Origin of the sequence: Actinoplanes sp. NPDC048967 (assembly GCF_040649415.1) — a bacterium.
Classification (GTDB): Bacteria; Actinomycetota; Actinomycetes; order Mycobacteriales; family Micromonosporaceae; genus Actinoplanes.
This window is the reverse complement of record NZ_JBEZFL010000001.1, coordinates 1169162-1225637: the sequence shown is the minus strand read 5'-3', so window position 1 is coordinate 1225637 and position 56476 is coordinate 1169162. Positions and strand designations below refer to the sequence as shown.

The following is a 56476-nucleotide window of genomic DNA, read 5'->3' as shown; positions in this document are numbered from 1 at the left end:
GGCCGCCCTGGGAGTGCCCGTCGACCGCGTACGCCGTGGTCAGCTTGTTGTCCAGGTTCCGGGCGGCCTTGACGCTGTCGATCATGGAGCGGGCCTCGCTCAGGCCGATGAGGTACTGGTGGGCCGAGGGTGTGCCCAGTCCCGGATAGTCGGGGGCGGCCACGGTCCAGCCCTTGGTCAGCAATGCGGCGATCGCTGCCCGGGCCTCGGGCCAGAAGACCGCCTGACTGCCCGAGGGTGCGCATTTGTCGGCCAGCCCGGTGGTGCCGTGTCCCCACACCACCGTCTTGTTCTTCTTGTTGGTCTTCGGAGTGATGATCAGCCCGGTGGCGGTGATCGTGCTCCCGGTGACGGACGTGGAGACGTACGCGATGCGTCTTGCGGTCGCCAGTCCGGAGAGCTCGGCCGGCAGGGTCGCGGAGACGTTGAGCAGGACCGTGCCGGGCGCCACTGCTGCCTTGGCCGGTGAGCCCGCGAAGAACAGGATGGCGGTGCTCAGCAGTGCCACCTGAAAAGCGGCGACCCAGGCATGGAAACGGGCAGAGTTCATCTACGGATCCCTTTCGAGGACGGTGAATCCGGGCATGCGGGGGCCCGGACCGTATTGCGGAATTGGTGGAAAGGAGCGGAGAAACGGGTCAGGCGAAGTGGTCAGCCACCCGGCGCAGAGCGGTGATGGTCTCGCGGTCGCGGCGTTCGTCGTCCTGGGTGGGCCAGGCGCTGCACTTGACGATCACGACGTCGGCGGTGGGGTCGACGAACAGGTACTGGCCGTGCACGCCCAGGCCGGTGAAGGCGTTGAAGGAGCTCTCGCCCAGCGTCCACCACTGGTTGGCGTACCCGTAGTGGTCGTAGCCGCTCGGGCCGAGCGCGCCCACCGCCAGCTGGGGCAGATCGCTGCCGCGGCTGCGGCGCACCCAGTCGCGGGGGACGACCTGCCGGCCGGCCACGACGCCGTCGTTGGCCATGAGCAGCCCGAGCCGGGCGACGTCACGGGCGGTGGCGTTGAACGAGCCGCCGCCGATGGCGGTGCGGGGGCGGGCCCGGGTGAGCCAGTAGTAGGCGTCGCGGTCGGCGCCGAGGTGGGTCCACAGCCGCTCGGATGCGTAGGCGGCCAGGCTGCGGCCGGTGGCGGCCTCCAGCACCCAGCCCAGGATCTGCGCGTCGAAAGTGGAGTAGTTGAACGTCTCGCCCGGGGCGGTCCGGCGCGGTGCGGCCCGGATGACCTCGGCGACGTCGCCGCCGCCCATGACGGCCTGCTCGAAGCGTTTGATGCCGCTGTCCGGCACGTCCCACACCTCGGCGTCGCCGACGCCGCTGGTCATGTCGAGCAGGTCGGCCAGGGTGGACTCCTCGTAGGCGGTGCCGCGGAAGTCGGGCCGGTAGTCGGTGATCCGGTCCTTGACGCTGCCGATGGCCCCGTCGGCCAGCGCGATGCCGATCAGCATCGAGGTCACCGACTTGGAGATGGAGAACAGCTGCATCCGGCTGCGGGGACCGGCGAAGGCGCCCGGGTACGTCTCGTGCACGATCTCGCCGCGGTGCAGCACGACGAACGCCGTGGTGTACGTGCGGCGGTGCAGCTCGGTCAGGGTGTGGTCGCGGTCGTCGAAGCGGTAGGTCAGGTCGAGCGGGCACGGGCTCAGCGGCAGCGGCCGGTGCGGGCCGCCGCGCGGCACGTACTCGGTCGGCATGAGCCAGTTCATGTGGGTGAACGTCCACTCGTTGAACGGCCGGCGCATGATCAGGTCGCCCTGCCGGTCCCACCACGACGGTTCGTGCGCGGCTCGCACGATGCTCGGCTCGACGGTGCTGGTCATGTCAGTCCCCGCTGTCGTCGGATTCGTGCTCGGCGGAACGCGGTGCGGGTGCGTACCGCTCGAACTCCTCGCGCAGTGTGAGGCCGCTCGACTCACCCGCGGGCTCGAGGTAGCTGTTCATGATCGCGAGCACCGCCATGCCGATCAGGTTGTCCCGGGTGTGGTCGTCGCCGACGATGCCGGCGTGCGGGTCGCCGAGGTGGTGCACGGCGAAGCCCTCGGTGATAGCGGCCAGGATGTTGGCGAACTGGTCGATCGTGATGCCCTTGCGCAGCTGGTAGCCGCGGGCGGCGATGGTGGCCTCGTAGATCTTGGTCCACGGCCCGAGGGCGCCGGCGTACTGGTTGGCGATAGCGTCGTGGATGCCGTCGTTGCGGTCGGCCGTGGCCACCATGATGAGTTGCAGCCGGAACAGCGGCATCCGGCAGATGGCCAGCAGCTCGTGGTAGGACGCCCGGTCGAGGGCGTTGGCGAAGTTCGGCTCGGTGCTGATCAGCCAGTCGCCGCGGGTCTCCAGGTCGGCGCCGTACTGCGGGTCGTAGTTCATGGCGTGGAACAGGAACGTCAGCAGGTCGTTGAGGTAGTCGTCGTGGCTGGCCCAGGTGGCCCGGTAGGGGCCGTCACCCTTCTGGCGCAGGAACGGCGGCTCGAGACTCTCCATCTCGCGGGACAGCGCGCGCTCGGTGAGGAAGCGCAGGCCCGACCAGTACGGCTTCCGGCCACCATCGTCGGTCGGCAACGCCGAGTCCTTGGCGCCGAGGTTCTTCTCGACCAGGTTGGCCCCCGCCTTGAGGTAGGAGGCGACCTTGGGCGAGTTCACCAGGGCGGCACGGGTCGACTCCCGGACACCTTTGACTCGCGTCACGATGCCGGAAAAGTCCTGACAATAGGGGAAGGGGAGATCCTTCTTGCCGTACGTCATGAGTCGATTGTTGTCCGCGGGTGCGCTGAGACAAGTGCGCACGTGCGTAGTACTCGGAGTCTAGGCCTCGGGAATTCAGAGAATGTGCGGAATATGACTTTGAGTAAGTGAGTGATAACGCTGCGGAATCACAAGCTGCTCATTTTCCACTCCGGCTCCGGATCACGGCGATCAGGCCGGCCAGCCACGGCAGGATGGCGATGACCGCCCCCTTCGGACCCCCGAAGGCGATCAACAGGACGGCGGCGGCGCACAGGACGATGCCGATCAGCAGAAGCGTGCGACCGCGGCGCTTGCCGGAATCGGCCGGGCCGGCGGCGAAGCGGGGATCCTCGCTCCGCAACTGGGAGACGATGCGGGCGAAGGCGCGGGACTCGTCGTTGTCGGGCACGTCGCCACCTTCCCCGGGTCGCGCTGGATCAGCCGACGGTACCCCCGTCGAGCGCCCTCGGCGCCCGGCTCAGGGCCGGGAGTCGCCGAAGGCGATGCTCAGCACGGCGTGCGCGACCCAGATCGCCTGCGCCTTGTTGTCGTACGGCCCGACGCGAAGCTCCACCGCTTTGTCGCCGAACAATGCGCGCACCGTCCAGCTGTTCGGGTGGCGGTCGTCCTCCCGGCTGTGGTTGACGATGACCTGGCTGGCGCCCCGGATGTTGACCACGGACCACTTCTCGTCCCCGGTGGGCCAGGCCCGGAACCAGCCGGGGGCGACCGCGACGGCCTCCTTGCCGGCCTCGGCCAGCGCCCATTGCAGTTCCTCGGGAACCACGATGTCCGGTTGTGCGTGCGTCATCTCGCCGCCCTGGGTCGACTGCGCGGGAACTCAGGATAACGGCAAAACCGCCGAATACCGTGCTTATCCCTACGACAGCGACACCCGCGCGACGGCCTTCTCGGTCAGGCTGCCCAACCAGAGGGTGTCGCCGTGCTGCCGGATGCCGGTAACCATCACGTACCGGCCCGCCGGACCGTGCAGGACGCGCCGCACCGTGCCCTCGCCGTCGACCAGGACCGCCATCGAGTACGGCACCGGCTGCGGCTGCAACCGGGTCGGCAGGATCCCGGCGATGCGGCGCAGCTGCGGATGCGGCAGGAGCTTCTCCGCGAGCGCGACCCGGGGGCTGGCCAGGGCGATCCAGTACGTGCCGTCACCGACCGGCGCCATGTTGTCCGGATACGCGGGCAGGTCGCCGAGCACCCGTACCGCGCCGTCCGGCAAGGACACCCGGACCAGGCGGTGCGCGACGGTCTCGCAGAGCAGCAGCGCGTCCTCCCGCGGGGTGAGGGCCACGCCGTTGGGGAAGTGGAAGCCCTCGGCCACCACGTCGACGCGGCCGGACACCGGATCGAACGCCAGTAGCCGCCCGTTGGGCCGGTGCTCCAGGAGATCCCGGCGCCAGTGCGAGACCGGGAAGCGGTTCGAGCTGTCGGTGAAGTAGACGACGCCGTCGCGCGCCACGGCCGCGTTGTTGCAGAACAGGATCCGGGTGCCGCCGGCCCGGTGGGCCAGATCGGTGACCGTGCCGTCGTCGGTCACCCGCAGCAGTCCCCGGTACGCGTCACAGACGATCAGGCTGCCGTCGCGAGGATCGACCTCGATGCCCAGCGGCCGGCCGCCGGTGGTGGCGAGCAGGTCCGGGGTGGTGCCGGGGTGCGCGTCCGCGGGCCAGCGCCAGAGGTGCCCGTCGTCCGTACCGGAGTAGATCTGTCCGTCCGCACCGACCGCGACGTCCTCGGGGCCGTGACCGGTCGGCACCGTCAGCACTTCGACGTCGTCGAGCCGGGTGTCGGTGGGCGCCCAGGTGCCGGTGAGCTCGGGCGGCACGGTGGCGGGCAGCTTCACGGGGCGGAGCAGCCAGGGTGCGGGCGGGCGGGGAACCGTCATCGGGTCATCGTGGCCCGCCCGGGGGCGCGCGGCCAGAGCTCGAAGTCTCGGAACATGTGCGCAAGTTCCGGAGTTCGAGCGCGCTCGGCGTGGCCCTACTGAACCGTGTAGGTGGCCCTGGCCTGACGAAATGGCGTCCTCGCCAGGACTGGGGTGGTCGATGCGGGTCGAAACATCGCGGCAAAGTTCCGGAACGAGTTGTTGACGGGCCCGGAAACGGGACCGAACAATGACGAGTGACGGCCGTCGATCACTGACCTGGCCGTCCCTGCGGTGCCGCGCGGTATGACGCTGCCGCCCGGCACGGAGGACGGCCCCTCAGAGCGGGGCGTGGCGACCACCCAGCGCCACGCCCCGCCGCCGTACCCGGTCGACCGGAGAGCCCGGGCTGACCGAACGGCGGGCTCGCGAGATGATCTTCCCCGCTTATGCTCACGCGGCTCTGTCGTTCACGGGGAGGAACCACCACCATGCGCCGCGCCCTGCACCGCCTGCTGACCGGATCGGCGGCAGCCCTGGCGGCGGTCGCGGCCCTGGCCGTGCCCGGGACGCCGGCCCTGGCCGCGGACCCGGCCGTGCGGCTGCACTTCCCGGACATCGCGGTGGCCGGGTCGGTGCCCAAGGCGACCCCGCTCTTCGCCTGGATCGACGTGCCGGACGCAGCGCCCGCCGCGTTCGAGAAGATGACCGTGCGCGTGGACACCGCCGGCGTCGCCGACATCGCCACCGTGGTGGCTGCCGACGACTTCCAGCTCAGTGACGAGCAGTCCTGCGGCCGCGGCGGCACGGTCATCAGCTGCACCCTGACCGGGCACTTCGAGCTCGAACCGGGTACCAACCTGGTGGCCCTGATGGCCCTGGAGGTCACCGCCAAGGCCGGTGCCGCCCAGGACGCGCACGGCAAGCTGGCGTTCAGCGCCCGGCTCGACGACCGGCCCGAGGTCACCACCGCGTCGACGGTGACGATCGGCGAGGGCGTCGACCTGGCCGGCGTCATCAGCGCCCCGCGCACCGTGGCCGCCGGCGCGAACGTCGACGCCGGCCTGCGCGTGTCCAACGTCGGGACCACGCCGGTCAAGAGCGTCGTGCTGGTCATGCTGGGCTGGGATCCGAGCCTGTCGCCGGGGCCCGGCTTCGGCAACTGCCGGTACGGCATCCTGACCGTCTGCACCTTCGACGACGAGCTGGCCGCCGGCTCGACCTACGAGCTGACCACGCCGATGCGCCTGAAGATCCCGGCCGACGCCGCGGCCGGCTCCCGGGCCAGCGCCCTCGGCGGCTGGTACACCCCGGCCGACTTCCGGGAACTGATCGACACCGCGCCCGGCCTCGACGAGGAGACGCTCGGCCCGAAGGGCACCGGTCCCGCCGTCGGGTTGCGGGCCGTGCCGGCCCGGAGCGCGGCGCGGGCCGCGGCGAGCCAGGTCGACACCGACCCGAAGAACAACATCCTGGTCAGCGAGTTCGTCGTCGGCGGCCGCCGGTCGGACCTGGCCGCCGTCGGGGCCACCGTCACCGGCGAGCCGGGCGACAAGGTGCCGGCCCGCGTCGGCTTCCGCAACAACGGGCCGGGCACGCTCTACCACTGGACCTTCGAGAACACCGACCCGTCGACCCACATCGTCGTCCCGGCCGGGCTCGAGGCCGTCGGCGTGGACGAGCGCTGCTTCCCGCTGACGTTCTCCGACGGCGAGGAGCCCGAGGACCTCGGCTCCGACTTCACCGGAGCGTCGGAATACCTGTGCGTGCTCGAGGAGGGCAGGACCGAGGCCAGGGCGTCGACCCTGTTCGACTTCACCTTCCAGGTGCGGGCGAACCCGTCCGCGGCGGCCGGCCGGGTCCGCATCAACGAGGAGATCTTCACCGAGTACCCGATCGACCGCGACGCCGGCAACGACACGGCGGCGATCGCGGTGCGGCTCAGCGGCGGCCAGGGCGGCGGCCTGCCGGTGACCGGGGCCGGCGCGGGCCGGCTCGGCGCGGGTGGCGCGCTGCTGCTGCTCGCCGGCGCGGCCGGCCTGCTGCTGGTGCGCCGGCGCCGGGTCCGGTTCACCGCCTGACCCGCGCGGCGACCCTCCGGTGGCTCAGACCCGGCCGCCGGAGGGATCTCCGGACAGCCGCTGGGCGATCGCGATCGGGATGACCGAGGCGATCACCAGGACCGTCGCCACGACGTTGACGACCGGGGCCTGGTTCGGCCGGAACAGGTTGTCCAGGATCCAGATCGGCAGCGTCGTCGTGCTCTGGCTCGCGGTGAAGCGGGTCACGATGATCTCGTCGAAGCTGAGCGCGAACGCCAGCAGCCCACCCGCCAGCAGCGCCGTGCGCAGCAGCGGGAAGGTGACGCGCCAGAAGGTGGTGAAGCTGTCCGCGCCCAGGTCCATCGAGGCCTCCTCCAGGTCACCGCCGAGCCGGCGCAGGCGGGCGATGACGTTGTTGAAGACCACCACGACGCAGAACGTCGCGTGCGCGACCACCAGGGTGAGCAGCGACAGCGGCACGCCCAGGACCGTGCGGAAGGCGTTGTTCAAAGCGATGCCGGTGACGATGCCCGGCAGTGCGATCGGCAGGATCACCAGCAGCGACACGGCATCCCGGCCGAAGAACCTGTACCGCTGCAGGGACATCGCCGCCAGCGTGCCGAGCACCAGCGCCACCGCGGTCGACAGCAGGCCCACCACCACGGAGGTGCGCAGCGCGTCCAGGGCCCCGGCGTTGTGGGCGGCGCGCGACCACCATCGCAGGGTGAAACCGGCCGGTGGCCAGCCGAACGCCCGGTCACTGTTGAACGAGTTGATCACCACGACGATCAGCGGCACGTAGACGACGGCCAGCACGACGGCGGTGATGACGCGCAACGCGACGCGCATGCCCCGGGTCAGGTACATCAGAGGTTCTCCAGGGCTCCGGCGCGCCGGGACAGGAACAGGTAGACGATCATGACCACGACCGGGACCAGGCCGACCGCCGCCGCCAGGGGCTGGTTGTTGGCCGCGCCGATGTTGTCGTAGACCAGGTTGCCGAGGAACTGCCTGGTGCCGCCGACGATCTCCACCGCCACGTAGTCGCCCAGCGACAGCGAGAAGGTGAAGATCGACCCGGCCACGACCGCCGGGAACACCAGCGGCAGCACGACCGTGCGGACCGTGCGGCCCGGCGGGGCACCGAGATCCCCGGACGCCTCCAGCAGCGAGTCCGGCAGGCGTTCCAGGCCGGCGAAGATCGGCAGGACCATGTACGGGAACCACAGGTACGCCAGCGTGCACACGGTGGCGGTCAGGCCGTACCCGGGCGAGCCGAGCCCGAACGGTGCCCCGGCCCAGTCGATCAGCCCGCCCCCGCCGAACATGCTGCGCCACGCGTACGCCTTGACCAGGTACGACGCCCACAGCGGGAGCAGGATGCCGGCGACCAGCAGGGGTTGCCAGCGCCGGCGGGCCACCTTGGCCATGAAGAACGCCACCGGCAGGGCCAGCACGGCATCGATGACCGTGACCAGGGCCGCCACCCCGATCGTGCGGATCGTCACCGAACGGTAGACGGAGTCGGTCAGCACCGTACGGATGTTGTCCAGCGTCCACACCCGCTCGATCGCCCCGGTGAACGTGTTGGTCGACCACAGAGCGGTGACCAGCAACGCCGCCAGCGCCCCCAGGTAGGCCAGCCCGAGCCAGAGCAGCGGCGCACCCAGCAGCAGGGTCAGCCGGGTGCGTGGCGAGCGGGTGAGCCGGGCCGAGAGCCGGCGCCGGCGGGTGTCCAGCAGCGTCACCGGCCGGTCAGCCCTTGATCTCGGTCCAGGCCCGGGTCCAGGCCGCATAGTCGGTGCAGGTGACGTCGGTGCGCCCGTCCAGGCACTGCGGGATCGGCGTGCTCCAGTACCAGATCTTCTCCGCGTACGCGGCGTCACCGGCGTGGTAGGTCTCGCAGAAGTTCTTGTCGGTGGTCAGCGCGCACGCCTTCTGGTTGGCCGGGGCCTCCCCGAAGTACTCGGCGACCTGGGCGTTGGCCGTCGGGCCGACGATCCAGTTCAGCCACTGGTACGCGCAGTTCGGATGCGCGCTCTTCGCCGCCACCATCCACGTGTCGGACCAGCCGGTCGAGCCCTCCGCCGGCAGCACCGCCTTGACCGGAGCCTTCTCCGCGGCCGCCGTGTTGACGATGACCTGCCAGGTGGTGCCGATCACCGAGTTGCCGCTCTTGAAGGACTGCACCTCCTTCAGGTAGTCCGACCAGTACTCGCTGATGTGAGCCTTCTGCGCCTTGAGCAGCTCCACCGCGGCGGCCAGCTGCTTGTCGTCCAGCGCGTACGGGTTCTTGATGCCCAGTTCCGGCCTGGTGTTCATCAGGAACAGGGCGGCGTCGGCGATGTAGATCGGGGAGTCGTAGGCGGTGACCTTGCCGGCGTACTTGCCCGCGTCGGTGAACACCGAGGCCCAGGAGGTGGGGGCCGGGTCCACTTTGTCCGTGCGGTACATCAGCAGGTTGGCGCCCCAGCCGTGCGGGACGCCGTACATCTGGCCGCCGACGGAGTTCCACGCCTTGTCCTTGAGGAAGCCGGTGACGTCGGCGTAGTTGGGGATCAGGGCGGTGTTCACCGGGGCCACGTCACCGCCCGCGATCAGCCGCAGTGAGGCGTCACCGGAGGCCGAGATGACGTCGTAGCCGCCGGTCTTCATCAGGGTCACGGCTTCGTCGGAGGTGCCGAACGTCTTGACCGTGGCCTGGCAGCCGGTCTGCTTCTCGAACGGGGTCACCCAGTCCACCGCCGGGTCGTTGCCGCCGTTCTCGGCGTATCCGGGCCAGGCCAGGATGGAGACGGCGCCCTCGCCGGCGCCGAGCTGCCGCAGCTGGTCGATCTTCGGCGGGGTGAAACCGGACGCGCCGGGCGCCGGGGAGCTGTCCCCGGAGGACGTGCCGCAGGCGGCGAGCAGGGTGACGAGGCTGATGGCCGTACCGCTGAGCAGTGATCTGGTGATGCGCATGGCCGAACCCTTCGCAGCGGGGAGTGGGATCAGGGGGTCTCCAGGGTCGCGACGTCGCCGCCGCGGATGCTGACGAGGACGCGCTCGCCGCGGCGCTGCACGGCCGACGCGGCGCCGGCGCCGGTGTTGGCCTCGCTCGCGGTGATCCGCGGCCCGGCCTCGAGGTCGACCAGGTAGCGGGTGGTCGCGCCGAGATAGACCACCTCGGCGATGGTGCCGGCCAGTCCCGGGCCGGTACGCGAGAGCCGGACCCGTTCCGGGCGCACCACGAACGTGCCGTCGCGGCCGAGCAGCTCGACGGCGGCGGGTCCGCTGAGGACGGTCGACGTGCCGACGAAGCCGGCCACGAATTGGGTGCGTGGCCGCTCGTAGATCTCCGCGGCGGTGCCGACCTGGGCGACCCGGCCGTGCTCGAACACGGCGATCCGGTCGCTCATGGTCAGCGCCTCCTCCTGGTCGTGGGTGACGAAGACGAAGGTGATGCCGGCCTCGCGCTGCAACTGCTTCAGCTCGACCTGCATCTGCTGACGCAACTGGAGGTCCAGCGCGCCCAGCGGCTCGTCCAGCAGCAGCACCTTGGGCCGCACCACCAGCGCGCGGGCCAGGGCGACCCGCTGGCGCTGCCCACCGGAGAGCCGGCCGGGCTTGCGGTCGCCGAAGCCGGTCATCCGTACGCCGGCCAGCGCCTGCTCGGCCCGCTCGCGGCGTTCGGCCCGGCCGACCTTGCGTACCGCCAGCCCGTACTCGACGTTCTGGCGTACGGACAGGTGCGGGAAGAGCGCGTAGTCCTGGAACACCGTGCTGACGTCACGCTGGAACGGCGCGGCGCCGGTGACGTCCACACCGCCGAGCAGGACCCGCCCGGCGGTGGGCCGCTCGAAGCCGGCGATCATCCGCAGCACCGTGGTCTTGCCCGACCCGGACGGGCCCAGCATGGAGAAGAACTCACCGTCGGCGATCGTCAGATCGAGTCCGACGACCGCGACGGTGCTGCCGAAGGCCTTGTGCAGGCCGGTCAGGGTGATCGCCGGAGCAGTGTCCACGCAGGCCCCCGGTGGCTGGAGGAAATTCCGCCGTTGCGGGAAAACTATGGCGTCGGGGTGCGGAGCACAAGGCTTGATCAGCCCGCCCGCCGCGGATCAGTGCACGGCGGGCCCCGGTCCGGGTAGCTGTCGTGGAGCTCGGCCGGACATCCCTCGATCGGCTGCCGCCTCAGGTGCAGGCGACGGTCAGGCAGCGGACAGCCGAGGTCTTGTCGATGACCGGCCCGTACGCCGTCGGGCCCGAGGTGCTGGCGAAGTCGATCGTGACCGGGCTGCCGGTGCCGACGAAGACGAAACTCCGGCGGACATAGCCCATCGCCGCGAACGTCCGGCCCGTGGTGTCGAAGGTGAACTTCTGCCGGACCGTACCGTTGATCAGGACCTGGCCGGTCTTGACCACCGGGCCGCCGGCCGGGTTGCCGGCCAGGAAGTAGCTGAGCCGGTAGCGGACCGACGGCTGGGTGGCCGCCGTCGTGCGGATCGTGCCCGCGGACCGTCCGTTGAGGTCGATCGACTGCCGGCTGTCGGCGGCCTGCCAGTAGCCGCGACCGATCTGGTCGATGCTGCCGCGGGTGACCGTCCACCGGCCGAACGTCTCGCCCGCGGTGCGCGTGACGTAGGTGCCGGGTGGGACGACGGGCTGCTCGAAGCCGTCGGCCGGCCGGCCGGGTGCGGCCGATGCCGGTGCGGCCACCCAGGCCAGGACACCAGCCACGACGGCGGTACGGCACCATGCGCGCATCATCGTGCGTCGATCTCTACGTAGTCCAGATCGCCGGCGTAGTAGTCGCAGCCCACGTCGATCTGGTCGCAGTCGGTCTTGCCGCCGATGCTCACCGGCCAGGAGTTCGCGATCCGGCCGGTCCAGCCCGCGCTGCGCGCCACTGTCGCGCCGTCCACGACCAGCGTCACCCCGTCGCCCGTACGGGCGCAGCGCACGGTGTGCCAGCGGCCGTCGTTGAGGCGGCGCGGCGATGACACCGCCAGGGAGCGGGACGAGCCGCGGAACAGGCACTCGACGATGCCGCTGGGGATCTGGAGTTTGAAGTTGCCGCCGGAGACCGTCGCCTGGCCCTTCTGGATGATGTTGCCGAACTTGTGGGTCGTACGGAGCCGGACCGTCACGGCGAAGTCGCGCGTGCCGGGGTCGAGGGCGTCCGAGTCGCGCACGGTGACCAGATGACCCGGGTGGGTCGGCGGGGAGTCGGGCTCCAGCCGGTCGAAGCGGTAGCCGGTGGCGCCGTTGACGCGGGTGTCGATCCGTACCTCGCCGCCGATCCGGCCGTGCAGCCCGCGGCCGCTGCTGTCGGTCATGGTCCGGGCGCCGGAATGCTCGTTCATCTCCCAGATGGCGACCGGCCGGTCGGAGGAGGCGTCAGCGGTCGCCGCGGTGGCCAGCAGAACAGTTCCGACCGTCAGAAAGACGGTCAACGAGCGGCGACTTCTCATGGCATCCTCACGCTTGCCGGCAGGTGAGGACCATGCTAAACAGCATTAATAGGATCAACGGCATAATAACGACGAAATCGCCCTGGCGTGATTGTCCGGGCCGTTCGGCGACGGCCCTGCGCACCCCGTACGAGCAGGCGTTTCTCGGTCCGGACCGGTCCGAACGGCCGACGGCTCCCGCTGAACGGCTTCTCGCGTTCCGCCTGTTCAAGTTGGTAACATGCCGCCGATCATGGCCAGCGTTCCGGCCGGTACGCCGGGGCCGACAGCCGCGTCGACCGTGTCCGCTCCCGCCTCCGGGCAGGGGCTCCGTCGACCGAAGCCGCCGCGGTGAAGCCGCACGTACGGAGGTCTCCTGTGACTGACAACCGGATGAAGGATCGCGTCAAGGTCATGCTCGGGACGTCGCCCGACGGCGCGACCTCCGAGCACGCGCTGGTCTCGCCCACACCCGTGCCGGGACTGCCGAGCCAGGCCCTCCAGGTGCTGACCATGGCCCAGCGCACCGCCGAGGACTACGTCGCCAAGGCCCACCAGGAGGCCGACAAGATCCGTACGGAGGCGCTGGCCGCGGCGGAGAACATCGCCCGCGACGCCCAGATCCACGCGCACAACGTGCGCCGCGAGGCCGACAAGGTGCTCTACGACGCCCGGGCCGGCGCCGAGCAGATCGGCCAGGACGCCCGCGCGGCCGCCGAGGAGGCCCGCCGCAACGCCGAGCAGATCGTGCTCGAGGCGCAGGCGCGGGCCGACGGCATCGCGGCCGAGGCCAAGGCCAACGCCGAGCAGCTCAACCTGCAGGCCAAGCAGCGCTACGACGACGTGGTCGGCAGCCTCGGCGTCAAGCGGGAGGCGCTGCAGGAGCAGATCGAGGCGCTCGAGCAGTTCGACCGGGAGTACCGCGGCCGCCTCATGACCTTCATGCAGGGCCAGCTGCGCGCCCTGTGGGTGGACCAGCCGCAGGTCATCGGCGAGCTGCCGGTGCCGGACGAGTCGGCCGGGCGGCACGGCTCCAGCGCCGAGGTGGCCGTTCCCGCGCAGCGCCAGCCGGTGGAAGACACCGTCGAGGTCCAGCCGGAGGGCGCCGAGCACGCCGAGGCCGAGCCGGTGCCGAGCGAGCGCTGAGGTTTCTCACGCGTCCGGGGCGGCGTGCACGCGTTCGCCCCGGATGTAGGTCAGCGCCACCCGGGCCTCCGCGATCGCCTGCGGCGGCCCCGCGAAGACATCGCGGTCCAGCACCACCAGGTCGGCCTGATGGCCGGCCCGCAGCGTGCCGGTGTCGTCCCGGTGATTCACAAAGGCCGACCCCGACGTGTACGCCCGCAGCGCCGTCGCCAGCTCGAGCCGCTGCCCGGGCAGGAACGCCTCGGCGCCGCTGCCCGGCAGCGCCCGGTTGACCGCCACATGGATGCCCCGCAACGGATCGGGGCTGCTGACCGGCCAGTCACTGCCCGCGGCCAGGGTCGCGCCGGCGCGGTGCAGGTCGCCGAACGGGTACTGCCACCCGGCCGGCTCCGGGTCCAGGAACGGCAGCGTCAGCTCGTCCATCTGCGGCTCGTGGGTCGCCCACAGCGCCTGGATGGTCGCGGTGGCCCCCAGCGACCGGAAGCGCGGCACGTCCTGCGGGTGCACCACCTGCAGATGGGCCAGGTGCGGCCGGGTGTCCCGCCGGCCGTTGGCGGCCCGGGCGGCGGCGATCGCGTCCAGGGCCTCGCGGACGGCCCGGTCGCCGAGCGCGTGGAAGTGGGGTTGAAAGTCCAGCGCGTCCACCGCCGTGACGTAGCCGCGCAACGCGACCGGATCGATGAACGACAGGCCGCTGTTCGTGGTCGCGCAGCCGTGCCCGTCACGGTAGGGGGTGGTCATCGCCGCGGTGAAGTTCTCGGCGACCCCGTCGAGCATGAACTTCACCGAGCCGCAGCGCAGCCGCCCGACGCTGAGCTCCGCCCGCTTCGCCACGAGCTCGGGGAGCTGGCCGGCGTCCCGCTCGCGGTCCCACCAGAGCGCGCCGACGACGGTCGAGAGCAGCGAACCGTCGGTGGCCGCCGTGCGGTAGGCGTCGGAGATGTCGGGATAGCCGTTGGTCGCGCACAGCATCGCGTCCTGCCAGGCGGTGATCCCGAGCTCGTGCAGCAGCCGCTGGGCCCGGAGCAGACCGGCGAGCCGTTGCGCCGGGGTCACCGCCGGGACGACCGCCGCGACCAGTGACATCGCGCCCTCCTGGAGGCCGCCGCTCGGGGCGCCGCCGGGCTCGCGGTCGATCCGGCCGTCGACCGGGTCCGGGGTGGCGGCGGTGATCCCGGCCAGGGCGAGCGCCTTGCTGTTGACCCAGGCCCCGTGGTGATCGCGGTTGGTGAGGTACACCGGCCGGTCGCCGGCCACCGCGTCCAGCAGCTCGCGGCCGGGCACACCGCCCGGGAAGCTCTCCATCGACCAGCCGCCGCCGACGATCCAGGACTCGTCCGGGTGGGTCCGGGCGTACGCGTCGATCCGGGCGAGATAGTCGGTGAGCTCCGTCGTGCCGGTCAGGTCGCACTGGCCCAGCTCCACGCCGCCCATCACCGCGTGCACGTGGGCGTCCTGGAAACCGGGCAGCAGCATCCGCCCACGCAGATCGACCACCTCGGTGCGCGGCCCGGCGAGCTCGGTGACCTCGGCGCCGCCGACGGCGAGGATCCGGTCGCCGCGCACAGCGAGGGCGGTCTCGGGGCCGCGGCCGGGATCGCCGGTGAAGACCGGCCCGCCCGTGAAGATCAGATCAGCGGTGCCGGTGGTGTCCACGGTGGCCAGACTGCCACGTTCACCGGCCGTCGGCGACGACTGTCGTGGCGGCCTCGATGAGTGAACCCGTCGTCTCGGCGGCCTGGGACCGCAGCAGCGCGTACGCCAGGTCCGCGTTCGTCTGCCGATCGGAGATGATCATGCCGATCGCCTGCTGGATCGTGGCCCGGACGGCGAAGGCGCCGACGAGCCCGGCGATCAGGTCCTGCGCGCCGGGGCAGAGATCCTCGGCCGGGCCGGGCGGACGTCCCTCCGGTGCGTCGTCGTAGGCGGACAGGACCGCCGCGCTCAGCGGCGCCATGGCGGCCGGGTCGTGACCGTAGAGGTTGAGCGCCGCCACCGGCAGTCCGCGCCCGGCGAACAGCGGGATGGACAGCGACGAGCGGAGCCCGAGCTTGTACGCCGCGTTGCGGAAGGCGGGCCAGATCATCGTCGCGTCGATCCGCGGCACGCTGGTGGGGGAGCCACCGTCCAGGGCGTCGAGGCAGGGCCCCGCCTTGTCGCTGTACTGGGCCTCGTCGACGGCCAGGGCGAGCTCGCTGCTCACCGCCACCGTGCTGTATCCGCTCTCGCCCTGGCAGGTCACCGAGGCGAAAGCCACCGCGTCCAGCATGTCGGCGGCGAGCTGGACGATCGTGCTCAGCCGCCCGCCGACGGTGGAGTCATCGTCGGCCGTGCCCGCCAGGTCGATCAGGGCGTCGGCCAGCCTGCCGCGGGGCTGCGATCGGGTCACTACTACATCTCCAAGCTCTGCGCGGGGAACGCCGGTGTACCCGGCCTTCGCCGGGTTACACGCCGCTGTCCCGCTCAGGCGCCGATGAGCAGACCGTCCAGGTTCGCCACCTCGAGCACCATCCGGACCATCGGGCCGGGCTCGCGCAGGCGCAGCGTGATGCCCTTGAGCTCGGCGGCCCGGCGGGCGGCGACCAGCATGCCGATGCCGGAGGAGTCCAGGAACGTCACGGCGTGCATGTCGACCTCGATGCGGCCGTCCTGCTTGTCCGCCACCACCTGCCGCAGCACCTCGCGCAGGTAGGTCGCGGTCTCCAGGTCGATGTCACCCTCGGGGGTGACCACGACGGTGTCACCCTGGCGTTCCACGGTGCAGTCGAATGCCATGTCAGCTCCGCTCTGTCCTCGCACGGCTGTCCGTCCGGCACCCATTGTCGCGGATCACCGATCGCCGCCACCTCCGGCCCGGGCGACCAGCGCGGTGGCGACGTCGCGCAGCTTGCGGTGGGAATCCTGGGAGATCTTGGTGAGGACCTGGAACGCCTCGTCGGCCGTGCACCGGCGGCGGCCCATGACGATGCCCTTGGCCTGCTCGATCACGGCCCGGCCGGCCATCGCGGTCTGCAGCTGGTGGGCCAGCCGGACCGTGACGCCGTACAGGTTGGCGTTGGCCAGGGCGACCGCCGCGTAGCCGGCGAAGGTCTGGGCCAGGACCACCGCGTCGTCGTCGAAGGCCGCGTCCGTGACGCCGTAGAGATTGAGCGCGCCGTCGATCTGCTCCTCGATCGGCAGTCCGATCGACAGGGAGCTGCGGGCCCCGGCCGCCACCGCATGCTTCGCCCAGTCCGGCCAGCGCGCCTCGCCGGCGAGGTCGGGCACCGAGACGGTCGCCTGCGCGGCGGCGGCTTCCAGGCACGGCCCGATCCCGCGCTGGTACTGCCATTCGTCCAGGGTCAGCGCCAGGTGCCCGGTGTGGGCGGCGGTCTCGGCGGTCGATCCGCGGACCATGGTGACGGAGACCTCGTCGGCCCCGGGGACGGTGCGCCGCGCCAGCTCGGCGACCCGCGACAGCACCCCCTGCAGGTCGTTCTCGGCGAGGTTGATGCGGCCCAGCTCAGCGAAGGCGGCTGTGGGATCCAACCGGTCCGGTGACATCTACGGCGTACTTCCTGTCCACCCGGCCGGTGACCTGGGCATCGATGGCGGAACTGCCGGCCGGGGCAGTGGCCGGACCCTGCCCCTGGCGGACACAGGCTTCCGCCGCCGGGCCCCCGGCAACGACAGGCGGGGCGCATACCCCGATCCGCCGGCGTTAACCGTCGGACTTCCCGGTCTGCTCCGAGGGATCCTGGCGATCGCAACCCGCCCGCACCCCGGCCGGTAGAAAATGACCTCTCGGTAGGTCGGCCGGCGAAGCGGGGGCGGGTGACATGGTGGCTGCGCGCAGCGGATCGGGAAGCCACCGCCGAACGGGTCCGGGTGCGCAACGCGTGCTCAGGGCCTGGCAGGGCTTCCTGCTGGCCGGCAGCGTCGTGGCGGCCGCCGCCACGTTCGCCGCGCCCGCCGGCCGTGAGGCCGCCTACGCGCTGCTGTGCCTGGCCGTCGTCGGTGCCGTGGTCACCGGCGTCCGGCAGCACCGGCCCGCGCGCCCGCTGGGCTGGTGGCTGCTGGCCGCCGGCATGGGTTGCGGCGCGGTCGCGCACAGCCGGTGGGTCCTCCAGCAGCCGGCCACCGTGCTGAACGCGGTGGTCACCTGGACCGATGTCGTCTACTTCTCGATGTACCTGCTGGTCGCCGCCGCCGTGGCGGCCCTGTCGGCATCCCGGCGCCGGGGTGCGGCGCTGGCGGGCATGACCGAGGCGGGCATCGTGGCCTGCACGGCGATCGTGCTCGCCTGGGTCTTCCTGCTGGACCCGTTGATGAACGACCGCGACGACTGGTCGGCCGGTGCCGCCGTGCTCGCCTACCCGTTCCTGGACCTGCTCGTTCTCACCATGGTGGTCCGGCTGCGCTTCACCACGCGGGCGCTGAGCCGCGCCCAGCAGTTCCTCGTGCTGGCCGTCGCCGTGGTCCTGGCCGCGGACGTGGCCTACATCGTCGCCGTGATGGCCGGCGGCCGGTGGGCCGGATCGGCCTTCAGCGCCGCCGGCTGGCTGATGTTCCTGGTGCTGCTCGGCGCGGCCGCCCTGCACCCGTCCATGGCCGTCGAGCCCCGCGCCGACGAGAGCCGCCTGCCGGGCAACGGCCGGTGGACCATGGCCGGTCTGCTGGCTGTCGTGCTGATCGGCCCGGCGGCCACCAGCTACGCCCTGGTGCAGGACATCGCCGAGGGAGAGCTCGACGTCATCGACGTCTTCCTGCCGCTCGGCGCCACCGCGGTCACCTCCGTCCTGCTCATCGCCCGCCTGACCCGCGCCAGTGCCCTGGCCCGGCGGCGCGCGGACGACCTGCAGGAGGCCGTGGAGTACCAGGCCACGCTGCAACGGGAGATGAGCCACCTCGCCCTGCACGATCCGCTGACCGGCCTGCCCAACCGCCTGTACCTGGACCGTGAGCTGCGCGCCCGGGCGCACCACGACGATCCCGGCTGCCTGTTGCTGCTGGACGTCGACGGTTTCAAGCACATCAACGAGAGCCTGGGTCACCCGATCGGGGACGCGCTGCTGGTCGCCCTCGGGCAGCGGCTGCGGCACACCGTCGGCCCCGACGCGCTGCTCGCCCGCCTCGGTGGCGACGAGTTCGCCGTCCTGATGCCGTGCGGTGACGCCGAGGCGGTCGACAACCGGTGTGCGGACATCCTGGCCGCGGTACGGCGGCCCGCCGACATCCACGGTCACCGCCTGCACGTGACGATCAGCATCGGGGTACGCCGTCCGGCCGCCCCGGCCGGCGGCACCGACGCCCTCAGCGACGCCGACCTGGCCCTGTACGAGGCCAAGGCCGCGGGCCGGGACCGGGCGGTGACCTACGACGCCGGCCTGCGCGAGCGGCAGGTGGAGCGCACCGAGCTGATCGACCGGCTGCGCGCCGCCCTCACCACCGAGCAGTTCACCGTGTACTACCAGCCGATCGTCACGCTGAGCACCGGCGGTTTCGACGCGGTCGAGGCGCTGGTGCGCTGGTTCCCCCGGCCGGGCGAGCTCGTCGGCCCGGACCGGTTCATCCCGGCCGCCGAGGACAGCGGGCTCATCGTCGCCCTCGGCGAGCGGGTGCTGCGGCAGGCCTGCCGGGACGCCGCCGGCTGGCACCGGCAGCACGGTACGGCGGTGACCGTCAACGTCTCTCCCCGGCAGCTCATGGAGCCCGGCTACGCCGCGACGGTCGACCGGGCGCTGCGGGACTCCGGGTTGCCGCCCAGCGCGCTGATCCTGGAGATCACCGAGGGCATGCTGGTCGGTGCCGCGAACCGGGACGACCGGACCATCGCCCAGCTCACCGCGTTACGCCGGCAGGGCGTCCGGGTCGCGGTCGACGACTTCGGCACCGGCTACTCGTCGCTGGCCTACCTGCGCGACCTGCCCATCGACATCCTCAAGATCGACCGGTCGTTCCTGCCGGCGGACGGGTCCGGCGCGGCCGAGCGGCAGCTGTCGTTCGTCCGGACCATCGTCGATCTGGCCCACAATCTGGGGCTGGCCGCGGTGGCCGAGGGTGTCGAGACCCCGGCCCAGGTCGCCGTCCTGCGCGAGCTCGGCTGCGACAAGGGCCAGGGCTACCACTTCGGGCGTCCGATCGGCGCCGCCGAGACGTCCGAGGTCCTGGCCGCGGCTCGGCTCGCCGCGGCGTTCCCGGTCGGTGCATGAGTCTGTGTCACCGGGGTAGGCGCCCGCCATGACGAGCTTGATCCAGACATTCCTCCGCGAGCGCCGCGACGTCCTGGTCGATGAGCTCATCGAGTGGGCTCGCCTGCGTTCGGTGGCCGGAGTGCCGGATCTGCTCCGGTCGGCCAACTGGCTGGCCGCCGCCCTGCGCAGCACCGGATTCCCCACCGTGGAGGTCCGGCCGGTCGAGGGCGCCCCGGCGGTCTACGCCGAGTGGCGCGCCGCCCCGGGCGCACCCACCGTGCTGATCTACAGCCACCACGACGTGCGGGCGGCCAAGGACGAGCTCTGGGAGGAGACGGCACCGTTCGAGCCGGTGGCGCGCGACGGCCGGGTCTACAGGCGCGGCACCTCCGACGCCAAGGAGCTCCTCGTCGAGGGGGAGGAGGATGCCGGCTCGACCCACCTCGCCGCTCTGATCGAGGAGCACCGTGCGCGGCTGGTCGCCGACCTCGTGCTTTTTTCCGACACCCTCACCTGGCGGGCCGACCACCCCGCGCCGCCGCGCCGAGCTCGCCGCCCTGCCGTTCACCGAGCAGGACTGGCTGGAACGCTCGGAGACCCGCAGCGTCACGGGCGAGGCCGGCTACACCGTGCTGGAGAAGCTCTGGACCCGGCCCGCGGCGGAGATCATCACCATGGTCGCCGGCGACCCGGTCGGCGTCACCCGCTCGGCGATCCCCGCGGTGGCCTCGGCGACCATCAGCATCCGTACGGTGACCGGTCAGCGGTGCGCCGACGTGGCCGAGCAGCTGCGGCGCTGGGTCGCCGAGACCATCAGTGAGGCCGTCGACCACCGGCTGACGGTGGCCGAGGAGACGATGCAGGAGCCGTACGAGACCCCGCAGGACCTGCCGGCGCTCGAAGCGCTGGTGGCTGCGGTCGAGGACGGCTTCGGCGTACCGGCCGGCCGGATGGGCAACGCCGGCGGCGGCCCGGCCGAGCTGTTGGCCCGCGAGCTGGGTTGCCCGGTCATGTTCTTCGGCACCGGCCTGCCGGAGGACCGCTGGCACGACAGCGACGAGCGGGTGTCCATCGAGATGCCGGTCAACGGTGCGGCGACGCTCGCGTACCTGTGGCAGCGCCTGGCCTGAGCGGGGTGTAGGCGGACGGAGGAGGGGAATCCGGCGTCGCGGCAACCTCCCGGCGCGGCGAACGCTCGTGGACCAGGACCTCGCCGCGGCCCTGAACGGACCGAAAAGATCTTCATTAACTGATGGCTGACTGTGAGATCGCTGGGTATTCCGGGCCACACGTCTCGGAAATGGAGGGGCACAAATGGCCCAGTCCCTCGGCTCGGCGCCCGGCACGGGCACCATCCGCAGCCTGATCCCGGCTCGCATCGACCGGCTCAACTGGTCCCCGTTCCACACCCGCATGGTCATGGCGCTCGGCACGGCGTGGGTCCTCGACGGCATCGAGATCACCATCGCCGGTGCCATCGGCCCGGTGCTCACCGACCAGGCCACCCTCGGCCTGAGCACCACCGAGGTCGGCGCCATCGCCACGGTCTACCTGCTCGGTGAGGTGTTCGGCGCGCTGTTCTTCGGCCGGCTCTCCGACGCGCTCGGCCGCAAGAACCTGTTCGTCGTCACCCTCGGCGTCTACCTCGCCGGCAACGCTCTCACCGCGCTGACCTGGGGCAACAGCACCCTCGCACTGATCTTCCTGTACCTGACCAGATTCATAGCCGGGGCCGGTATCGGCGGTGAGTACGCCGCGATCAACTCCGCCATCGACGAGATGATGCCGGCCAAGTACCGCGGCCGGGTCGACATCGGCGTCAACGGCACCTACTGGGGCGGCGCGATCATCGGCACGCTGGGCACCTTCGTGCTGCTCAACCAGGTCGACCTGAACATCGGCTGGCGGATCGGCTTCCTGATCGGCCCGGTCCTGGGCGCGCTGATCTGGAACATGCGCCGGCATCTGCCGGAGAGCCCGCGCTGGCTCATCATGCACGGGCGGGAGGCCGAGGCCGAGGACAACATCAAGATCATCGAGCACGAGGCGGAGAAGGCCGGGCAGCGGCTGGCGCCGGTGGACGAGTCCAAGGCCATCGAGATCCAGCCGGCCAAGGCGCACGGCTACCTGTCGCTGCTGCGGGTGCTCTTCAAGCAGTACCCGTCCCGGTCGATCCTGGGCGCCACGCTGATGATCACCCAGTCGTTCCTCTACAACGCGATCTTCTTCACCTACACCCTGGTGCTGACCGACATCTACGGCGTCGACAAGGAGGACGCGCCGCTCTACCTGATCGCGTTCGCGCTGGGCAACCTGATCGGTCCGCTGACCATCGGGCACCTCTTCGACGTGATCGGGCGGCGCAAGATGATCGCCGGCACCTATCTGCTCTCCGGTGTGCTGCTGGCGATCACCGCGTTCCTGTTCAACGCCGGGGTGTTGAACGCGATCACCCAGACCGTCGCGTGGAGTGTGATCTTCTTCTTCGCGTCGGCCGGGGCCAGCTCGGCGTACCTGACCGTCAGCGAGATCTTCCCGCTGGAGATCCGGGCCCAGGCCATCGCGGTTTTCTTCGCCATCGCCCAGTGCTTCGGCGCGATCGGACCGGTCTTCTACGGCTACCTGATCGGCGAGGGTGACCCCGGCAAATTGCTGATCGGCTACCTGATCGGCGCGGGCGTGATGATCATCGGCGGCATCGTCGAGATCTTCCTGGGCATCGACGCGGAGGGTAAGTCCCTGGAGGACGTCGCCGCGCCGCTGTCCGCGGTCACCTCCCGGCCGCGCGCGACCGGCTGACCGTCCCGCGCTCCGACAAGCAATTGCCCGGTCACCCCGAGGGGGGTGACCGGGCAATTGTCTGCGCGTACCAGGGGGCGGCGGAGCCGGCGGCTCCTCCAGGGCCGGCCGGGACGGTCGACGAGGGGCGAAGAAAGCTCAGATTCATCACATCTTCCCTCGATCGGAGTGACCGGCTACCTACGGATGAGCGCTTCTCGGCCGACTCGCCAGAATGACTCATACTTTCGGCTAGTCATAGCTCCACTCTTCGGCTACGGTCTACTGCATCGGTCAAGAAGGCGCCGAGATCACCACCATGCGATGTCTCTGTCGCGGTGCGAACCTCACGCCTCTTGACGTGCAGATGTGTTCCTCCGCCGCGGCAGTCCGCGGGCGATCCGGCAACGGACGCCCCCGACTCAGCGTTCGAGAAGAGGAACCATCATGTACGCACCTGCCACGAGGCCGATCCAGTCCCGTCGCCCGTCCGACTACGGCGACGCCGCGACGGAGGAGCGGGGCGTGGAGCTGATCGCGGCCCTGGCGCGGACCCCGCAGGGCGACCCGGCCCGCCCGCGGCTGCGGGACGAGACCATCGAGGCCTGGCTGCCGATGACCCGGCGCCTCGCCCGCCGCTACGCCGGTCGCGGCGAGCCGCTGGACGACCTGGTCCAGGCCGCGACCGTCGGCCTGATCAAGGCGATCGACCGGTTCGACGCCGAGGTCGGCGTCGACTTCACGGTCTTCGCGATCCCCACCATTCTCGGCGAGATCAAGCGGCACTTCCGCGACCGCGCGTGGGCCATCCGGGTCCCGCGGCGGCTCCAGGAGATGCGGATGGCGATCAGTGACGCCGGTACGGTCCTGGCGCACAGCCTCGGGCGGGCTCCCACGGTCGCCGACATCGCCACCTACCTCAAGGTCAGCGAGGAGGCGGTGCTCGAAGGCCTGGAGGGCGCCCGCGCGTACAGCACGACCTCGCTCTCCACGCCGGTCGGTACCGAGAGCGGCACGCTGGAGCTCGGCGACACCCTGGGCGCCGAGGACGACGACTACGCCCGTACCGAGCTGCACCTGAGTCTGGGACCCGCGATGAAGTGCCTCACGGAGCGCGAGCGGACCATCGTGACGCTGCGCTTCTTCGGCAACCAGACGCAGACCCAGATCGCCACTCAGATCGGGGTGTCGCAGATGCACGTGTCGCGGCTGCTGTCGGCCGCGCTGCTCAAGCTGCGGACCCGGCTCGGCCCCGACGCCTGCTGAGCCCACCTCAGCGACGGGCCCGGCTGCTCCGGCGCCGGGCCGGCACCACCGCGATCACCACAGCGACGGGGTCCTGCCGGGACAGTCCACGCTCGATCTCCGCCGGCACCCGGCGACCCCGTTCGTCGCGCAGCTCCGACCCTTCCGGCCACGGGAAGCAGCGCTCCTTCCCCGGCTCGCCGGATTCAAACCCGCCGATTCGTGGTCGCCGGTTAGAAGCCGCCGTAGGTGGGTAGGCCGCCGTCATCCGTACGGTGGAGGAGAAGGCATGACTGCTGTCACCCCGCGCCCGGTAGTGACCCGGCCGTGGCCGGTCCGGCGTCAGATCCGTGGTTCCGCGCTGGCCCGCGTGCTGCGCACCACGGACGCGAAGCAGATCGGCATCATGTACATGACCACCGCCTTCGTGTTCTTCCTGGTCGGTGGCTTCATGGCCCTGCTCATGCGGGCCGAGCTGGCCCGCCCGGGCATGCAGTTCCTCTCGCCGGAGCAGTACAACCAGCTGTTCACGATGCACGGCACGATCATGCTGCTGTTCTTCGCGACGCCGATCGTGTTCGCCTTCGCCAACTTCGTGGTGCCGATCCAGATCGGCGCCCCGGACGTGGCCTTCCCGCGGTTGAACTCCTTCGCCTACTGGCTGTACCTGTTCGGCGGGACCATCGCCATCGGGGGGTTCCTGACTCCCGGCGGCGCCGCGGACTTCGGCTGGACGGCGTACACCCCGCTGAGCACCTCGCTGCATTCACCCGGCATCGGCGGCAACATGTGGGTCGTCGGGCTGGCCCTGTCCGGCCTGGGTACGATCCTCGGCGGCGTCAACATGATCACCACCATCCTGACGCTGCGGGCGCCGGGCATGACGATGTTCCGGATGCCGATCTTCACGTGGAACATCCTGATCACCAGCCTACTGGTCATCGCGGTCTTCCCGTTCCTGGCCGCGGCGCTGTTCGCGCTGGCCGCCGACCGCGTGCTCGGCGCGCACGTGTTCGACGTGGACACCGGCGGCCCGATGCTCTGGCAGCACCTGTTCTGGTTCTTCGGCCACCCCGAGGTCTACATCGTGGCGCTGCCGTTCTTCGGCATCGTCACCGAGGTCATCCCGGTCTTCAGCCGCAAGCCGGTCTTCGGCTACAAGGGCCTGGTCGGTGCCACGATCCTCATCGGCATGCTGTCGTTCAGCGTGTGGGCGCACCACATGTTCGCCACCGGACAGGTGCTGCTGCCGTTCTTCAGCCTGCTCAGCTTCCTCATCGCCGTGCCCACGGGCATGAAGTTCTTCGTCTGGATCGGCACGATGTGGCGTGGCCAGGTCAGCCTCGAGACCCCGATGCTGTTCGCGATCGGCTTCATGGCGACCTTCCTGCTCGGTGGCCTGACCGGTGTGCTGCTGGCCTCCCCGCCGATCGACTTCCACGTGCACGACAGCTACTTCGTCGTGGCCCACTTCCACTACGTGCTGTTCGGCACGATCGTGTTCGCGGTGTTCTCCGGCATCTACTTCTGGTTCCCGAAGATGTTCGGCCGGATGCTCGACGACCGCCTAGGAAAGATCCACTTCTGGCTGACGTTCCTCGGCTTCCACACCACCTTCCTGGTCCAGCACTGGCTGGGCGCGGAGGGCATGCCGCGGCGGTACGCCGACTACCTCGCGGACGACGGCTTCACCGCCCTCAACACCGTCTCGACCATCGGCTCGTTCATCCTCGGCGCGTCCACACTGCCGTTCCTGTACAACGTCTGGCACTCGTACAAGGCGGGGGTGCTGGTCACGGCGAACGACCCGTGGGGCCACGGCAACTCCCTGGAGTGGGCCACCTCGTCGCCGCCGCCGCTGCGCAACTTCGACAAGATGCCGCGGATCCGTTCCGAGCGGCCGGCCTTCGACGCGAAGTTCCCTCAGCTGGCCGCCGGTGAGCAGTCCGCGGCGGGACCACCGGAAGGCGGCGCCCGGCCGCTGAGCAGCGAATCCGACAGCGGCGCCCGGTACCAGGAGGACACCGACCACCGGCTCGAGGAAGGCCGGTAGGTCCCGGCGGTGGGCTCCTTGCCCACCGCCGGTTCTCGTGCTGTTCAGCCGCAGGAAGGCAGCCCCTTCAGAACGCCGCCGCGATAGGCGCCGATCCGGTCGAAAGCGCTGGCCTCCTGCTCGGACCCGGCCCGGCCGAACGCCAGCAGAGCGGCCACAGCCTCGTCGAGATCGCCGGGCGACAACCGGATCCCCGATGCGGGATCACGGGTCAGCAGATCGTTCGTCCATGCCCCGGCGAAGCAGTCCACCGCGAGCTGGCCCGCCCGGTCCTGAGTCCGCGCACCACGGCGGTCCTGGACCGCCCGGGCGAAGAGATCCCCGAGCAGCATGCCGACCGCGTTGTCCCCGATGCGCTGGTACAACTGCTGACCGAGCTGCTGGTCGTCGAACGCGACGAAATCGCCGTCCGGGCAGTAGAAGGCCGCACCGCCGGCCGAGGAGTCCGGGGCCGGGCAGGACGGCGCCGAGCCGCTCTCGAACGGCTGCACCCCCAGCGGCTCCCAGGGCCGGCCGGTGAGCTGCGGAAACACCCGTGCCCAGTACGCCTGGACGTCCTTGCTGAGGGAGTCGACCGCCTCCGCGTACGGCAGGTCCCCACCCCTGGCGGCCTCCTCCTGAGTGGTGAAGGGCACCTCGGTCACCGGCACGTTGTCCGCCCGGTAGCCGGCGCAGAGCGACACGCCCTTCTCCACGCCGTCCTGCATGGCCCGGATCCGGTCGAAGGCGTTGCCGTGCGCCTGCGGGTTCTGTGCCGCGGTGCCCGGCTCGTCACGCAGCAGCAACATCCCGGCGACCGTGTTGTCGAGCTGGGCCGGGGTGACGCTCGTGAACGCCGTCGACCGGCCGGCCAGCACGTCGGCGGTCCAGGCCCCGGCGAAACAGTCGGCCTGCTGCTCCAGTACGACCGTGGGCTGTTCGGTGACGCCCAGCCGGGACTGGATCGCGTGCCCGTACTCGTGGGCCATGACGAAGCCGACGAGCAGCGGGCCGAAATCGCTGTACAGCTGGGGGATCAGCGTCTCGGCGTCCCAGGCGATGAAGTCGCCGGCCGGGCAGTAGAAGGCGTTCGGCTGATACTGGGCGGCCTGGCCGCCGCAGGCCGGCGCCGGGTCGGACCGGGTGTACGGGTGGTAGCCGCCCTTGATCGGCGTGAAGGCGGCACCGCCGGCGACCCGCGGGTAGGCGGCCGACCAGAAGCGCTCGACGTCGCGCAGCGCCCCGGTCACGACGTCCCCGGGCACCGCGTCGGCCGACGCGTTGTTCATCCGGCCCAGGCCACCCGGCGGCACGGGCCGGCGCGGCTCGGTGCCGCCGGACGAGACGACCACACAACCGGAGGCGGCGGCGACCAGCACGCCGGCGAGCAGCCCTCGGACCAGTCTCTGCGCGATCACGGTCGGCCGGTCACGTGCCGTCGGACGCGGTACGCCCACCGGGGCCGTACGGCGAGACCTGGCTCTCGGGGACCGGGCTGTCACCGGCCCTGTCGTGGCTGCCGCCCGGCGGACTCGCCGGGTTCGCGTCCTCGGTGCGCTGCCCGCTGGTCGGCGACTCGCCGCTGCGGCGCAGTTCCGGCTGCTGAGGATTTGTCATGGTGGGCTCCTGTCCGTTGCCGGAGCGCCTACCCGATCTGCGGGGGGATATGTGCCCCGGATGCCTCACAAGTCCCGCCGGCACCGTGCCACGCGGTGAGCCAATGGCTGGAGAACGCCGGCGGGCGGTGGCCTGGGTGTCCGACAACGCCGTACGGACGCCGGACTGAGCGCGTACCGCTGGGGTCAGCCGGTCAGGCCGCAGTTGACCATGCCGAGCTCGGACCCTGCCGGGGGGTGCCCCGGCACGTCCGGCCGAGGCCGGGTCAGGCCGAACTGCTCCAGCAGGCCGGCGATCTGCAGCACCCGGTAGGTCATCGGGGTGGGGCCGGTCAGGAACAGCCGGCAGTCCAGCTGCCGGGCGTCGGCCTGGCAGCGCAGCAGCGCCTCGATGCCGGCGGCGGCCAGGAACGTCACGCCGGAGAGGTCCACGCCGAGAAGGCTCACCTTGCACGGTATCGCCGGACTGTTGTCGCTGACCACTACACGATCAGCTCGAGGGCCGCGGCGGCTGCTGGGCCCGGGCGACCAGGGCCGCCGCCACGTCGCGCAGCTTGCGGTTGGAGTCCTGCGACAGTTTGCTCATGATCCGGAACGCCTCGTCGGCGGTGCACCGGCGCTCGCCCATGATGATGCCCTTGGCCTGCTCGATCACCGCCCGGCTCTCCATCGCCGCCTGCATGTGCTGGGCCAGGGTGGCCGTGACGTCGTACAGGTGGGCGTTGGCCAGGGCCACCGCCGCGTAGCCGGCGAAGGTCTGGGCGAGGATGATCGCGTCGTCGTCGTACGCGTCGGGCTTGAGAGCGTAGACGTTCAGCGCGCCGCGCACCGTCTCGTGGATCGGCAGCCCGATCGACAGGGAGCTGTTGACCCCGGCCTCCCGGGCCCGGGCGGCCCAGTCCGGCCAGCGGCTCTCGGCGGCCATGTCCGGCAGCGACAGGCTGTCGCCCGAGGCGGACGCGTCCAGGCAGGGGCCGTGGCCCTCCTGGTACTGCGCTTCGTCCAGCGCGACGGCGAGGTCGCCCGTGTAGGCGGCCGTGTACGCGCCCTTGCCCCGGACCAGGGTCACGGAGACCTCGTCGGTGCCGGGGATGGTGCGTTTGGCCAGCTGGGCGATCTTGTTGAGCACGCCGTCGATGTCGGTCTCGCTCAGCTTGATCCGGCCGAGCTCGGCGAACGCGTCGGTCGGGTCCATGGGCTGTCTGTCGGTCATGAGCTATGCGTCCTCGGGTTGTGCACGTCACCGCGTCGCCGGTGCGGGTCGTGCGCTGTTGACTTCCGGACTCCCGGTGGCCGGCATCCGGTCGCGCCGCTTCATGACGCTTGCGCCGTCGCCGGTGCGGGCGGGGAACGCAGAGGTCCAGGTTAGCGGGCTCCGGCGGTTCCGCAGCAGGGCCGCGTGACCGCCACTTCAGAAAGTCCGCTGGTACAGCGAACATCCGCGGCAGACCTCCGGCGGTTCGCCGCCGGCCAACCGGCGCCGGAATTCCCGGTACGCGGACCCGTGCCAGATCTCCGGGAAGCTCTGCTCGTCGAGGCGGCCCAGGATGACCCGGTCGTCGCCCATGACCATGCAGCAGGGCTGGACGACCCCGGCGCTCGTGACGTACGCGGCCTCCCACGGCCACGAACATCCCCGGCCCCGCCCCGCCTGAGCCGGTGGCGCCGGTCCCAGCGCCGGGAGCCGCAGCGTGAGCCCGTGCTCGCGGGCCAGCCGGGCCGCCTCGGCGAACATCGCGGCGGCCCGTTCCAGGTCGGCTCCGGTCCAGAGTGCCTGGTCGGCGGTGAAGGTGCGGATGCCCTCGTACCGGCCGGCCGGGTCGGTGTCGGAGAAGTCGTGGGACAGGTTCTGCACGTGGAGCTCGTCGACGCCGATCCCGCCCAGCAGAGCGACCAGGGCGGGCAGCTCGCCCACGTTGTCGCGCATCGCCACGAACACCACCCGGATCCACGGGGTGGCGCTGTCCGCCGCCCGCTTGGCCCGGACCAGTCCGGCCAGGTTGGCCAGCACGGTGTCGAAGTGCGCGCCGTCGCGGATGGCCTCGTACGCGCCGGCGTGCGCGCCGTCCAGGGAGACGTGCAGCCAGTCGACCCGGCTCTCCACCAGCTCCCGGGCGCGCCGCGCGGTGAGCAGGGTGGCGTTGGTGTTGAAGCCGACGGTGATCCGCCGGGCGACCGCGGTCCGGATCATCTCCGGCAGGTGCGGGGACAGCAGTGGCTCGCCGAGGCCCTGCAGCGTCAGTCTGCGCAGCCCGGGCACCTCCCCGACCAGCCGGTGGAACAGCGGCAGCGCCATGGCGCCGGCCAGCTTGTTCACCGGCGGCCGGTAGCGCACCAGGCACATCATGCAGCGCAGGTTGCAGGCGGAGGTGATCTCCAGTTGCAGGTGCGGCGGCAGCGGGGGCGCCTCGAGGGTGGCCGGCATGGGCGCGGAGTGCCCAGCGGCGCCGGTGGGAAACGTGTCACCGGTCCGGCGGTCACCGGACGCCCCGGCCGGGCTACTTTGATAGAGGGTCAAGCCAAGTGCCCGTCGATTTCACTGACGGGAGAGGTATGTCCGATTCAGGCCAGCTGCCGCGCCGGCCGGCCCCGGATGTCGCGGACATCCCGGCCCCGGGCGACGGCATTCCCGCCCCGGCGGCCAGCGCGCAGGTCATCGCCCAGGACGGGTCGGTCATCGCCACCGTCGCCCGCCGCGTCCGCCCGCCCGAGCCCGGCGAAGCGGGTCCCGAGGTGGTCGTGAGCGTCCAGGGGGATCTCGACCTCGACACGGCCCCGCTGGCGCAGGCCACGCTGATCCAGGCCCTGGAAGGCGCCGAGCGGGTCTGCCTCGAGTTGAGCGGGGTGAGCTTCTTCGGCGCCGCGGGCGTCCGCGTCGTCATCGCCGCCCAGCTGCGCGCCGCGTCGCTGGGCCGGCAGCTGCGGCTCAGCGGCGTGCGAGGCATCACCGAACGAGTTCTCGTCCTCACCGGTGTGTATCGCGAGGGCTGAACACAGCACCGCGGCGCCGGGAGGCTCGGCTATCATCTTGGTCAGCCGCCGGCACCCCTGAAGGTGCGGGCGGTCCGGCGTCAAGCAGCGGCGCGGGTTCAGGGTTCCACCGTCCCTGGACAGGTAGTCCGTCCACTCCGCACGGCCGCCTCCCCGGGGCGGCAGCGTGCCCGCTGCAGGGAAAACAGACGTAGATGGCTCAGCAACCCACCGACCCGGCGGCCGCGTTCGCGGAGTTCGGCCGGATCAAGCTCGGCGAGACAGATCTGCACGGCGTCCTCACCCGCGTCGCCGAGCTCGCGCGGCGCACCCTGCCGGGTGCGGACGAGGTCTCGATCACCCTGGTCCGGGACGGGCGCCCGTACACCGCCGCGTACACCGGCGAGATCGCGTTGCAGCTCGACGAACGGCAGTACGAACGCGACGCGGGCCCCTGCCTGCAGGCCGCCTCGGAGAAGGTCACCATCTCCGTCCCGGACACGGCGAGCGACACCCGCTGGGACGGCTGGGCTCCCAAGGCCGCGGCCGCCGGCGTGGGCAGCGTGCTCTCGGTCGGCCTGCCGATCCTGGAGAGCGTCACCGGCGCGGTGAACATCTACGGCCTGCGCGAGCGAGCGTTCGACGACGACACGGTCCACCTGGCCCAGCGCTTCGCCGGCTACGCGACGGTCGCCCTGGCCAACGCCCACCTGCACGACAGCACGACCAACCTGGCCCAGCACATGCAGACCGCGATGGAGAGCCGGGCGGTGATCGAACAGGCCAAGGGCATCATCATGGGGGAGCGGCGGTGCAGCGCCGACGAGGCCTTCGCCGTGCTCACCAGGATCTCGCAGGACTCGAACCGCAAGCTGCGGGACGTGGCCGCCGCCCTCGTCGCCCGGGTCGAGAGCGGCTCGGCGCCCTGAGAAAGATCGCTCCCGGCACGCCGTGCGGGGCGTCGGAAGGTCGTCTAAGGTCGATCTCATGGGAGTCCGCACCTGGATCGGGCACTGGCCGGTCTACCGGCAGCTGACCGGCACCGACCCGCTGGGCCGGGGCGCCGCCGCCCAGTCCGACCGCTCGAAGGCGCTCACCGCGCGCACCGAGGCGGCCGACTCCATGGCCCGGTCCGTGTGCCCGTACTGCGCGGTCGGCTGCGGGCAGCGGATCTTCGTCAAGGACGGCCAGGTCGTCCAGATCGAGGGCGACCCGGACAGCCCCATCTCCAAGGGCCGGCTGTGCCCCAAGGGCTCGGCCAGCAAGAGCCTGGTCACCAGCGACCGCCGCCAGCAGAAGGTGCTCTACCGGCGTCCTTACGGCACCGACTGGGAAGAGCTCGACCTCGACACCGCGATGAGCATGATCGCCGACCGGGTGCTCGCCGCGCGCGAGCAGACCTGGGAGGACGACGACGCCGAGGGCCGCCCGCTCAACCGCACGCTCGGCTTCGCCAGCCTCGGCGGCGCGACGCTGGACAACGAAGAGAACTACCTGATCAAGAAGCTCTTCACCGCCATGGGCGCACTACAGATCGAGAACCAGGCCCGTATTTGACACTCCGCCACCGTTCCCGGTCTGGGAACCAGCTTCGGCCGTGGCGGGGCCACCGGATTCCTCCAGGATCTGGCCAACGCGGACTGCATCATCATCCAGGGCTCCAACATGGCGGAGGCCCACCCGGTGGGCTTCCAGTACGTGGTGGAGGCGAAGAAGCGCGGCGCGAAGATCATTCACGTCGACCCCCGGTTCACCCGTACCAGCGCGCTGGCGCACAGCTATGTCCCGGTGCGGGCCGGTGCGGACATCGCGTTCCTGGGCGGGATCGTCAACTACATCCTGAGCAACGAGAAGGACTTCCGCGAGTACGTGGTCGCGTACACCAACGCGTCCATGATCGTCAGCGAGGACTTCCAGGACACCGAGGACCTCGGTGGGCTGTTCTCCGGCTACGACCCCGAGACCAACGCGTACGACCAGACGTCATGGGCGTACGAGGGTCAGGAGGACGACGAGTCGGCCACGCAGGACGAGGGCGAGTCGCACACCGACCGGGAGACCGCCTCCGGCCTGGAGCAGGAGTCGCACGGCCCGCCGGTGCCCGCCGACGTGCCCCGTGACCCCACACTGCAGCACCCCCGCTGCGTCTACCAGATCCTCAAGCGGCACTACGCCCGCTACACCCCGGAGGTCGTGGAGCAGGTCTGCGGCGTCCCCCAGGACAAGTTCCTGGAGGTCTGTGAGGCCTGGACGGCCAACTCGGGCCGGGAGCGCACCACCGCCCTGGTCTATTCGGTCGGCTGGACCCAGCACAGCGTCGGCGTGCAGTACATCCGCACCGGCGCGATCATCCAGCTGCTGCTGGGCAACATGGGCCGTCCCGGCGGTGGCGTGATGGCGCTGCGCGGGCACGCCAGCATCCAGGGCTCCACGGACATCCCGACCCTGTTCAACCTGCTGCCCGGCTACCTGCCGATGCCGCACTTCACCCAGCACGAGACGTTCCGGCAGTGGGTCGACGCCATCCGGCACCCCGAGCAGCAGGGCTTCTGGGCCGAGGCGGAGTCGTACGCGGTCAGCCTGCTCAAGGCGTACTGGGGCGACGCGGCCACGGCCGGGAACGACTGGGGTTACGGCTGGCTGCCCCGCCTGACCGGCGACCACGGTACGTACCAGCAGGTTCTCGACATGATCGACGGCAAGATCAAGGGGTACTTCCTGCTCGGGCAGAACCCGGCCGTCGGGTCCGCGCACGGCAAGGCCCAGCGCCTCGGCATGGCCAACCTCGACTGGCTGGTGGTCCGCGACCTGTTCATGATCGAGAGCGCCACCTTCTGGAAGGACGGCCCGGAGGTCGCCACCGGCGAGATCGTGCCCACCGAGTGCAAGACCGAGGTGTTCTTCATGCCCGCGGCCTCGCACGCCGAGAAGGAGGGCACCTTCACCCAGACCCAGCGCATGCTGCAGTGGCGCGAGAAGGCCCTCGACCCGCCGGGCGACTGCCGCTCCGAGCTGTGGTTCTTCTACCACCTGGGCCGCCTGGTCCGGGAGCGCCTGGCCGGCTCGACGCTGCCCCGCGACCAGGGCATCCTCAACCTGACCTGGGACTACCCGCTGCACGGCGAGCGTGGTGACGAGCCCAGCGGCGAGGACGTGCTCAAGGAGATCAACGGCTACGACACCGCCACCGGCGAGCTGGTGCCCAACTTCACCTCGCTCAAGGCCGACGGCTCCACCGCCTGCGGCTGCTGGATCTACTCCGGCGTCTTCAAGGACGGGGTCAACCAGGCGGCCCGCCGCAAGCCCGGCTCGGAGCAGGACTGGGTGGCCCGCGAGTGGGGCTGGGCCTGGCCCTCGGACCGGCGCACGCTCTACAACCGCGCGTCCGCCGACCCCGACGGCAAGCCGTGGTCGGAGCGCAAGAAGTACGTCTGGTGGGACGAGGAGGCCGGCGAGTGGACCGGCTACGACGTCCCCGACTTCGAGAAGACCAAGCCGCCGTCGTACCGGCCCCCGGAGGGTGCGACCGGCGTCGAGGCCATCTCGGGTGACGACGCGTTCATCATGCAGGGCGACGGGAAGGGCTGGCTGTACGCACCCAGCGGCCTGATCGACGGTCCGATGCCCACCCACTACGAGCCGGTCGAGTCGATCGTGCGCAACCCGCTCTACCAGCAGCAGGCCAACCCGACCCGCAAGCTGTACGAGCGCGCCGACAACCCGACCAACCCCAGCGCCCCCGAGCAGCACTCCGAGGTCTTCCCGTACGTCTTCAGCACCAGCCGGCTCACCGAGCACCACACCGCCGGGGGTATGAGCCGGCAGCTCGCTTACCTGTCGGAGCTGCAGCCGGAGATGTTCGTCGAGGTCTCCCCGGAGCTGGCCGCGGAACGCGGGCTCGAGCACCTGGGCTGGGCGCACATCGTGACCGCCCGGGCGGCGATCGAGGCACGGGTGATGGTCACCGACCGGCTCACCCCGCTGCGCGTCGACGGCCGGGTCATCCACCAGCTCTGGCTGCCGTACCACTGGGGTGGCGAAGGGCTGGTCACCGGCGACTCGGCCAACGACCTGATCGGCATCACGCTCGACCCGAACGTGCTCATCCAGGAGAGCAAGGTCGGCACCTGCGACATCCGGCCGGGCCGCCGCCCGACCGGACCGGAGCTGCTGGAGTACGTCGTCGGCTACCGTCGGCGGGCCGGGCTCGCGCCGGACCACCACACCCCCATGCTGACCCGGAACGAGCCGGAGGAGCCCGGATAATGGCCGGACCGAACAGCCTCTACGGCCCGTTGGACCCCGCGCCCGACGCGGGTTACGTCGACGCGCCACCGCGGATGGGCTTCTTCACCGACACCAGCGTCTGCATCGGCTGCAAGGCGTGCGAGGTGGCCTGCAAGGAGTGGAACCTGATCCCGGACGACGGGTTCAACCTGCTCGGTCAGTCGTACGACAACACCGGCGGCCTGACCGCGAACTCGTGGCGCCACGTCGCGTTCATCGAGCAGCCGGTGGCCGACCGCGGTGCGTCGACGGACACCCCCGGCGTGTTCGCCGGCCTGCCGGTCGGCCCGTCGGTGAGCGCGCACACCGCCGTGGTGGCGGCCGGCAGCAGCCAGGACCAGGGCACCGACCCGGGGATCCCGCCCGCGGTCGACGCGCTGGCCGCCGCGGCCACGATCACGGCCCCGAACGGACCGCAGTTCCTCGGCATGCCCGGCTCGGACCTGCCCGGCCGCACCATGGACGCGCCGCGCAGCGACTTCCGCTGGCTGATGATGTCCAACGTCTGCAAGCACTGCACGCACGCCGCCTGCCTGGACGTCTGCCCGACCGGGTCGCTGTTCCGCACCGAGTTCGGCACGGTCGTGGTGCAGGAGGACATCTGCAACGGCTGCGGCTACTGCATCCCCGCCTGCCCGTACGGCGTGATCGACCAGCGCAAGGACGACGGCCGGGCCTGGAAGTGCACGATGTGCTACGACCGGATCGGTGACGGCATGACCCCGGCGTGCGCGAAGGCCTGCCCGACCGAGTCCATCCAGTACGGCGAGCTCGACGAGTTGCGGGCCCGCGCCCAGCACCGCGTGGAGAAGCTGCACGAGCAGGGCGTCGACTCCGCCCGCCTGTACGGCGAGAGCCCGGACGACGGCGTGGGCGGCGACGGCGCGTTCTTCCTGCTGCTCGACGAGCCCGAGGTGTACGGCCTGCCCCCGGACCCGATCGTGACCACCCGCGACCTGCCGGACATGTACAAGCGGGCCGGGCTGGCCGCGCTGGCCATGGCCGCCACGGTGATCGCCTCGTTCGTCGGACGGCGCGGATGAGGCCCCGCGAGGAGGCGGAACGCCCCCGCGACGACTCGGTCAGCCCGCCGCCCGCGGGACGGCCCGGCAGCGGCCTGGCCCGCGACGAAGCTCCCGGCGGCCCGGTACGCGACACCGCCCGCAAGGGACGCCGGCGGGGCGGCGGCCGGGGTGGCGACCGGTCGATGGTCCCGCCGGCGGAGTTCCGCTCCTACTACGGGCGGCCGATCGTCAAGGCCGCCGTGTGGCATCACGACATCCCCGCGTACCTGTTCACCGGTGGTCTCGCCGCGGGCTCCGCGCTGCTGGCCGCCGGCGGTGACGCCACCGGGCGCCCGGCCCTGCGCCGGGCCGGCCGGGTCAGCGCGCTCGGCGCGGTCCTGGCCAGCACCTACTTCCTGGTCAACGACCTGGGCCGGCCGGAACGCTTCCTGCACATGCTGCGGGTGGCCAAGCCGACCTCACCGATGTCGATGGGCACCTGGATCTTCAGCGCCTTCGGTGTGACGGCGGGCGCGGCGGCGGTCGCCGAGGCGGCTCCGTTGCTGCCGGACAGGGGAGTGCTCGGACTGGCCCGTAAGCTGCTCCCGCCGGTGGGCACGGCCGGGCAGTACGGCGCCGCTGTGGTCGCGCCGGCGCTGGCGACGTACACGGCGGTGCTGCTGGCCGACACCGCGACGCCGAGCTGGCATGCGGCGTACCCGGAACTGCCTTTTGTCTTCGCGGGCAGCGCGCTGGCCAGCGGGGCCGGGGTGGGTCTGCTGGCGGCCCCGGCCGGTCAGGCCGGCCCGGCCCGGCGGATGGCCGTGCTCGGGGCGGCGATGGAGCTGTACGGGGCACACCGGGTGGAGACGACCAAGGGCATCCTGAGCGAGCCCTACACCGAGGGCAAGGCCGGCAAGCTGTTGCGGGCCGGCCGGACATTGACCGCGCTCGGGGTGGCCGGGGCGGTTCTCGGGCGCCGCAGCCGGGTCGTGTCGGCGCTGTCCGGGCTGTCGCTGCTGACGGCCTCGCTGGCGACGCGGTTCGGCATCTTCGAGGGCGGGCTGGCGTCGGCCCGGGATCCGAAGTACACCGTGCTGCCGCAGCGGGAGCGGCTGGCGCGGCAGGCGGCGGCGAACGGCGGCGACGGCGGCGCGAAGACCCAGCAACCGGGGTAGCGCCTCAGCCGATCCGGCCGATCAGCATCCGCAGCAGCTCGTCCCCGGTGACCTGCCACTTCTCCGCGGTGAGGTGGCCGCTGTTCTCCATCGCGATGATGCCCTGCACGCCGGCCATCACCAGCGCGCCGATCGGCCGGGCCCGCTGCGGATCGCCGATGACGTCCGCGACGATGGCCAGGAACTGGTCGTGCGTGCGGGAAACCGCGGCGACTGCCTCGGGGTGCTCGGCGGTCGGCGCGGAGAACATCAACGCGTACGCGTGCGGGCGGCGCCGGCCGACGTCCATGAGCCCGGCCAGGGCCAGCTCCAGGCGCTCGGTCGGCGGCCGGCTCCGGTCCGCGACCAGCGTGTCGAGCTGCTCGCCGACCGCCTCCCAGCTCTTGGTGGCGACGGCGGCGAGCAGGTGTTCCTTGTCCGGGAAGTGGCCGTAGGGAGCGCCCCGGGACACCCCGGCCCGGGCGCCCACCGCGCGCAGCGTCACGGCGTCGACGCCACCCTCGTCGAGCAGCTCGGCCGCCGCGTCGACCAACGCGCGCCGGGTCGCCGCCGCGCTCTCCACTCTGCTGACCATGCCGACAACTTACCTGACAATGTCATTCGACTCACTTGACAATGTCATCTGAGTGCGTAGCGTAGGCCATATGACAACGTCACACGAAGAGCTGGTCCTGATCAGCGGCGCCTCCACCGGCATGGGCGCGGCCACCGCCCGCGAGCTCGCCCGCCGCGGCTACCACGTGCTCGCGGGGGTCCGGCGCGAATCGGACGCCGACGCGCTGCGCGCCCCGAACCTGGAACCGGTGATGCTCGACATCACCACGCCGGCCCAGGTCGAGGCGGTCGCTCGCCGCATCACCGACGACCCGGAGCGACGATCGCTGCGCGCGGTGGTCAACAACGCCGGCATCGCCATCAACGCGCCGGTCGAACTCCTGTCGATGGCCCAGTGGCGGGAGCAGTTCGAGGTCAACTTCTTCGGGCATGTCGCGGTCACCCAGGCCGTGCTGCCCGCACTGCACTCCGCCGGCGGCCGGGTGGTCAACATCAGCTCGATCGGCGGCAAGGTCGCGATGCCGACCTACGGCGCGTACGCCGGAGCGAAGTTCGCCATGGAGGCGATGAGTGACGCCTTGCGCCGGGAGCTTGCCCCGCACGGTGTCCAGGTGGTGGTTGTCGAGCCGGGTGGCGTGCGTACGGAGATGGCCGGCCACGGGGCCGAGCGGGCCAACGACATCATCGCCGGGCTGTCGCCGGTCGAGCGGGGGCGGTACGAGGGGCTGTTGCGGGCGATCGTCAGCCACGCCACGGCGTTCACGAAGGCGGGGCTTCCGGCCGAGGCGGCCGGGCGGATCATCGCCGACGCCGCGACAGTGCGCCGGCCGCGGACCCGCTACACCATCGGGCGGGACGCGGCCGTGCTCACCCGCCTTTCCCGCGTGCTTCCCGATCGGGTGCTGGACCGCCTTCTCGCCGCCGACCTGCGCTCGCATTTTCCCAAGGAGCAGCCCGCAACCGTGGCGGGGTAGGCGCGACCGCACGGCGGCTGGCCGGGTGCGATCCGCACCGCGGCGGTTGGGGTCAGCGGACCAGCAGGGTCGTGCCGTCGCCGCGGGCGGGGAGCAGCTCGCCGACGATCGGGTAGCCGGGCACCTCCCCGGCCACCAGCAGCCCGCCGGAGGTCTGCGCGTCCGCCAGCAGCAGCAACTCGTCCTCGGAGACGCCGTCCGCATCCAGGTGCGGGCGTACCCAGTCCAGGTTGCGCCGGGTGCCGCCGCTGACGTACCCGGCGGCCAGGGCGTCCCGGGCACCCTCCAGATAGGGCACCGCCGCCGCGTCCACCCGGGCGGTCAGCTTGCTGGCCCGGGCCAGCTTGTGCAGGTGCCCGAGCAACCCGAATCCGGTGACATCGGTCGCGCAGACGGCCCCGGCGGCCAGCGCGGCCTCGGAGGCGGCCCGGTTGAGCCCGGTCATCGCGGCGACGGCCTGGGGGAAGACCTCCCCGGTGTTCTTGTGCCGGCTGTTGAGCACCCCGATGCCCAGCGGCTTGGTGAGGGTCAGCGGCACACCGGCCACCCCGGCGTCGTTGCGCATCAGGTGATCGGGGTCGGCGATGCCGGTGACGGCCATGCCGTACTTGGGTTCGGGGTCGTCGACGCTGTGTCCGCCGGCGACGTGGCAACCGGCCTCCCGGGCGACGGCCAGACCACCGCGCAGCACCTCGGCGGCCAGCTCCATCGGCAGCAGATCCCGCGGCCAGGCCAGCAGATTGACCCCGACGACGGGCGCGCCGCCCATGGCGTACACGTCGGACAGCGCGTTGGCGACGGCGATCCGCCCCCAGTCGTAGGCGTCGTCGACAACGGGTGTGAAGAAGTCGGCGGTGGCGACGACGGCGACCCCGTTGGCGATCCGCACGACCGCGGCGTCGTCGCCGTCGTCCAGCCCGACGAGAAGCTCACCCGGCCCGCGCGGCGCGGACTCACCCATCAGGCCGGAGACGACGGTCTCCAGCTCACCCGGAGGAATCTTGCACGCGCAGCCGCCGCCGTGCGCGTAACCGGTCAGCCGTCGGCTCTGTGTAGACGTCACCATCGCACTCTCGCACGATCACCGGCATCCCGCCGAGCGGGGCGGCGGCGGGCGGCCTAGGGTGATCGACGGAGGCGTTCAGGTGGCTGGTGCCCCTCCCGGTCTTCAAAACCGGTGTGGCCCGGTATCCGGGCCGGGCGGGTTCGATTCCCGTCCGCCTCCGCTCCCCAGCATGAACTGAGCCCGTACCGGCGTGCGGGCACTTGATCGTCTGAGCTGAGAAAGTCTTGCCTCAGACGTTCTCGCCTCGTACGGTCTCTTCATGTCTTCTCTTCCCGCCGCGCACCCACCCGCGGACATGGCCATCTACCACTTGCCGACCGGCACGTACGAGACCCGGGCGGCTCTTGCCGTCCGGGGCGGGTCGTTCCGCGACAAGCGCCAGTTCGCCGCATCCGCGGTCCTGGTGCGGCACCCGGACGGGGACCTGCTGATCGACGCCGGCTTCGGTGCCGACGTCGCCGCGCACATCAAGCTGCTGCCCGCCTTCGTCCGGGCGCCCTATCAGGTGGGCCGGACAGTGCGGGAGCAACTCGACGCCGCCGGCTACAGCCGCGACCGGCTGGCCGGGGTGCTGCTCACCCATTCGCACTGGGATCATTCGAGCGGCCTCGACAGCCTGCGAGGCACGCCGCTCTGGATGAATGCCGAGGAGCAGCGGTACGCCGCCGAGGACCCCGACGGCAAGGTGTTCCGCCTGGTCTCCCGTGGCTACGACATCCGCGAGTACGCCTTCCCGGACGGGCCGTATCTCGGCTTTCCGTCGAGCTACGACGTGCACGGCGACGGCTCGGTCGTCATCGTGCCCGCGCGCGGCCACACCGAGGGCTCGGTGATCGTCTTCGTGACCGGGCCGGCCGGCCGGCGGTACGCCTTCATCGGCGACCTGACCTGGCAGATCGACGGAATCCGCCGGCGGGCCGAGCGGCCGTGGCTGATGAGCAAGCTCGCCGACAGCGACCCCGGCCAGGTGCGCCGGGACCTCGACCGCATGATCGCTCTCGACGGCCTGGTGCGGATCGTCCCCGCGCACGACCTCGGCTCCTACGACGGCATCCCGCTGCTGGTACCCGAGGGCGCCGGTCGCTCCCGCTGACGACGTACGGTGCTCGCATGCCCAGCCCGCAACCGCCCGGGGACGTCGGCCCGCGTCCCACCGCCGACTCCGAGATCACCTGGCTGCTGCACCGCGCGGCCCAGCGCATGCGCGCCGCGACCGGTGACGTGGCCGAGCAGCACGGACTCACGCTGCGCGAGTACATCGTGCTGAGCGCCCTGCACAAGAGCCCGGGTCTCACCCAGGGCGAACTCGGCAAGACCCTGGGGCTCGACAAGACCACCCTGATGAGCCAGCTCGATCGGCTCGAGCGCCACGGCTTCGTCGTGCGGCACAACGACCCGCGGGACCGCCGGCTGCGCATCCCGGTGATAACCACCGACGGGGACGCTCTGCGCGCGAAGGTCGCCGCCGCCTGCGAAACCGTCGAGTCCTCGGCCCTGACCGGCCTCGACCCGGATGAGATCCAGAACCTGCGGCGGTTGCTCGTCACTGTGATCGGTGACGTGGCGGACCGCGGGTCCTGCCTGTGACCCACCAGGAGCGAAGATGGCATCCCCCCGCGCGAGTGGGGGCTGTCTTGCGGCGGGACGCCACACTCAGTCTATGGGTGAGTTACTCAATGTCACTTCGTTGGTAGTGGCCTTCGCGGCCGTCGCGTTGTCGTCCGTGCTGTCCTGGCGAGCGGTAGCGGTCGCCCGCGATGGCAATCACATCCCAGTCGTCACGGACCTGCTGGCGCCACATCGGAATCCGGACTTCATCCGGAAGGAGAGGCTGGTGCACGAGAAGCTGAAGGAGTTCGACCTGGAAGCCGGCTTCGACGCCCTGCCGGATCCTATGTGGGAGGCGGCTGTGGTCGTCTCGGAGCAGTATCAAATGCTCGGATACCTGGTGGTCTGCGGACTCGCCGATGCGGATCTGCTGGTGCACCAGGTCCGGCACGGCGCGATCCGCACCTGGGTGGCGATCGAGCCGCTCGTCCAGGCGGAAAGGCGGCTCCGCGGAGGCGAGTTCAGTTTTCTGAACTCCTTCGAGAGGTTCGTCGAGATCGCCAGGTCGGTCGACGTGCAGGTGTCCGACGTGGTGGACGGCCGGTGGCGATCCCCGGACGGGCGGTCCGCGGAGCGACGACTTCCCACAGTGACGCGAGCCGGATCGTGAAATGGCGACGGTAGGCCAGGGGTAGGCAACGGGTAGAAGATCGCTTGTGACAATCCCCGCGCAGTGACACGCTTCGACGCGTGCTTGCCGTTGAAGATCAGTCGGGAAATGTCAGCGGACCGGTGCTCATCATCGTTCTGCTGGCGGGCGGGACCATTTACCTCTTCGGTTATCTGCGGGCCGTCCTGCATCGGGCGAACCGCGATTACAAAACCACCAAAGCCGCCGTGGCGCCGCTGCGGAAATCGTTCTGGGCGGCGTGGGTCGCGGCCTTGCGGACCGGTGTTCTCGTGGCGATCGGGCTGGCCCTCATGGTGGCGTGGTTCGTCCGGGACGTGCGCCGCGCCGAGAGCGAGCCGATCCCACAGCCTTCGTCAAGCGTGTCAGTGCGGAAGTCGGCCCGCTGACCGGTGGTGGCGGCAGCGGCGTGAAGGGGCCCGTCGACCGTTCCGCCGACGTGCCGGGCTCCGTCGAAGGTCGCCGCCGCCGGCGCCTGAACGTCGATGAACGACACTTCCCGTCGGCGAACGTGGCATGGGAGAAGTCGATCGTGCTGCCGGTCAGCACGGCATGGTCGAAGGTGACGGACTGGCCGGCGCTGTCCAGCACCGCGCCCTCGGCGGCCTCGCCGTGGCGCTGCTTGCGGTAGGCGACGGTCAGCGCGACGACCGCGCCGACACCGCCCCCCGTGGCCAGGACGAGCTTGATGCTGTCCAGCCGTTCGGCGGCCGTGAGCGGGCGGACGGCCGCCGGCGCCGTGGGGTTCGGCTTGCCGAGGGCGGCCCACAGCAGCACGCCGCGCAGCACGGCGAGGGTGGTCCCCGATGTCAGCAGCAGAGCGACGTGTCCGAGCAGCGACCGCGGTCAGATCGTGAAAGGGTCCGCGCCTTCCGGCTGAGATTCACGAGCGCCAGCATGGCGATCCGGCAGTGATTCGGGGTACCCGTGGCTGCGGGCAGCGCTGCCCGCAGTACGGTGGATCAGCGGCAGGTGACGGAGGAGGCTCGGGTGGCTGAGGCCACGGTTGACCGGCGCAGGCGCGTCCCGCGTACCGATGCGGTCCTGGCCGACCCCCGGCTCGTCGACGCCGCCGCCCGGCTCGGCCGGGCGCCCGTCAAAGCCGCCGTCGTCGCCGCCCAGCAGCGCGTCCGTGCCGGTGAGCTCGACCCCGCCGACGTGGCCGCCGCGGCCTTCGCCGCCCTTCCGGAAACGGCCGGCGGCCTGCGGACCGTCCTCAACGCCACCGGCGTCATCCTGCACACCAACCTGGGCCGGGCCGCCCTCTCCCCGGCCGCGCTCGCCGCCGTCGCCGCGGCCGGCGCGCACACCGACGTCGAGCTCGACCTGGCCACCGGCGTCCGGGCCCGCCGCGGGCGCACCGCGCTGGCCGCCCTGGCCGCGGCCGTCCCCGCCGCCGGGGAGGTGCACGTCGTCAACAACGGCGCCGCCGCGCTCGTGCTCACCGCCACCGCCCTCGCCGCCGGCCAGGAGATCGTCGTCAGCCGGGGTGAGCTCGTCGAGATCGGCGACGGCTTCCGGCTGCCCGACCTGCTCGAGTCGACCGGCGCGCGGCTGCGGGAGGTCGGCACCACCAACCGCACCGCGCTCGCCGACTACGCCGCCGCGATCGGGCCGCGGACCGGCTTCATCCTCAAAGTGCACCCCTCCAACTTCGTGGTCCGCGGCTTCACCAGGGCCGTCGACGTCAGCGAGCTGACCGGGCTCGGCGTGCCGGTCGTCGCCGACATCGGGTCCGGGCTGCTCGCGCCGGATCCGCTGCTGCCGGACGAGCCCGATGCCGCCACCACCCTGCGCGCGGGCGCGGACCTGGTGATCGCCAGCGGGGACAAGCTGCTCGGCGGCCCACAGGCCGGGTTGCTGCTCGGCGCCGCCGGGCTGATCGAGCAGCTGCGCCGGCACCCGCTCGCCCGGGCTCTGCGGGTGGACAAGCTCACGCTCGCCGCTCTGCAAGCGACGCTGACCGGGCCGACGACCCCCACCTGGCAGGCGCTGCGCTACGACCTCGGCACGCTGCGGGCCCGCACCGAGCGGGTGCGGGACCAGCTGGCCGGGGTCGAGCTGGTCGAATCGGTCGCGGTGGTCGGTGGCGGTGGGGCGCCCGAGCTCGAGCTCCCGTCGTGGGCGCTGTCACTGCCCGACCGGTACGCCGCACCGCTGCGGCTCGGTGCCACCCCGGTCGTCGGCCGGGTCGAACGGGGACGCCTCCTGCTGGACCTGCGCTGCGTCCCCGAGGAGCGCGACCCCGACCTGACCCTGGCGATCCGGACCGCGCTCGGACCCGCCGCCCGCGCGCCGGAGAAGGCCGCCGCGGCCGGCACGCCGGGCGAGGCAGCGCGCCGGGACACCGGGGGCCGCTGATGCACGTGCTCGCCACCGCCGGGCACGTCGACCACGGCAAGTCCACCCTGGTCCGCGCCCTCACCGGGATGGAGCCCGACCGCTGGGCCGAGGAACGCCGCCGCGGCATGACCATCGACCTCGGGTTCGCCTGGACCTCGCTGCCCTCGGGCGCCACGGTCGCGTTCGTCGACGTGCCCGGCCATGAGCGCTTCGTCGGCAACATGCTCGCCGGTGTCGGCCCGGTGCCGGCCGCCGTCCTGGTCGTCGCCGCGGACGAGGGCTGGCGGGCCCAGTCGGCCGAGCATCTGGCCGCGCTCGACGCCCTCGACGTACGGCACGGCCTGCTCGTCGTCACCCGCAGCGACCTCGCCGATCCTGCACCCGCGATCGAGCACGCCCGCGCCGAGATCGCCGGGACGTCGCTCGGCACCGTCGAGGCCGTGGCGGTCAGCGGTGTCACCGGCGCCGGGCTCGACGAGTTGCGGGCCGCGCTGGACCGGCTCGTCGCCCGGCTGCCCGCACCCGACCCGGCGGCCGCCGTACGGCTGTGGATCGACCGCTCGTTCACCGTCAAGGGCGCCGGCACCGTCGTCACCGGCACGCTCGGCGCCGGGGAGCTGCGCGTCGGCGACGAGCTGGAGCTGACCGGCGCCCACCGGCCGGTCCGGGTCCGCGGGCTGCAGAGCCTCGGTGCCGCAGCCGTTCGGGTCGGTGCGGTCGCGCGGGTGGCGATCAACCTGCGCGGCGTCGACAAGGACACCATCGGCCGCGGTCAGGCGCTGCTCACCCCCGGCCGGTTCCGGCTCACCGACCTGATCGACGTCCGCGTGCACGGCGATCCCGTGGCCGACCTGCCCGCCACCGTCACCCTGCACACCGGTTCCGCCGCCGTGTCCGCCCGGGTCCGTCCGCTGGGCGCGGACACCGCCCGGCTGCGGCTGCACACGCCGCTGCCGCTGCGGATCGGGGACCGGGCTCTGCTGCGCGATCCCGGCCGGCACCACGTGGCGGGGGGAGTGACCGTGCTCGACGTCGTACCTCCGGGCCTGTCCCGGCGCGGCGCGGCCGCGACCCGGGCCGCCCAGCTGGCGACCATGTCCGGGCCCGACCTGGCCGGTGAGCTGCACCGTCGTCTCCTGGTACGCCGGGCCGACCTGCTCCGGATGGGCGTCGGCGACCCCGGGGACCCGGTCGCCGGCGACTGGCTGGCCGACCCGGCGCACTGGGCCCGGCTGGGGGAGCAGCTGGTGCGGGAGGTGGCCCGGCACGCTGCCGAGCATCCGCTGGAGCCCGGTGCCCCCGTCGAGGCCCTGCGGCACCGGCTCGGCCTGCCGGACCGGGTCCTGGTCGAGGCGCTCGTGCGGCCGCCGCTGGTCACCCGGCGCGGACGGGTCTCCGCCGGTGCCGCCGACGTGCCGGCCGAGCTGGTCACGGCGGTGGAGCGGGCCTTCGACGGGTTGGGCGACCGGCCGTTCGCGGCGCCGGACGCGTACCGGTTGAGCGAGCTCGGGCTCGGCACCCGGCAGCTCGGCGCGGCCGTCCGCGCGGGTCTGGTGGTGCAGCTGGCCGACAATGTCATCCTGCGGGCCGACGCGCCGCGGCGGGCGGCGCAGGTGCTGGCCGGGCTGCCCGGCCCGTTCACGGTCAGCGAGGCCCGGCGGGCTCTGGACACGAGCCGCCGGGTCGCCGTTCCGCTGCTGGAGCTGTTCGACACCACCGGCGTCACCCGGCACCTGCCGGACGACCGCCGGGTCGTCGAGCCCGGCTGAGCTACTCGGGCCGGACGGCCGCTGTGTCGCCCGAGACGGCGTCGACGTCGTAGCCCGCGCGCCGCACCTCGGCGTCGTTCGCGTCCGCCTCCGGGTCGTCGTCCGACCCGAAGTCGACGCCGTCGTCCGGCCCGCCGGTGATGTTCTCGCCGGGCGGGCGCATCGAGGCCGCGTGGGCCGGCGTTCCGTCGGGCTCGTCGGTGGCGCCGCGGTCGGTAACGTGATCGGTCATGCCCTCGGCGTTCCCGCCGGTGACCGGGTCAAACCCGGGCCGGACAAAGGTCACCGGGGCGGACCGGGATCAGACCACCAGCAGGCCGAGCCGCGAGCCGGAGTGGCGCAGGGCCGACATGGCCAGGCCCAGCGGCAGCCGGCCCGGGACCCCGGCGGCCGCGTGCCGGGCCCGCAGCACTTGCGAGGCGTGGCTGGTCGGCAACGGCAGCAACGGATACCGGCCCAGCGCCTGGCGGTTGAAGTGCGTCCGGTGCTCCCCGAAGTGGGCGACGGCCCGCCACTGCGCGGCCGCGGCATGGACATCGCAGACGGTCCCCGGCGGCTCGGGCAGGATGGTCACCGCGGCGAACGGGCCACTGCCGGCCAGCCACCATTCGGCGCCGTCGACGGCGGTCCGGGCCGACGACTCGCACCAGTACGGCACCAGCCCCGACCGCAGCACCCGCCACGGATCGATCAGCCGTCCCGTCTCCACCACGCACTCGTCCCCGCCGCGTCCGGCAGCCCGCAGCCAGGACCGGTACAGATCAGCCACGCAGGCGCTGAGCACCTCCGGCCCGGGATAGAGCACCCGGTGCACCGGCCGGTCCAGGGTCGCCGACAGCCGCCGCAGGTCACGGTCGAACTCCGGCTCACCGGCGGTCTCGGCGTACCGCGGCGGGGTGTCCAGATACGGCGTCGACCACCGGTCGCCGCCGACACTCTCCATCAGCCGCCGGAACGACGGGTTGTCCAGCGTCTGGTCCTCGTGCCGCATCCCGCCCGCCGGCCGGCCGAGCTGGAAACTGTGCCGGTCGGTCAGCTCCAGCACCGGCCAGGTCCGGGTGTCCCGCAGCAGCAGGGCGGTGCCCCCGGGCTCCGGACCGGACCCCAGGAAATCCCGGTACGCCGTGGGCAGCCGTCGCCAGCGCACGTGCAACGTCACTGTCGAACCGCACAGCCGGCCCCGCCCGATCGGGTCGTGCACCTGGCGTACGGTCACGTCCGGATCGGCCGCCAGCATCAGATCGGCGAGCTTGGCACCCCACTCCATCGCCCCGGTCCAGTCACCGACGTCGCCGCCCGGCCACGGCACGGTGAGGGTGAAGCCGGTCGGCAACCAGGGCGCGCCCAGGGCCGCGGCCAGATGCGCCGCACCCCCGTGCGCCGACCCGAGGACCACCGCCGGGTACGGCCCGGCCGGATAGTGCCCGATGATCCACGAAGCCACCGCACCGGCGTCCACCCGGTCCACCAGCTCCGGCGGTACGGCCTCGGCGCAGTCCTCGAACGCCAGCGCGGGCCCGCGCAGCTCCGCCGGCAGGCCACCCCGCCGGCCCAGCACCGGCACCCGGTCCAGGTCCTCGCAGCCACGCTGCCGCAAGGCCCGCGAGACCGCCTCCAGCAACGGCCGCTCGGGCCCGTCCGGGGCGACGGTGTGAGCGGCGGCCAGAGTGGGTTTCGCCGGGGACTCCGTCACGGCGAGGCTCCTTCGGGTAGGGGCGGCGGCACGACGGGAACTGCCGGCGCACGCGGCCGGATACCCTGGTCGCCCCGGATCATTCGGCCGCCCCGCGCCAATCGCCGGACCGACCGGGTCAGCCGTCCACGGTGAGCCGGGAGACCTCGGTCAGGACCGCCCGGATGTCGCCGGTGCGGCGCAGGATGCGGCGCTGTCGTTCGGCGCCGGTGCCCTCGCGGCGCAACCGCTGTAGTCCGGCGCGGACCTCGGCCAGGTCGCCGTGACTCTCCAGGGCCGGCGTGACGGTGCCGACGAGGTCCTCGACCAGTTCCCAGGCCGGCCGAGCGGTGCCGCGGACCGGGTCCAGCAGGGTGCTCCCGACGCCGGCGTGGGCGGCGTTCCAGTGCGCGGCCCGGACGAGGTGGTCCGGGACGCCGGGCGCCGGTACGCCCGCCGTGATCTGCTCGACGGCGGTGGCGACCAGGGCCCGGACCAGGCCGGCGACCAGGACAGTGTCGTCGACGGTCAGGCAGGTGTCGCCGACGCGTACCTCCACCGTGGGCCAGGCCGCGGACGGGCGGGCGTACCAGAGCACCATGCTCTCGTCGAGCATCACGCCGGAGGCGACCATGGTCCGGACCGTACGGTCGTACTCCTCGCCCGACGCCAGCAGCGGCGACGGTCCCAGGCTGGGCCACCGTTCCAGCTGGATCGAACGCCAGCTCGCATGCCCGGTGTCGGCGCCCTCGAACAGCGGTGAGTTCACCGTCAGGGCCTGGACCACGGGCAGCCACACCCGCAGGTGGTTGCCCACCTGGATGGCCAGTTCCCGGTCCGGCACCCCGACGTGCACGTGGCAGCCGCACACCGCGGGGTCGTGGGCGATCGGGCCGTAGTGCCGGCCGATCGCCTGGAACCGCGGGTTGTCGGTCACCGTGCGCTGCGGGTCGGTGATCGGTGTGGCCCCGATCGCGGCCAGCGCGGCGCCCGTGGCGGCGGCCGACTCGGCGGCGGCCCGGCGCAGCCCGACCAGCTGCGCGCGTACCTCGGCCAGCTCGGTGCAGACGCCGGTGACCATCTCCACCATGCTGTGCCGCACCTCCAGCCGGCTCTGCGCGCGGGCGTCGTCGCCGAGCCCGGCCAGCACCTTCTCGGCCGCCGGGGAGTTCTCCCCGGTGACCGGGTCCAGCAGCAGGAACTCTTCTTCCACACCCAGGGTCATGGGCATCAGGGAACCACCGTTCCGAGGGTCGGCACTCGCGGATCAGCCCGGGCGCACGGCGGTGAGGACGACGACGGCGAGGCGCTCCGCGTGCGCGTACGCCGGCCCGTCCAGCTCCTCGCCGTAGACATCCGGGTCCACCTCACGATAGGACCAGGTCAGGTCCGTGCCGGCCAGATGATCGGCGGCGGCCGCCTCGAACGGGTCCTGCCCGTCCACGATGCCGGTCCCACTGAACAGCACCAGGGAACCGCCGGGCCTGAGCCGTTTGGCCGCCGCGTCGATGATCGCCAGGGACAGGTCGTGCCCGTGCTCGCCGCCACCGTCGCGGTAGGCCCGGCCGGCCGGATCGATCATGAACGGCGGGTTCGAGACGATCAGGTCGAAGTCGCCGTCGACGTCGTCGAGCAGGTCACTGCGGCACGGCCGTACCCCGGGGGTCCCGGCCAGTCCGGTGTTGACCCGGGCGAAGCGCAACGCCGCGTCGTTGATGTCGACCGCCAGGACCTCGGCCTCCGGCGCGCGCTTGGCGACGGTGATCGCCCCGGCTCCGGTGCCGCAACCGATGTCCACCGCGCGGCGGACGGGCCGCTCGCGGGCCACGACGTGGGCCGCCGCGGCGTCGGCCATCCGGTAGGTGTCCGGGCCGAAGAAGACCGAGTCGGCCGCGGTGGTCGGGAAGGCCGAGTGCACGAACAGCTCCCCGTCGTACGAGGAGAAGCGGACCGAGCTGCGCCAGGTGTCACCGTCGCGGTCCAGCACACCGGCCGCGTCCATCAGCTCGACCAGCTCGTCGGGCAGCACGCCGGGGCCGAACGGACGGCTCCACCCGAACACGTCCCGCGCGTTCCGGGCCCGGGCGTTCCCCGGGCGGTCGTTGACCCGCTGATGGGTGGCCGGCGTGACGGTGGTGAAGCTGTGGCCGCTGTCCTTGAGGAGGGTTCCGAGTTGCCGTAGTGCGTGGTCGGCGGCGACGTCCCTGGTCGCCACGGCAGCCGTCGTGTCGGTCATGGTCATGGCGGGCGATTGCCCCGCGACGGCCGGGTCATTCGTACCGAAATCGTGCGCCGGCCCAACGAGCATCCCGGGCAATGGTGACGGCAGGTGCGATGACCTGACTCTCTACGACAGTTCGGGCACTGTGCCATTGCCGCCCCGGGCATCGACCACCACGATCGTCGTCGCCAGCGAAGCAGCCCCGGGGAAGGACACCACGACACGTGCAGCCAGACTCCACCGCGAACGGAGCGGGCCTGGACGAGCCCGCCACCGTCGACCTCAGTGGCCGGTGCGTCGGCAACTCGTACATCCTGATCTGCCCCGTCGGCCAGGGCGCGACCGGCACGGTATGGCGCGGCATCGAGCGGACCTCCGGCGAACAGGTCGCGGTCAAGCTGCTGCACGAGGGCCTGTTGCGCCAGCCGAAACTGGTCACCCGCTTCGTGCAGGAGCGCACGATCCTGATGATGGTGCGCCACGAGCACATCGTCGGCGTCCGTGACCTGTTCAGCGCGGGCGAGTCGCTCGGCCTGGTGATGGACTTCGTCGCCGGCGGCAGTCTGCGCGAGCGGCTCCGCTCCGCCGGCACCCTGGCCCCCGCCGAGGCGGCCCGGTTGCTGGCCCAGGTGGCGGCGGCGCTGGCCGAGGCGCACACCCTCGGGGTCGTGCACCGCGACGTGAAGCCGGACAACATCCTGCTCCAGATCGTGGACGGCCGCGCCGACGCGCGGCTCACCGACTTCGGCATCGCCCGGGTCGTCGACGCGGCCGGCCTCACCACCCCGCACGCGATCATCGGTACGCCGCACTACATGGCCCCCGAGGTGATCAGCGGGGCCGACGCGGGCCCGGCCGCCGACGTGTACGCGGTCGGCGTGGTCCTCTACGAACTGCTCACCGGGCACACGCCGTACACGGGTGAGCCGCTCGCCGTGCTCCGCCACCACCTGGACGACGTGGTGGCGCGCCCGCCCGGCGTGTCCGACCCGGCCTGGGCGGTGATCGAGTCCTGCCTCGACAAGGACCCGGACCGCCGTCCGGCCGGCGACGAACTGGCCCCGATCCTGCGGGACCTGGCCCGGATCACCGCCCGCGAGCCCGCCCTGCCCGCACCCCTGGAAGCCCCCGAGCCGCCGCTGCCCAGTCCGGCCGTACGCGCGACCCCACCGCGCCGGGACGCCACTCCGCGCCGCCGCCCGCCGAACCGCCCCCGCAGCTGGGTGTGGGGCCGTTCGGCGGCGATCGTCGCCCTGGTCGCCGGGGCCCTGGCGGTCTCGGGCGTCGGCGGCTACACGGTCTGGAAGTCCAGCGACACCGCTGCGGCGCGCACCAGCGCCGGCGCGGCGCCCGAGAAAGGCCTGGGTGCCGGGCCGAGTTTCGCGGCGCAGCCGGCGCCACCGGGGGTCCAGACCTCTCAGAACCCGGCGTACGGCGGCAGCGTGCCGGGCGGCGGCGGGGCGCAGCCGACCGGTACGGCCGAAGTTCCGGCTCCGGCGTCGCGGGGCCGACGGGCCGGCGCCTCGATCGGCGTGTCCGCGGGCCCGGCGGCGGTCGGGGCGTCCGCGGGACCCGGCGGGGCACAGGCGGAGGCCACCTTCGGGCCGTGGCAGTGCGGCGACGAACTGGACTGGGACATCGGCCACCCGGTGCTGGCCCAGCCGTGCCACGCCGTCGGCGGAGCGATCAGGGTGGTCGGTCACATGCAGGCGGGACCGGGTGTCCAGGCCGACATCTCGCTGTCGGTCCGGGACGTGGCCACGGGCGAGGTGGCCGCGGGGCCCTACACCTGCAAGGCGATGATGTTCACGGACTTCGCGCCGGAACACACCTGCGGGCCGGTCGACCTGAAGGCGCCGCGCGGCCGCCGCTACGTGGTGGTGGAGTCCTGGGAGTACACCGGCCGGTTCCTGCTGCCGGGCGGCCGCGCGGAGGGCCGCGAGTTCACCTGGTGACGCGGAATTGTCGGGGGTGCCTTCTAGGGTCTCCGGCATGGCTGAACGCAGGAACGGCACCGCGGCACCCGGGACGCACAGCGTCGTGCGCACCCAGGAGTGGGACGAGGGCGTCGGCGACGAGAAGAGACACGAGCGCGTCGCCTTCGTCGACCTCGACCTGTGCGAGACGACGCTGCAGGCCGTCGAGTTCCAGGAGTGCACCTTCCGCGACGTGCGGTTCAACTGCTCGGTCCAGACCGACGTCGCGTTCGTCAACTGCACCTTCACCAACTGCTCGTTCTTCGACGCCACGTTCACCCGGTGCAAGCTCGTGGGCAGCATGTTCGACCGCTGCACGTACGACATCATGACGGTCGAGGACGGCGACTGGTCCTTCGTCGGACTGCCCCGGGCGACCCTGGGCACGGCCACCTTCACCGGGGTCCGGATGCGTGAGGCCGACCTGACCGGGGCCCGCTGCCAGGGCGCGACCTTCCGCGGCGTCGACCTGTCCGGCGCCTCGCTGCGCGGCGCCGATCTCACCCGCGCCGACCTGCGCGGCACCGACCTGTCCGCGCTGGATCCGGCGACGACCGAGATCCGCCACGCGATCATCACGGTGGACCAGGCGGTGGTCGTCGCGATGGCACTGGGCCTCGACGTCCGCCCGGCCTGATGCCGTCCCTGGCCGGCGGGGTCAGCGGTCGGTCAGTGCCGGGGGAGGGGTGAACCGATCGCCGTAGGTTTTGGCCAGTTCGGTGGCGCGCGCGGCGAAACCCGCCGGCCCGCCCGCGTACTGCTGGACGTAGCGCAGCACCCCACCGGTCCAGGCCGGGAAGCCGATGCCGAGCAGCGAGCCGATGTCACCGTCGATCGCCGAGCGCAGCACGCCCTCGTCGCGGCAGCGCAACGCGTCCAGCGACTCGGCGAACATCATTCGTTCCTGCAGGTCGATCAGCGGGACGGCCCGGCCCTCAGCGGTGGTCAGGCGGGCGAGGCCGCGCCACAGCTTGCCCCGGCTGCCGTTGTCGTAGTCGTAGAAGCCGCGGCCCGCGGCCCGTCCGGGACGGTCGTGCTCGTCCAGCATCCGGTCGACCACGGCGTGCGCCGGCAGCACCGGGAAGTTCCCGTCCGCGGCCGCCTCGAACTGGCGCCGGATGCGCCGGATCAGCGTCAGCGACACCTCGTCGGCCAGCGCCAGCGGTCCGGTCGGATAGCCCGCCTGCAGCGCCGCCTGCTCGATCGACGGCGCCGGAACGCCCTCGGCCAGCATGCTGATCGCCTCGTCCAGGAAGCGCCCGATGACCCGGCTGGTGAAGAAGCCCCGGCCGTCGTTGACCACGATCGGCGTCTTGCCGATGCGCCGGCCCAGATCGAAGGCCCGGGCCAGGGCGGCGTCGCCGGTCTGCTGCCCGACCACGATCTCCAGCAGTGGCATCCGGTCCACCGGGGAGAAGAAGTGCATGCCGATGAAGTCCGCCGGGCGCCTCACCCCGTCGGCCAGGCCGGTGATCGGCAGCGTGGAGGTGTTCGAGGCGAGCAGCGCGTCCGGCGCCAGCACCGGTTCGACCTCGGCGAAGACCGCGTGCTTGAGGGCGGGGTCCTCGAAGACGGCCTCGATGACGGCGTCACAGCCGGCCAGCGCGGCCACGTCGACCGTGGCGGTGATCCGGGCCAGCACGGCGGCGGCCCGCTCCGCGTCCAGCCGGCCCTTACCCACCTCGCGGCCGAGCAGCTTCTCGGCGTGCGCGCGACCCCGCCGCGCGGCCTCCTCGGTGACGTCCTTGAGGACGACGGGCAGGCCGGCGCGGGCGCACGCGTACGCGATCCCGGCGCCCATCATGCCCGCACCCAGCACCGCCACCCGGGTCACCGGCGCGACCTCGACCGCGGGCCGGCTCGCACCGTCGTTGACCGCCTTCAGGTCGAAGAAGAACGCCCCGATCATGTTCTTGGCGATCTGCCCGGTCAGCAGCGAGACCAGGTGGCGGGTCTCCACCGTCAGCGCGGTGTCCAGGTCCACCTGGGTGCCCTCGACCGCGGCGGCCAGGATCGCCTCGGGCGCCGGCCGGCGGCCCTTCAGCTGCTTGCGCAGATTCGCCGGGTACGCCGGCAGCTGTGCGGCCAGCTCACGGCCACCGCCGGGGATCCGGTAGCCGGGCCGGTCCCAGGGCTGGGCCGCGTCGGGGTGCGCGGCGATCCAGGCCCGCGCCCGGGCCAGCATCTCCTCGGCGGTGTCCACGACGTCGTCCACCAGACCGGCGGCCCGGGCGGCGGCGGGGCGCAACTGCCGCCCGGTCAGCAGGATGGTGGTCAGGGCGTCGGCCAGCCCCAGCATCCGTACGGTCCGGGTCACGCCGCCCGCACCCGGCAGCAGTCCGAGGGTGACCTCCGGGAAGCCGATCCGCGAGCCGGGCGCGTCCAGCGCGATCCGGTGATGGCAGGCCAGTGCCATCTCCAGCCCGCCACCCAGCGCGGAGCCGTTGATCGCCGCCACCACCGGGCGGCCGAGTTGCTCCAGCCGGCGCAGGTCCGCCTTGATCGTGGTGAGCAGCGCGGTCAGCGCCGGCGCGTCGGCCGGGGTCGCCTTGATCATCTCGGGCAGGTCCCCGCCGGCGAAGAAGGTCCGCTTGGCGCTGGTGACGATGACCCCGGTGATCTCGTCGCGCTCGGCCTCGAGCCGGTCGACCGCCGCGGTCATCGAGGCCGCGTAGGCCCGGTTCATGGTGTTGGCCGACTGGTCCGGGTCGTCCAGCGTCAGCGTGACGACGCCGCCGGGATCACGGTCGTAGCGGATGGTGCCGGTCATGAGCACCTCTCGATGATCGTGGCGACGCCCATGCCGCCGCCGATGCACAGGGTGACCAGGGCGCGGTGCCGGTCCCGGCGTTCCAGCTCGTCCAGCGCGGTGCCGAGCAGCATGGCGCCGGTGGCCCCGAGCGGATGTCCCAGCGCGATCGCACCGCCGTTCACGTTCACCTGCTCGGGATCCAGCCCCAGCTCGCGGATGTACGTGAGCACCACCGCCGCGAACGCCTCGTTGATCTCGAAGAGGTCGATGTCCTCGACGCCGAGCCCGGCGGTGGCCAGCGCCTTGCGGGTGGCCGGGATCGGCCCGGTGAGCATCAGCGTCGGATCGGCCCCGCTGACCGCCGCGGCGACGATCCGCCCGCGCGGCGTCAGCCCGAGCTCCCGCCCGACGGTGTCGGAGCCGATCAGCACCAGCGCCGCACCGTCCACGATCCCGGAGGAGTTCCCGGCGTGGTGCACATGGTCGATCTCCTCCAGCCAGTGGAACTTCTGCAACGCCACCGCGTCGAAGCCGCCCGCCGCGCCGACACCGGCGAAGGACGGGCTGAGCGCGGCGAGACCTTCCCGGGTCGTGTCGGGCCGCAGATGCTCGTCCGCGGCGAGGATCACCCCACCGGTACGGTCCCGCACCGGCACAACCGAGCGGGTGAAGTGCCCTCCGGCCCACGCCTTGGCCGCCCGCTCCTGCGACCGCAGCGCGTACGCGTCCACGTCGTCCCGGCTGAAGCCCTCCAGGGTGGCGATGAGGTCGGCGCTGACGCCCTGCGGCACGAAGGAGGTGGCCAGTGCGGTCTCCGGGTCCATCGCCCAGGCGCCGCCGTCGGAGCCCATCGGCACCCGCGACATCGACTCGACGCCACCGGCCAGCAGCAGCTGGTCCCACCCCGACCGGACCTTCGCCGCGGCGATGTTGACGGCCTCCAGCCCCGAGGCGCAGAAGCGGTTGAGCTGGACCCCGCCGACGTGGTCGGGCAGACCCGCCAGCAACGCCGCCGCCCGGGGCAGGTCACCGCCCTGCTCACCGATCGGCGTGACGATGCCCATGACGAGGTCGTCGAGCCGGTCGGTGTCGAGGCCGGGCAGCCGTTCCCGCAAGGCGCCGATGAGCCCGACGGTCAACGAGATCGGCTTGACGCCGTGCAGCGAACCGGTGGCCCGCCCCTTGCCCCGCGGCGTCCGCACCGCGTCGAAGACGTACGCCTGACCGTCAGAGCGCACGAGCGATCAGCTCCTTCATGATCTCGTTGGTCCCGCCGTAGATCTTCTGGGCGCGGGCGTCGGCGTACATCTGGGCGATCGGGTATTCGGTCGTGTAGCCGTAGCCGCCGAACAGCTGCAGGCACCGGTCCACCACCTCACACTGCCCGTCGGTGAGCCAGTACTTGGCCATCGCGGCGGTGGCGACATCAAGTTCACCGCGGACATGCTGGGCGATGCAGTCGTCGAGAAAAACCCGGCTGACCCGGGTACGGGTGGCGCACTCGGCGAGGACCATGCGGGTGTTCTGATGCCCGATGAGCGGCTTGCCGAAAGCGGTGCGCTCCTTGACGTAGGCGACGGTGAGGTCGATCGCGCGTTCCATGGCGGCGACCGCGCCGATGCCGATGACCAGGCGCTCCTGGGGGAGCTGGCCCATGAGCTGGGCGAAGCCGAGACCTTCGGTGCCGCCGAGGAGGTTGGTGGCCGGGACCCGGAAGTCGTCGAAGAACAGCTCGGCGGTGTCGTTGCCCTTGAGGCCGATCTTGGAGAGCAGCCGGCCCCGCCGGAAGCCGGCCCGGTCCGGCCCTGACTCGTCGCGCTCGTGCACCTCACAGACCAGGAGGGAGACGCCGGCGGCGCGCTGCGACGGGTCGGTCTTGGCGGCCAGGATGACGATGTCGGCCAGGCCGCCGTTGCTGATGAAGGTCTTGGCACCGGTGATCACGTAGTCGTCGCCGTCGCGGATGGCCCGGGTGCGCATGGCTTGCAGGTCCGAGCCGCCGTCCGGTTCCGTCATGGCGATCGCGCCGACCAGGGTGCCCGCGCAGAGGCCGGGCAGCCAGCGCTGCTTCTGCTCCTCGGTGCCGTAGGCGACCAGGTAGCCGGTGACGATGCCGCTGTGGACAGCCAGCCCGAGACTGCTGTCGCCCGAGCGCATCTGCTCGTCGAGCAGCACCGCCTCGTGGGTGAAGTTGCCGCCTCCGCCGCCGTACTCGACCGGCACCGAGAGGCCGAGCAGACCCAGGTCACCGGCCTTGCGGTAGTGCTCGCGGTCGGGGTGGCCCTGGGCGAGCACCCGGTCGGCGTGCGGCCGGACCTCCTTGGCGAAGAAGGCCCGGACCAGCTCAGCGAGCTCGTCGTGTTCCGGCTCGCGCCACGGTGAGGCTCCCATGACTCCACCCTG

The 56476-nt window shown here is 71.9% G+C and carries 52 protein-coding genes and 1 tRNA gene (1 of these 53 only partly in view); 23 read left to right on the top strand and 30 right to left on the bottom strand.

Going from position 1 to position 56476, the window contains the following annotated elements; genetic code table 11:
• The 6 genes from AB0C12_RS05675 to AB0C12_RS05650 form a co-directional block, all read right to left on the bottom strand.
• Window positions 1-550, bottom strand: the beginning of a protein-coding gene (locus AB0C12_RS05675; RefSeq protein ID WP_360544513.1) for an alpha/beta fold hydrolase. It extends 569 nt beyond the left edge of the window; only the first 550 of its 1119 coding nucleotides appear in the window; it begins with the start codon at window positions 548-550; its stop codon lies off the left edge, out of view.
• An 88-nt stretch (window positions 551-638) separates the two neighbouring features.
• Entirely contained in the window at window positions 639-1820 is a 1182-nt protein-coding gene (locus AB0C12_RS05670) for a serine hydrolase (RefSeq protein ID WP_360544510.1), read from the bottom strand.
• 1 nt (window position 1821) lies between these two features.
• The gene (locus AB0C12_RS05665) at window positions 1822-2742 is read right to left on the bottom strand and encodes a hypothetical protein (protein ID WP_360544508.1); all 921 of its coding nucleotides are present in this window, start codon (window positions 2740-2742) and stop codon (window positions 1822-1824) included.
• Window positions 2743-2881: 139 nt separating this feature from the next.
• Entirely contained in the window at window positions 2882-3133 is a 252-nt protein-coding gene (locus AB0C12_RS05660) for a DUF3040 domain-containing protein (RefSeq protein WP_360544506.1), read from the bottom strand.
• 69 nt (window positions 3134-3202) lie between these two features.
• Entirely contained in the window at window positions 3203-3535 is a 333-nt protein-coding gene (locus tag AB0C12_RS05655) for a hypothetical protein (protein WP_360544505.1), read from the bottom strand.
• A 69-nt stretch (window positions 3536-3604) separates the two neighbouring features.
• Window positions 3605-4627 carry an SMP-30/gluconolactonase/LRE family protein gene (locus tag AB0C12_RS05650; protein ID WP_360544503.1) on the bottom strand — a complete coding sequence of 341 codons (1023 nt, stop codon included), beginning with the start codon at window positions 4625-4627 and terminating at the stop codon, window positions 3605-3607.
• A 470-nt stretch (window positions 4628-5097) separates the two neighbouring features.
• Here AB0C12_RS05650 and AB0C12_RS05645 point away from each other — a divergent pair, with 470 nt between their 5' ends.
• On the top strand, window positions 5098-6687 hold the full coding sequence (locus AB0C12_RS05645; protein WP_360544501.1) for a hypothetical protein: 1590 nt from the start codon (window positions 5098-5100) through the stop codon (window positions 6685-6687).
• A 24-nt stretch (window positions 6688-6711) separates the two neighbouring features.
• Here the strand turns inward: AB0C12_RS05645 and AB0C12_RS05640 are convergent, their stop codons facing one another.
• The 6 genes from AB0C12_RS05640 to AB0C12_RS05615 all read right to left on the bottom strand — a co-directional run bounded on the left by AB0C12_RS05640 (window position 6712) and on the right by AB0C12_RS05615 (window position 12101).
• Window positions 6712-7515: an ABC transporter permease gene (locus AB0C12_RS05640; RefSeq protein ID WP_360544499.1), complete on the bottom strand. Its 804-nt coding sequence runs from the start codon at window positions 7513-7515 to the stop codon at window positions 6712-6714.
• Window positions 7515-8396, bottom strand: coding sequence for an ABC transporter permease (locus tag AB0C12_RS05635; RefSeq protein WP_360544497.1), 882 nt, complete (start codon window positions 8394-8396; stop codon window positions 7515-7517). The genes AB0C12_RS05640 and AB0C12_RS05635 overlap by 1 nt, the downstream gene beginning before the upstream one ends.
• Window positions 8397-8403: 7 nt before the next feature.
• Complete coding sequence (locus AB0C12_RS05630) at window positions 8404-9609, bottom strand: ABC transporter substrate-binding protein (RefSeq protein WP_360544495.1); 1206 nt, start codon at window positions 9607-9609, stop codon at window positions 8404-8406.
• Between the two features lie 29 nt (window positions 9610-9638).
• Complete coding sequence (locus AB0C12_RS05625; protein ID WP_360544493.1) at window positions 9639-10652, bottom strand: ABC transporter ATP-binding protein; 1014 nt, start codon at window positions 10650-10652, stop codon at window positions 9639-9641.
• Between the two features lie 169 nt (window positions 10653-10821).
• A complete protein-coding gene (locus AB0C12_RS05620) occupies window positions 10822-11397 on the bottom strand; it encodes a choice-of-anchor C family protein (RefSeq protein WP_360544491.1) in 576 nt (191 codons plus the stop codon).
• Window positions 11394-12101, bottom strand: coding sequence for a laminin G domain-containing protein (locus tag AB0C12_RS05615; RefSeq protein ID WP_360544489.1), 708 nt, complete (start codon window positions 12099-12101; stop codon window positions 11394-11396). The genes AB0C12_RS05620 and AB0C12_RS05615 overlap by 4 nt, the downstream gene beginning before the upstream one ends.
• A 357-nt stretch (window positions 12102-12458) precedes the next feature.
• Between AB0C12_RS05615 and AB0C12_RS05610 the strand changes: the two genes are divergently transcribed.
• The gene (locus tag AB0C12_RS05610) at window positions 12459-13226 is read left to right on the top strand and encodes a hypothetical protein (RefSeq protein ID WP_360544487.1); all 768 of its coding nucleotides are present in this window, start codon (window positions 12459-12461) and stop codon (window positions 13224-13226) included.
• 6 nt (window positions 13227-13232) lie between these two features.
• On the opposite strand, the gene AB0C12_RS05605 is transcribed toward AB0C12_RS05610, so the two are convergent.
• From AB0C12_RS05605 to AB0C12_RS05590, 4 genes are all read right to left on the bottom strand, one after another.
• Window positions 13233-14882 (bottom strand): amidohydrolase, encoded by a 1650-nt coding sequence (locus AB0C12_RS05605; RefSeq protein ID WP_360544485.1) that lies wholly within the window; start codon window positions 14880-14882, stop codon window positions 13233-13235.
• A gap of 19 nt (window positions 14883-14901) precedes the next feature.
• Window positions 14902-15615: a GAF and ANTAR domain-containing protein gene (locus AB0C12_RS05600; RefSeq protein ID WP_360544483.1), complete on the bottom strand. Its 714-nt coding sequence runs from the start codon at window positions 15613-15615 to the stop codon at window positions 14902-14904.
• A 74-nt stretch (window positions 15616-15689) separates the two neighbouring features.
• Complete coding sequence (locus tag AB0C12_RS05595) at window positions 15690-16001, bottom strand: STAS domain-containing protein (protein WP_360544481.1); 312 nt, start codon at window positions 15999-16001, stop codon at window positions 15690-15692.
• Window positions 16002-16055: 54 nt separating this feature from the next.
• A complete protein-coding gene (locus tag AB0C12_RS05590) occupies window positions 16056-16769 on the bottom strand; it encodes a GAF and ANTAR domain-containing protein (RefSeq protein ID WP_360544479.1) in 714 nt (237 codons plus the stop codon).
• 335 nt (window positions 16770-17104) lie between these two features.
• On the opposite strand from AB0C12_RS05590, the gene AB0C12_RS05585 reads away from it, so the two are divergent.
• The 5 genes from AB0C12_RS05585 to ctaD all read left to right on the top strand — a co-directional run bounded on the left by AB0C12_RS05585 (window position 17105) and on the right by ctaD (window position 25475).
• On the top strand, window positions 17105-19417 hold the full coding sequence (locus AB0C12_RS05585; RefSeq protein WP_360544477.1) for a bifunctional diguanylate cyclase/phosphodiesterase: 2313 nt from the start codon (window positions 17105-17107) through the stop codon (window positions 19415-19417).
• Between the two features lie 449 nt (window positions 19418-19866).
• Window positions 19867-20529 (top strand): M20/M25/M40 family metallo-hydrolase, encoded by a 663-nt coding sequence (locus AB0C12_RS05580; RefSeq protein WP_360544475.1) that lies wholly within the window; start codon window positions 19867-19869, stop codon window positions 20527-20529.
• A 184-nt stretch (window positions 20530-20713) separates the two neighbouring features.
• A complete protein-coding gene (locus AB0C12_RS05575) occupies window positions 20714-22198 on the top strand; it encodes an MFS transporter (protein ID WP_360544473.1) in 1485 nt (494 codons plus the stop codon).
• A 426-nt stretch (window positions 22199-22624) separates the two neighbouring features.
• Window positions 22625-23443 carry a SigB/SigF/SigG family RNA polymerase sigma factor gene (locus tag AB0C12_RS05570; RefSeq protein ID WP_360544471.1) on the top strand — a complete coding sequence of 273 codons (819 nt, stop codon included), beginning with the start codon at window positions 22625-22627 and terminating at the stop codon, window positions 23441-23443.
• A gap of 268 nt (window positions 23444-23711) precedes the next feature.
• Entirely contained in the window at window positions 23712-25475 is a 1764-nt protein-coding gene (gene ctaD / locus AB0C12_RS05565; RefSeq protein WP_360544469.1) for a cytochrome c oxidase subunit I, read from the top strand.
• Between the two features lie 44 nt (window positions 25476-25519).
• On the opposite strand, the gene AB0C12_RS05560 is transcribed toward ctaD, so the two are convergent.
• The 5 genes from AB0C12_RS05560 to AB0C12_RS05540 all read right to left on the bottom strand — a co-directional run bounded on the left by AB0C12_RS05560 (window position 25520) and on the right by AB0C12_RS05540 (window position 29495).
• Window positions 25520-26872: a neutral zinc metallopeptidase gene (locus AB0C12_RS05560; protein WP_360544467.1), complete on the bottom strand. Its 1353-nt coding sequence runs from the start codon at window positions 26870-26872 to the stop codon at window positions 25520-25522.
• A 10-nt stretch (window positions 26873-26882) separates the two neighbouring features.
• Window positions 26883-27071, bottom strand: coding sequence for a hypothetical protein (locus AB0C12_RS05555; RefSeq protein WP_360544465.1), 189 nt, complete (start codon window positions 27069-27071; stop codon window positions 26883-26885).
• Window positions 27072-27256: 185 nt separating this feature from the next.
• Window positions 27257-27517, bottom strand: coding sequence for an STAS domain-containing protein (locus tag AB0C12_RS05550; RefSeq protein ID WP_360544463.1), 261 nt, complete (start codon window positions 27515-27517; stop codon window positions 27257-27259).
• Window positions 27518-27560: 43 nt separating this feature from the next.
• Window positions 27561-28283 (bottom strand): GAF and ANTAR domain-containing protein, encoded by a 723-nt coding sequence (locus AB0C12_RS05545; protein ID WP_360544461.1) that lies wholly within the window; start codon window positions 28281-28283, stop codon window positions 27561-27563.
• Window positions 28284-28481: 198 nt separating this feature from the next.
• Window positions 28482-29495 carry a radical SAM protein gene (locus tag AB0C12_RS05540; RefSeq protein WP_360544459.1) on the bottom strand — a complete coding sequence of 338 codons (1014 nt, stop codon included), beginning with the start codon at window positions 29493-29495 and terminating at the stop codon, window positions 28482-28484.
• Between the two features lie 128 nt (window positions 29496-29623).
• On the opposite strand from AB0C12_RS05540, the gene AB0C12_RS05535 reads away from it, so the two are divergent.
• The 5 genes from AB0C12_RS05535 to nrfD all read left to right on the top strand — a co-directional run bounded on the left by AB0C12_RS05535 (window position 29624) and on the right by nrfD (window position 36509).
• The gene (locus tag AB0C12_RS05535; protein ID WP_360544457.1) at window positions 29624-30061 is read left to right on the top strand and encodes an STAS domain-containing protein; all 438 of its coding nucleotides are present in this window, start codon (window positions 29624-29626) and stop codon (window positions 30059-30061) included.
• A 194-nt stretch (window positions 30062-30255) separates the two neighbouring features.
• On the top strand, window positions 30256-30969 hold the full coding sequence (locus AB0C12_RS05530; RefSeq protein WP_360544455.1) for a GAF and ANTAR domain-containing protein: 714 nt from the start codon (window positions 30256-30258) through the stop codon (window positions 30967-30969).
• A 58-nt stretch (window positions 30970-31027) separates the two neighbouring features.
• The gene (gene fdh / locus AB0C12_RS05525; RefSeq protein WP_360544453.1) at window positions 31028-34306 is read left to right on the top strand and encodes a formate dehydrogenase; all 3279 of its coding nucleotides are present in this window, start codon (window positions 31028-31030) and stop codon (window positions 34304-34306) included.
• On the top strand, window positions 34306-35370 hold the full coding sequence (locus tag AB0C12_RS05520) for a 4Fe-4S dicluster domain-containing protein (protein ID WP_360544451.1): 1065 nt from the start codon (window positions 34306-34308) through the stop codon (window positions 35368-35370). Before fdh ends, AB0C12_RS05520 begins: the two co-directional genes overlap by 1 nt.
• Window positions 35371-35534: 164 nt before the next feature.
• On the top strand, window positions 35535-36509 hold the full coding sequence (nrfD, locus tag AB0C12_RS05515) for an NrfD/PsrC family molybdoenzyme membrane anchor subunit (protein ID WP_360544948.1): 975 nt from the start codon (window positions 35535-35537) through the stop codon (window positions 36507-36509).
• A 4-nt stretch (window positions 36510-36513) separates the two neighbouring features.
• Here the strand turns inward: nrfD and AB0C12_RS05510 are convergent, their stop codons facing one another.
• Complete coding sequence (locus tag AB0C12_RS05510; RefSeq protein WP_360544449.1) at window positions 36514-37083, bottom strand: TetR/AcrR family transcriptional regulator; 570 nt, start codon at window positions 37081-37083, stop codon at window positions 36514-36516.
• A gap of 70 nt (window positions 37084-37153) precedes the next feature.
• Here AB0C12_RS05510 and AB0C12_RS05505 point away from each other — a divergent pair, with 70 nt between their 5' ends.
• On the top strand, window positions 37154-38038 hold the full coding sequence (locus AB0C12_RS05505; protein WP_360544447.1) for an SDR family oxidoreductase: 885 nt from the start codon (window positions 37154-37156) through the stop codon (window positions 38036-38038).
• 52 nt (window positions 38039-38090) lie between these two features.
• Here AB0C12_RS05505 and selD read toward each other — a convergent pair whose 3' ends face one another.
• Entirely contained in the window at window positions 38091-39104 is a 1014-nt protein-coding gene (gene selD, locus AB0C12_RS05500; protein WP_360544445.1) for a selenide, water dikinase SelD, read from the bottom strand.
• Between the two features lie 67 nt (window positions 39105-39171).
• On the opposite strand from selD, the gene AB0C12_RS05495 reads away from it, so the two are divergent.
• The 8 genes from AB0C12_RS05495 (at window position 39172) to selB (ending at window position 45452) form a co-directional block, all read left to right on the top strand.
• Window positions 39172-39264 (top strand) — tRNA-Sec (locus tag AB0C12_RS05495).
• Window positions 39265-39363: 99 nt separating this feature from the next.
• Entirely contained in the window at window positions 39364-40197 is an 834-nt protein-coding gene (locus tag AB0C12_RS05490) for an MBL fold metallo-hydrolase (protein WP_360544443.1), read from the top strand.
• A 17-nt stretch (window positions 40198-40214) separates the two neighbouring features.
• Window positions 40215-40691 carry a MarR family winged helix-turn-helix transcriptional regulator gene (locus AB0C12_RS05485; protein ID WP_360544441.1) on the top strand — a complete coding sequence of 159 codons (477 nt, stop codon included), beginning with the start codon at window positions 40215-40217 and terminating at the stop codon, window positions 40689-40691.
• Between the two features lie 73 nt (window positions 40692-40764).
• Entirely contained in the window at window positions 40765-41322 is a 558-nt protein-coding gene (locus AB0C12_RS05480; RefSeq protein ID WP_360544439.1) for a hypothetical protein, read from the top strand.
• Between the two features lie 80 nt (window positions 41323-41402).
• Complete coding sequence (locus tag AB0C12_RS05475; protein ID WP_360544437.1) at window positions 41403-41729, top strand: hypothetical protein; 327 nt, start codon at window positions 41403-41405, stop codon at window positions 41727-41729.
• A 127-nt stretch (window positions 41730-41856) separates the two neighbouring features.
• Window positions 41857-42255 (top strand): hypothetical protein, encoded by a 399-nt coding sequence (locus tag AB0C12_RS05470; protein ID WP_360544435.1) that lies wholly within the window; start codon window positions 41857-41859, stop codon window positions 42253-42255.
• A 75-nt stretch (window positions 42256-42330) separates the two neighbouring features.
• Window positions 42331-43701, top strand: coding sequence for an L-seryl-tRNA(Sec) selenium transferase (selA, locus tag AB0C12_RS05465; protein ID WP_360544433.1), 1371 nt, complete (start codon window positions 42331-42333; stop codon window positions 43699-43701).
• Window positions 43701-45452 (top strand): selenocysteine-specific translation elongation factor, encoded by a 1752-nt coding sequence (gene selB / locus AB0C12_RS05460; protein ID WP_360544431.1) that lies wholly within the window; start codon window positions 43701-43703, stop codon window positions 45450-45452. Before selA ends, selB begins: the two co-directional genes overlap by 1 nt.
• 1 nt (window position 45453) lies before the next feature.
• Here the strand turns inward: selB and AB0C12_RS05455 are convergent, their stop codons facing one another.
• The 4 genes from AB0C12_RS05455 to AB0C12_RS05440 form a co-directional block, all read right to left on the bottom strand.
• Window positions 45454-45684, bottom strand: coding sequence for a hypothetical protein (locus AB0C12_RS05455; protein WP_360544429.1), 231 nt, complete (start codon window positions 45682-45684; stop codon window positions 45454-45456).
• Window positions 45685-45753: 69 nt separating this feature from the next.
• Entirely contained in the window at window positions 45754-47145 is a 1392-nt protein-coding gene (locus AB0C12_RS05450; RefSeq protein WP_360544427.1) for a hypothetical protein, read from the bottom strand.
• Between the two features lie 118 nt (window positions 47146-47263).
• Window positions 47264-48355, bottom strand: a complete 1092-nt coding sequence (locus AB0C12_RS05445; RefSeq protein WP_360544425.1) for a glutamate--cysteine ligase — start codon at window positions 48353-48355, stop codon at window positions 47264-47266.
• Window positions 48356-48391: 36 nt separating this feature from the next.
• Window positions 48392-49366, bottom strand: a complete 975-nt coding sequence (locus tag AB0C12_RS05440; RefSeq protein ID WP_360544423.1) for a class I SAM-dependent methyltransferase — start codon at window positions 49364-49366, stop codon at window positions 48392-48394.
• 203 nt (window positions 49367-49569) lie between these two features.
• Here AB0C12_RS05440 and AB0C12_RS05435 point away from each other — a divergent pair, with 203 nt between their 5' ends.
• Window positions 49570-51300 (top strand): serine/threonine-protein kinase, encoded by a 1731-nt coding sequence (locus AB0C12_RS05435; protein WP_360544421.1) that lies wholly within the window; start codon window positions 49570-49572, stop codon window positions 51298-51300.
• A gap of 37 nt (window positions 51301-51337) precedes the next feature.
• Window positions 51338-51958 carry a pentapeptide repeat-containing protein gene (locus AB0C12_RS05430; protein WP_360544419.1) on the top strand — a complete coding sequence of 207 codons (621 nt, stop codon included), beginning with the start codon at window positions 51338-51340 and terminating at the stop codon, window positions 51956-51958.
• 21 nt (window positions 51959-51979) lie between these two features.
• Here AB0C12_RS05430 and AB0C12_RS05425 read toward each other — a convergent pair whose 3' ends face one another.
• The 3 genes from AB0C12_RS05425 to AB0C12_RS05415 are packed head-to-tail and all read right to left on the bottom strand — an operon-like array spanning window position 51980 to window position 56464.
• Window positions 51980-54091 carry a 3-hydroxyacyl-CoA dehydrogenase NAD-binding domain-containing protein gene (locus AB0C12_RS05425; protein ID WP_360544417.1) on the bottom strand — a complete coding sequence of 704 codons (2112 nt, stop codon included), beginning with the start codon at window positions 54089-54091 and terminating at the stop codon, window positions 51980-51982.
• Complete coding sequence (locus AB0C12_RS05420; protein ID WP_360544415.1) at window positions 54088-55311, bottom strand: acetyl-CoA C-acetyltransferase; 1224 nt, start codon at window positions 55309-55311, stop codon at window positions 54088-54090. The genes AB0C12_RS05425 and AB0C12_RS05420 overlap by 4 nt, the downstream gene beginning before the upstream one ends.
• Complete coding sequence (locus AB0C12_RS05415) at window positions 55301-56464, bottom strand: acyl-CoA dehydrogenase family protein (RefSeq protein WP_360544413.1); 1164 nt, start codon at window positions 56462-56464, stop codon at window positions 55301-55303. Before AB0C12_RS05415 ends, AB0C12_RS05420 begins: the two co-directional genes overlap by 11 nt.
• Window positions 56465-56476: the final 12 nt, after the last annotated feature.

Bases quoted from the DNA above. Each gene is read 5' to 3' on its own strand.
- AB0C12_RS05650 (WP_360544503.1), bottom strand. From the start codon at position 4,627: ATGACGGTTCCCCGCCCGCCCGCACCCTGGCTGCTCCGCCCCGTGAAG.
- AB0C12_RS05485 (WP_360544441.1), top strand. From the start codon at position 40,215: ATGCCCAGCCCGCAACCGCCCGGGGACGTCGGCCCGCGTCCCACCGCC.
- AB0C12_RS05430 (WP_360544419.1), top strand. From the start codon at position 51,338: ATGGCTGAACGCAGGAACGGCACCGCGGCACCCGGGACGCACAGCGTC.
- selD (WP_360544445.1), bottom strand. From the start codon at position 39,104: ATGGTGACGTCTACACAGAGCCGACGGCTGACCGGTTACGCGCACGGC.
- AB0C12_RS05620 (WP_360544491.1), bottom strand. From the start codon at position 11,397: ATGATGCGCGCATGGTGCCGTACCGCCGTCGTGGCTGGTGTCCTGGCC.
- AB0C12_RS05535 (WP_360544457.1), top strand. From the start codon at position 29,624: ATGTCCGATTCAGGCCAGCTGCCGCGCCGGCCGGCCCCGGATGTCGCG.
- ctaD (WP_360544469.1), top strand. From the start codon at position 23,712: ATGACTGCTGTCACCCCGCGCCCGGTAGTGACCCGGCCGTGGCCGGTC.
- selB (WP_360544431.1), top strand. From the start codon at position 43,701: ATGCACGTGCTCGCCACCGCCGGGCACGTCGACCACGGCAAGTCCACC.
- AB0C12_RS05415 (WP_360544413.1), bottom strand. From the start codon at position 56,464: ATGGGAGCCTCACCGTGGCGCGAGCCGGAACACGACGAGCTCGCTGAG.
- AB0C12_RS05545 (WP_360544461.1), bottom strand. From the start codon at position 28,283: ATGACCGACAGACAGCCCATGGACCCGACCGACGCGTTCGCCGAGCTC.
- AB0C12_RS05490 (WP_360544443.1), top strand. From the start codon at position 39,364: ATGTCTTCTCTTCCCGCCGCGCACCCACCCGCGGACATGGCCATCTAC.
- AB0C12_RS05520 (WP_360544451.1), top strand. From the start codon at position 34,306: ATGGCCGGACCGAACAGCCTCTACGGCCCGTTGGACCCCGCGCCCGAC.
- AB0C12_RS05590 (WP_360544479.1), bottom strand. From the start codon at position 16,769: ATGTCACCGGACCGGTTGGATCCCACAGCCGCCTTCGCTGAGCTGGGC.
- AB0C12_RS05555 (WP_360544465.1), bottom strand. From the start codon at position 27,071: ATGACAAATCCTCAGCAGCCGGAACTGCGCCGCAGCGGCGAGTCGCCG.
- nrfD (WP_360544948.1), top strand. From the start codon at position 35,535: ATGGTCCCGCCGGCGGAGTTCCGCTCCTACTACGGGCGGCCGATCGTC.
- AB0C12_RS05595 (WP_360544481.1), bottom strand. From the start codon at position 16,001: ATGGCATTCGACTGCACCGTGGAACGCCAGGGTGACACCGTCGTGGTC.
- AB0C12_RS05570 (WP_360544471.1), top strand. From the start codon at position 22,625: ATGTACGCACCTGCCACGAGGCCGATCCAGTCCCGTCGCCCGTCCGAC.
- AB0C12_RS05615 (WP_360544489.1), bottom strand. From the start codon at position 12,101: ATGAGAAGTCGCCGCTCGTTGACCGTCTTTCTGACGGTCGGAACTGTT.
- AB0C12_RS05540 (WP_360544459.1), bottom strand. From the start codon at position 29,495: ATGCCGGCCACCCTCGAGGCGCCCCCGCTGCCGCCGCACCTGCAACTG.
- AB0C12_RS05670 (WP_360544510.1), bottom strand. From the start codon at position 1,820: ATGACCAGCACCGTCGAGCCGAGCATCGTGCGAGCCGCGCACGAACCG.
- AB0C12_RS05505 (WP_360544447.1), top strand. From the start codon at position 37,154: ATGACAACGTCACACGAAGAGCTGGTCCTGATCAGCGGCGCCTCCACC.
- AB0C12_RS05640 (WP_360544499.1), bottom strand. From the start codon at position 7,515: ATGTACCTGACCCGGGGCATGCGCGTCGCGTTGCGCGTCATCACCGCC.
- AB0C12_RS05510 (WP_360544449.1), bottom strand. From the start codon at position 37,083: ATGGTCAGCAGAGTGGAGAGCGCGGCGGCGACCCGGCGCGCGTTGGTC.
- AB0C12_RS05655 (WP_360544505.1), bottom strand. From the start codon at position 3,535: ATGACGCACGCACAACCGGACATCGTGGTTCCCGAGGAACTGCAATGG.
- AB0C12_RS05425 (WP_360544417.1), bottom strand. From the start codon at position 54,091: ATGACCGGCACCATCCGCTACGACCGTGATCCCGGCGGCGTCGTCACG.
- AB0C12_RS05455 (WP_360544429.1), bottom strand. From the start codon at position 45,684: ATGACCGATCACGTTACCGACCGCGGCGCCACCGACGAGCCCGACGGA.
- AB0C12_RS05645 (WP_360544501.1), top strand. From the start codon at position 5,098: ATGCGCCGCGCCCTGCACCGCCTGCTGACCGGATCGGCGGCAGCCCTG.
- AB0C12_RS05445 (WP_360544425.1), bottom strand. From the start codon at position 48,355: ATGCCCATGACCCTGGGTGTGGAAGAAGAGTTCCTGCTGCTGGACCCG.
- AB0C12_RS05480 (WP_360544439.1), top strand. From the start codon at position 40,765: ATGGGTGAGTTACTCAATGTCACTTCGTTGGTAGTGGCCTTCGCGGCC.
- AB0C12_RS05470 (WP_360544435.1), top strand. From the start codon at position 41,857: ATGGGAGAAGTCGATCGTGCTGCCGGTCAGCACGGCATGGTCGAAGGT.
- AB0C12_RS05575 (WP_360544473.1), top strand. From the start codon at position 20,714: ATGGCCCAGTCCCTCGGCTCGGCGCCCGGCACGGGCACCATCCGCAGC.
- AB0C12_RS05630 (WP_360544495.1), bottom strand. From the start codon at position 9,609: ATGCGCATCACCAGATCACTGCTCAGCGGTACGGCCATCAGCCTCGTC.
- AB0C12_RS05665 (WP_360544508.1), bottom strand. From the start codon at position 2,742: ATGACGTACGGCAAGAAGGATCTCCCCTTCCCCTATTGTCAGGACTTT.
- AB0C12_RS05440 (WP_360544423.1), bottom strand. From the start codon at position 49,366: ATGACCATGACCGACACGACGGCTGCCGTGGCGACCAGGGACGTCGCC.
- AB0C12_RS05530 (WP_360544455.1), top strand. From the start codon at position 30,256: ATGGCTCAGCAACCCACCGACCCGGCGGCCGCGTTCGCGGAGTTCGGC.